Here is a 57,671-nt window from a genome sequence, read left to right as displayed (position 1 = left end):
CCCATCCCAACTTTCTGCGACTTTCTCAAAAAACGGTACAAATGATGTGCCACCACCACCTTGAGGTTTTGGCAGGGTCAAATCGAGATTGAGTTTGTATGGCCCGTAAGCTTCTGCATCAACGTAATAAAGCTCACATTTTAAATGAGGATAAGCACTCAAAATTCCCTGCACCTCGCTTAAAAACATCCACATTTGTTCATTATCAATAGAACCGCTAGTATCTACAGCTACATATACCTCGACATTTTCTGCTTGGAGAGTTTCCAAATACAGTCTCCGCCCAATAAAGCGGCGGTCAAATCCTGCAAAGTCAGTAGGAGTCTGTACTAAATAACGCCAAAGGTAACTACGCCAATTAATTTGAGCAGTGGTTAACGCTCCCAATTCTCGTTCTATCCCTGCTGGTAGTAAACCTTGATTAACTGTCCGAGCAATAACAGCAGCTTGTTGCAAAGCATTGCGCCAGTGTGCTTCTAATGCTGCTTTTCTGGCTTCTGACAGACTATCGCTGTTTGTGGAAGAAGTTTCAGCAGTCGGAGGGGCAAAGTCGTTAGGGTGTGCTGTCTTTCCTGCCTGATTTTTGGTGTCATTGTTAGTTACATCTGAAAAGGATGAGGCATCAAAAGGGGCTTGATTGAGTAAATCAGGATGCAGTAATTTTACGGTATCATTAGTATTTTTTAACAGCAACTCATAAATTTCTTCTACACTCAAATGCTCCAGTTTAGCTTCTCGCAGTCTTCCCGGAGGCAGTTCAAATACACCCTGTTGGCTAATAATGCCATTGACTACAATATCTGCGGCAATATTCCACAATTCGGCTTCGCGCACACCCCGACGCGGCACATGCAGCAGTGCAGCGTGTAAAACTTCGTGCAGTAGCAGTCCATCCTGTTGAGTGGTGGGTAAAGAAAGCAAATACTCTGGATTAAAAAATATATCTTTGCCGTCAGTGGCAGCAGTTGGTAGTTGCTGCGAAGGAACGAAGCGAGCAAACAATGCCAGGGTAGCGAAAAATGGCGACTTCATCCGCAAACGCAGCACTGAAGCACTGATAATCTGGGAGCTTTTTTCATAATTCATAATTCGTAATTCGTAATTCGTAATTCGTAATTCGTAATTAAGCCGGAATTGTTGAAGGTGAGTTATCTCTTCGACTTAGCTTATAAACCCATTAGCTGTTGAAAATCTTTCATAAACTGCTGCAATTTTGGGTCTTTCTGGACTAATTGCGCCAAAACGCCCAGATGTCCTTTACTCCGCATGACTCGAAATAAATCTACTGCAAATAACTGCACCCATTCGGCTGTTGCAACTTGACTGAGCCAAATAAAAGCGTTGTAGGCTTGGTTTGCGTCAGCAGCCCGCACTGTTAAACCAATTGCTGTGGCATACTTAGTACTTGGTTCTTCAGGCCAGGGAATGCGATCGCCTTTACCTGCCAAAATAGGTGTCAGATTCGGTAGTGTTTTGTAAAGTTGAATAAAAGCCTGAAACTCAGTCGCAGTAGCCACCCCCACCGCCGGAGTAATATCTAATTCTGCGTGGTGTAGCGCACTTGCCATTTCCCAAGAACGAGGCGAAGGCCAAGCGGGTTGCTGGGGATCGATTTTATGCAACAATGTAGGACGAAAGGAAAGAAAGGCTATTATTTGCTCGTGTACGCCTGTTTCTAAGGCATAAGCTTTAAAGCTGTTAAAATCAGCTTGTGCCTCCAGATGTAAAAACCTATTTGCTAAAGGTGCGGGCATATCAAATACAGCTGCACGGTCTTCTTTTCGGTTGCCAGCAGCCCAGACAAACCAACCTGATGGTACAACATAAGAGCCGATTTTTCGATCTAAAATCAACTGTTGAGCGACTCCCTGCATTGCTGGCGGTGCCATATTTAATTCATCTAAAAACAGGATGCCTTTACCGTTACGAGGCAGGAATTCTGGCGGATACCACTTGGAGATACCATCTTCGGCAACGGGTAAACCGCGCAAATCGGTAGGCGCAAGTTGACTAAGGCGGACATCCACAAAGTCGATATCATACTCTTGAGCTATCTGTCCAACGATGCTGGATTTGCCAATGCCAGGAGGCCCCCAAATCATCGTACTAATTTGCAAGTTTTTACGGATAAGGTTGTTTAAATATGCTTTGAGATCGGCAGGTGTCATGTATTTTTTATTTTCGCTAAACGCTCAGTAGATGGAACCTAGACTTCTGTTGAGAAGTCAAGAATACGGGTATTATATTTGAACATTTATAGGTTCTACCTGAAAACTATATTTTCAAAATGGGGTTTTCCGATCGGGAAATTGGCGCCATCTCACTTACTTTTGACTTGGCCTCATACCGATTTTTGGTGCGTTGGCGTAGTCCGTCGTAGACATCGCAGACAGCTAAATATGGTTGAAATACCCAAATTTTGTCTAGTATTTATGTATTAAAGAAAGCCCTATAACTTTTAGTTATGGAAAAGAAATAAAGTGTAATCTTTATTTGAGAGCAAAGCCCATTAACAATTACCTCAGCAAACAAGATGACTGAAGCAACAGCAATTCGTCCTAATACCTACGTCGAGGAAACTGGGCCAATGATTCATTACCTGGTGGCTATGCCTCAACCAGAAACCCATCTGTTTGAGGTGACTTTACACCTTGTCGATTATCCCTCACCGATTCTTGATTTAAAATTGCCCGTTTGGACACCAGGTTCCTATTTAGTCCGGGAATACGCCAAGAATTTACAGAATTTTGAGGCTTTTGCAGAGGATAAGCCTTTACCTTGGCGTAAGCTTGGTAAAAATCACTGGCAGATAGACAAAATAAATGTTTCAGAATTAACTGTACGTTACCGCATTTTTGCCAATGAGCTATCGGTACGAACCAATCACTTAGATACCACTCACGGTTATTTTAACGGTGCGGCACTATTTTTTAGAATACCTAGCTGGGATAAGCAACCCATTCGCGTCACTATCGTACCACCACAGCCAAAATGGCAGGTAACTACTGCCTTACCACCCGTTGCCGAGGAAACAAATACTTTCTTGGCTAGCGATTTTGATACTTTGGTGGATACTCCTTTTGAGATTGGTTCCCACCAATTGTATAAATTTGAGGTATTAGGAAAACCTCATGAATTGGCAATCTGGGGACAGGGAAATTTCCAAGCCCAGCAGATGATTGCTGATATCCAAAAAATTATTCAAGTAGAAGCGCAGATGTTCGGCGGTTTGCCATATAAACGATATGTGTTTCTGCTACATTTATTTAGCCAAGCTTTTGGCGGTTTGGAGCATAAAGACTCTTGCTCCTTAATTTACCAGCGTTTTGGATTTCGCGCTCAAGAAAAATACGATCGCTTTCTGCAATTAGTTGCACACGAATTTTTTCACTTGTGGAATGTCAAGCGAATTCGCCCAAAAGCATTAGAGGTTTTTGATTACGACCAAGAAAATTACACACCATCATTATGGTTTTGTGAAGGTACTACTAGTTACTATGACTTGTTAATTCCTTTGCGGGCGGGAATTTTTGATGTTCAGTCGTATTTAAATAACTTGGGTAAGGAAATTACCAGATATGAAATGACACCGGGGCGGAAGGTACAACCCGTTTCCGAGTCGAGTTTTGATGCCTGGATAAAACTTTATCGCCCGGATGCCAATAGCGGTAATTCCCAAATTTCTTACTATTTAAAAGGAGAAATGGTATCGTTGCTGCTGGATTTGCTGATTCGCTCTACTCACAACAATCAGCGCTCCCTTGATGATGTGATGCTAAAAATGTGGCAGCAATTTGGGCAAGATGAAATTGGTTATACTCCAGAACAGTTGCAGGAAGTTATCGAATCTGTTGCCGGAATCGATTTGGCTGATTTCTTTAAACGCTACATTGATAGTACTGATGATTTGCCTTTCAATCAGTATTTAGAACCCTTTGGCTTGCAGTTGGTAGCCGAACAGCAGGAAGAACCTTACCTGGGTGTGAGAATAAATACAGAGAATGGGCGGGAGATCGTTAAGTTTGTGGAGACTGGTTCACCTGCACAAGTAGGGGGAATCGATGCAGGTGATGAGTTGTTAGCAATTGATGGGATTAAGATAACAGCAGGTAGCTTAAGCGATCGCCTGAAAGATTACCAACCAAACGATACCATCAAAGTCGCAGTTTTCCACCAAGACGAACTGCGTACTTATTCCATCACCCTGGCGTTACCACATCCAACTCGATATCAAGTAAAGCCTGTTGACCATCCTAACTCCACACAGCAGCAAAACTTTGCTGGGTGGCTTGGGGCTGCGATCGCTACTGTTTAAAAGGGGCATGGGGCATTGGGGATTGGGTATGGGGAAAGGGAAAGGGGTAAGGGGAAAAGGGGAAAGATTAAATTTATTCCTTTTCCCTTTAACCTTTAACCTTTTCCCCTGCTCCCTGCCCCCTGCCCCCTGCTCCCTGCCCCCCTACCCCTCTGCTCCCCAATCCTAAGCCGTTCTCACCGCTCCAGAGTAAATCAAACCCCGTTGCAGATCCAGCGTTATAATCGCCCCATCTCGAATTACCTGCGTTGCCTGCTTCACACCAACAATGACTGGTACGCCGAGACGCAAGCCAATTACTGCTGCGTGACTTGTGAGAGTTTCATCTTCGGTAATAATTCCGGCAGCTTTCCGAATTGCCTCAACAAAATCGGCACTAGTGCGGGGTGCAACTAAAATATCTCCGGGATTAAAGTTACTCACATCCATACCAGTATTGGCCACCCGTGCGCGACCACTCACTGAACCTTGTCCCAGCCCAATTCCGTGACCGAGTACTGCTGTTACCACCTCTACCTTAATCAAATCTGTAGAGCCAGAAATCCCCTGGAGTGTGCCAGCGGTCATCACTACTAAATCTCCTTGGGACAGTAACTGAAGTTCCTGAGCCACGTTAATCGCAGCCTGAAATGTCTGACCAGTGGAAGGTAATCCTAGCACCAACAACGGTTTGACTCCCCACACCATTTGTAGCTGCCGCGCCACATTTACATGGGGTGTCACTGCCAAAATCGGTGTTTGGGGACGGAACTTAGAGACATTGCGAGCTGTTGCCCCGGTTTGGGTTAGGGTCATAATTGCCGCTGCCCCTAGTTGTTCGGCAATTTGACCAACAGCTTGACTAATCGCATTGGGAATGGAGCGCCGGGAATCTCTTAAAGAACGTAAGTTTAAGTGTTGGGCTTGTTCCTGCTCCATACGTTCGGCAATTCGTGCCATCGTCGCCACTGCTTCTACAGGGAAGCTACCCACAGCGGTTTCATTGGAGAGCATTACCGCGTCCGTGCCGTCTAAAATCGCGTTTGCCACATCCGAAACTTCAGCGCGAGTGGGACGGGGATTGCTCACCATGCTATCTAACATTTGAGTAGCGGTGATGATCGGAATCCCCAAGCGATTTGCTGTCGCAATTAGCCGTTTTTGGAGTACGGGAACATCTTCTGCTGGCAATTCCACCCCTAAGTCGCCTCTGGCAACCATCACGCCATCACACAAAGCCAGAACCGCTTCCATTTGTTCAATGGCTTCATGCTTTTCAATTTTGGCAACCACTGGCACTAGCTTGCCTGTACTAGAAATTAGTTCTTTAATTTCGATCATGTCCTGGGGATTGCGGACAAAGGAAAGTGCCACCCAATCGACACCCTGATCTAGACCAAACATTAGATCCTCTCGATCTTTTTCGGTCATTGCCTTAATTGACAGGTAAACGCCGGGAAAATTTACGCCTTTGTTGTTAGAAAGTTTACCAGGTACGGTGACGCGACAATGCAAATCACCTTTGTCCCGGTTTATTTCTTCCACCAGCATTTCTACTCGTCCATCATCGAGGAGAATTTTTGCCCCAACTGGGACTTCTTCGGCTAAATAATCGTAGGTGACGCAACTAATTTCTTGCGTTCCGACAACTGGACGATTTGTCAAGGTGAAGCGATCGCCTTTTGCTAAAACTATAGACCCATTGTCAAACTTCCCCAAGCGAATTTTTGGGCCCTGCAAGTCTTGGAGAATAGCCACTGGCTGATTTAATTCAAAAGCGGTTTGCCGAATTAAGCGAATACTACGCTGATGGTCGGCATGAGTTCCGTGGGAGAAGTTTAGCCGTAGCGTCGTGGCTCCCGCTTCAATAATCGCCTTGAGCATTTCAGGACTGCTAGTGGCGGGGCCAATAGTAGCGACAATTTTTGTCCGGCGCAGAGAATCTCGTAATTGCATAGGGGCTGAAGTTAGGGAGCTATCTGGGAAGTCATCGTAACTTAAGTGGCATCTCCTTTTCAGTCACTGCTATATCAATCAGATATAAGCAGTTAGATGAGGGTTTATGGGAGAGTGGGGGCTGTGGGATAGACTAGATATAGTACATCAATCTTGTATCCATCCTCCCAACGAAGGAGTTGATGGAATCAACTTCTTGCCGATTGTCATACCCACTTATCAGTAAAGACTAGGCTTCGTCTGGAATCATAGCGTTATTCATCTGCTGATATGCAAAGCTGTGGATAAATCTTGCTATACAAAAATTTGCAAAACTTTATTATTCAATAATATTTATCGTATATTCGTAATGTCTGCTCAAAAAGGAGTCAATATTAGAGATGATCGCATCGGAGGCACAAAAGCCACTGACAATCCCACCCAAGGAATTTTTAGCGCCTCCTGGTGATTTCAATCCGACGCTGCTGCTGTTTTGTGTTGCTGTGGCTATGCTGGTGTTATCCAACTTTGGTTACTGGCTCTGGGAATGGCCGCACTGGCTATGCTTTTGCGTTAACACGATCGCATTACATTGTGCTGGAACCGTAATTCATGATGCTTGTCACCAATCTGCCCATCGCAATCGGGTGATAAATGCGATGTTAGGACATGGCAGTGCGTTGATGCTAGCTTTTGCTTTTCCTGTATTTACGCGGGTGCATTTACAGCATCATGGTCATGTCAATCATCCCAAAGACGATCCAGATCATTATGTCTCTACAGGTGGGCCGTTGTGGTTGATTGCAGTGCGCTTTTTGTACCACGAGGTGTTTTTCTTTCAACGGCGATTGTGGCGTAAATATGAACTATTAGAATGGTTCATTAGCCGCTTAATTGTCGGTGCGATTGTTTATATTTCAGTACAGTACCACTTTTTGGGTTACATTCTCAATTTTTGGTTTATACCGGCTTTTGTGGTCGGCATAGCACTAGGATTATTTTTTGACTATTTACCCCATCGTCCTTTTGCGGAGCGCGATCGCTGGAAAAATGCTCGCGTTTATCCTAACCCAATTCTCAATATCTTGATTATGGGACAGAATTACCACTTAATTCATCATTTGTGGCCTTCTATTCCTTGGTATAATTATCAACCTGCATACTATGTAATGAAACCGCTTTTAGATGAAAAAGGATGTTATCAAACTTCAGGATTGTTGCAGAAAAAAGACTTTTTTGAGTTTGTTTATGACATTTTTTTAGGAATTAGATTTCATCATCAAAAAGAATAGAGTTGTTCTATGAAGCTCAGTCAAAAATCTGCTATTTCAACAACCACACCTGGAGCGATCGTAGCTAGAATACTACGAACACTGGGTATCAAAGGAAGTAAATCAGGCAGGCGATTACTAAACGCGATGAGAACAACAGCAACTCCAGCCTGTTGCAAGTTTTGCTGATACCGTAAGTTTTTGTCTGTTGTAAGGAGAATTGTGAAATTCTCCTTCGCCATTAGTTGCAATAGCTCACCATTCTTTTTGCCTGACCATCCCATCTCCACAACCGTGCGTACCTCATAATCAGTGAGTTCGCGTTTTAAGGTCGTGGAACACATTCATCAAGCAGAATTCGCATAAGCGGTCAGCATTTCCTTTGCTAATTCGAGAGCGGCGATCGCTTGCTCGCGGCTGACACTGGGAAAGTGCTCTAAAAACTCATCAAGTGAGTCACCCGCTTCCAGATAATCGACTAAGGTTTTTAGCGGCACACGAGTATCAACAAAAACAGGGGTTCCCCCCAATATATCAGGGTCGCTATGAACAACACGCGATGTGGATGTCATATAGTTAGTATGCGTGCGACAAATTACCTTCCGATCCTAGCTCTGATTCTCTCGTAAATCTCATCATATATTCCATTGTCACTTCTTACGACTTTATTCTTGAAGCCTTATTTAGCGCAGCCTCATAAAAATTAGTATTACAATTAAATATAAAGGATGGCAATGTATTATCAAATAAATATGCCATCAAATCTGCTCGTGCGTGCTTGTCAACATTCTCTAGTACTTCCTAATATTATTTATTTTTGTCCCAACAATTGATTGCTCTTTATCTTTTATGAGAAATTTAGAGCTATTAATTCTAATAACCTCATACATTTCTGCCACAAACATTGAACCTAAAGTAGCTACCATATCTGCAATAGAAATCTTAAAAACTAATGGAATTTTAAAATTAAAAAATGATTTGGGCATAGTTTTAACATTTAAATACAACTTTTTTTGACTAACGTACCATACTCCAGTAAATTTATTACCTGTTAGAAGTTCTTTAGGTTTAGATAAAAGTAATGTTTGAATCCTGGTTTGTTCATAAGTCATATCATCTTTAAATTCAATAGTTATTTTTTCCGAACCAGTATTAAAACGCCATTTCCCCAAAAGTAAAATCTCTATTTCTAAATCGGAATGCTTACTAATATTCATATATTATCTATCCACAGAATAATTATTTAATTTTTTTCTTAACTTAGGTGAACAGTTGCATGTATCAAAAATGCTTTGATTTCTTACTATCCAAAGATATGGATAGATTTTGTCTAAAAAATTTTTGAATATCATGAATGCAAACTCCTACATTATTAAGATACTCTCACTTAGCAAAGTGCATATGCATAAACTTTCGTAACGAGCGTCTGTTCATCCTCACGCCACAACTGAACTTTTGCATCCGGGTAGGTGACTTAGAGTGCTTCTACTTGTAAGCATCCCCTAATCCTTCCACGCCTGATTCGTTATTAATGCGTATATCGATGTTCTGCTGTAGCTTGTTATTTCCCCTACTTCTCTGTGTGCCAATAACCAGATAATAGACCTCTTGCAAAAATATATTTTTGCACTCTTAGGGAAAAGGGTAAAGGTAAAAGGGAAGAAGGAACAGGACTCTTGTGTTATCCCTTTCCCCCACCCCTTATCCCCTTCTTGGTACCCCACCCTCCCCTTATCCCCTTCTTGAGACCCCACCTTCCCCTTTACCCCAAACCCTTGCGAAGCGTTTTTACTTCAAGCCCATAACTTTAGTTATGGGCTTCCCTTTCCCCTTTAACCTTTTCCCTGCCCGAAGGGCGTTGACGCCAATGGCTTTTCGGCCCACCCCACAAAATTGGATAAGGCTACCAATTACCTACAGGTTGAGCAGTTGGAGAAAACATTGAGGGATCGATTGAAATGCCCAATCCTTCAGCTACACGACGACCATAAGAAATATCTGCCCGGAAGAAGTGGCAAAGTTGGCGCATTTGGATGTCTTCCCTTGCTTGAGAGAGACTACCGACAATATTTTTAGCCAGACGCTCTTGCTGTTCAGGAGTTAGTAACCGATACAAATTACCTGCTTGGGTGTAATCGTCGTTTCCTTCACGATGACTGTAACGATCGACTGTGACATCGCCCAAATGACTAGGTGGTTCTGCATAAGCTGGATTTTCTTTGGGCGTACCCTCAGCACTATTCGGTTCATAGTTAGGAACGCTACCGTGGTTGTTTCCCGATGCCATAAAGCCATCTCGCTGATAATGCATCACTGGACATTTGGGCTGGTTGACAGGTAGTTGCTGATAGTTACCACCCAAGCGATACCGTTGAGCATCTGGGTAAGAAAAGATCCGAGCTTGCAGCATTTTGTCTGGAGAGAAACTAACGCCCCCGACCACTGCACTAGGGCTAAAAGCAGCTTGCTCGACTTCGGCGAAATAATTCTCTGGGTTACGATTTAGCTCTAATATCCCGACTTCGATTAAAGGATAATCTGAGTGTTTCCAAACTTTGGTCAAGTCAAAAGGATTATCAGGATGTTTTGCTGCTTGCTCTTCGGTCATCACCTGAATACACATCCGCCACTTAGGATAATCACCTTGAGCGATCGCTTCAAACAGATCGTGAGTCGCATGATCGGGATCTTCACCCTTAATCTTAGCTGATTCTTCCTCCGTCAAGGTTTGATGCCCTTGCAGAGTCTTAAAGTGAAATTTACACCAAACGCGATCGCCATCAGCGTTAATCAAACTGAAGGTATGACTACCAAAGCCGTCCATGTGTCGATAGGTTTTGGGTATTCCCCGGTCTGAAAACAGAATCGTCACTTGGTGAAGCGATTCTGGACTGAGTGACCAAAAATCCCATCTTGCATTATGGTCTTTGCAATTAGTTTGGGGATTGCGCTTTTGGGTGTGGATAAAATCAGGAAATTTCAGGGGGTCGCGGATGAAGAAAATTGGGGTATTGTTACCTGTGATATCCCAGTTGCCCTCTTCAGTGTAAAACTTGATCGCAAAGCCTCTAGGGTCGCGCTCGGCATCTGCTGAACCTTTTTCTCCTCCGACTGTAGAAAAGCGCAAGAGAACTTCCGTTTTCTTGCCAATTTCAGAAAAAAGTTTGGCTTTACTGTAGCGGCTGATGTCATTGGTGACAGTAAAAGTACCGAAAGCAGCCGCACCTTTAGCGTGGACAACTCTTTCAGGAATACGTTCTCTGTTGAAATGAGCCAGCTTTTCTAAGAGGTGGAAATCCTGGATTAATACAGGGCCGCGCGCTCCAGCCGTGAGTGAGTTCTGGTTATCAGCAACAGGAATACCGTCAGCAGTTGTCAAGTTTTGGGGTTCAGTCATGGTTCAAGAAGCTCTCCATGTAAGTTACTTAGATTGCCCACAGTACATTTTACTCAGTAGATTGACGGATGCCTACTGATAGAACAACTAATTCATAGTCATAACGAGTTTATATATAAAACATACTCGATATGATTATGAATTATAAGGAATTTTTTTGTATCTTTGGGAGTAATATTTAGGCTTCCATTCCGAACGAGGACGGGTGAGCATCCTCGTTTGGCTTATGAAAAATTTTTCAACAAGTGGTTAAGCGTCAGGTGGTTTTGGGCTTTATAAATACAAGCTGTTGAAAAATAGTTAAATGAATTCACAAAGCATACTAGCTCTTGCAAAACAAGGTGACGCAAACGCAATCGCGGCGCTGATAAATAACTCTTTAAAAGAAAAACGTATTGTTGCTAAAGTCGCCAAAAAAGACGACTGCTTACAAATCATCTTGGAATCGTCACAAGTCCCGAACCAAGAATTGCTAGTCAGTACTATCCGCAAAGGCTTAATGTCGTTAGCTCCTGAATCTGTTAATCACATCAAGATATATGCGCGTCAATCAGAAGCTAGTCCAGTACTCTGGAGCGAAAGATTTAGCTTAACTAATACAGAAACCCCAACGATACCTGACTTTAGTCCACCAATGAGTGCAGAAGCATCTCAGGATCTCAAAAAAGAGGCTCGAAAGACAGAAAAAGAAATTAGTTTGGTAGTTTGGGGCTTCTTAATTTTCTTGTTTGGCGGATGCACAATTATAGGAGCTTTGTCTAGCAACTCAACCAGTAGCTCTGGTAATTGCTACGAGCAAGCAGGACAGGACATACTCAAACGAGAAAGTAATAAAGCGTTAAACCGTTCTGATGTTGAACGGTATTACGGCGAAATGAGAGGTCGCTGTGGATGAAGGAAATTTGTTATTTTGTTAAACATCCTGAAAAATTTTTCAGGATGTTTGTCGCTATCTTTGAAACGGCAACTGAAGACATCTCACAGGGCAGCTGTGCCTTGAAAAGGCGTACTGATTAATGAGACAGCAGCACACCGTTTTCGATCCTCTGGCTTGGGTGGGTGCGATCGCGTGCGAGTCGTGATTTACTTTAGCACTACCATAGAAATCCGATTTGATTTTTGAATTCAGCCGTTATGGCGCAATCACCCTGACCAGAATTTCTCCACTTGCTACTACTGATTTAAATGTTTGAGAATCAACGAGCAAACATCTGTCGCTTCAATTTGATGTTCATTAACTAGGTGAGTTTGATGGGTGATAAATAGAGGCCCATTCGCAACAGAACTGGTAATATTACCGTGAGAACCACGCACCAGGGAAGCATCCAGAGGGATCACATCCATTAAGTAGCGAAAACCCAGTTGTTTTTTAAGTAACTTGAGAGCAATTTTTCCTTGAGGAAATTTTATTTGCGGATCGAGGAAAAGTTCTACAGGATCGTAACCAGGCTTGCGGTGGATATCTACAGTTCTAGCAAAATCAGGGGCTTTAGCATCATCGAGCCAATAATAATAGGTAAACCAAGCGTCAGACCCAGCGATCGCCACCAACTCTCCCGATCTCGGATGATCGAGATGGTAGGCTTGTTTTCCCTCTTCATCCAATACCTGCGCTACGCCTTCAGTCGCTTCTAAAAGCGATCGCACTTTCGGGATATACGCCGGCTCGTTGACATATACATGAGCAATTTGGTGATCGGCAACGGCAAAGGCAATGCTAGCACCAAAATCGAGTAGTTCTCGCCCTAATTCCTCGCGCACAGCAATTAAACCATTTTCCCGTAGTACCCGGTTCAAATCCACAGCTTTAGAAACTGGGGTAATACCATACTCAGAAAGAATAATTACCTGAGTATTACGTGCTTGAAAATATTCAATTAAATCGCCACAAACAGCATCAATTTCTCGCAAATCTGCTTGAATCTGTGTTTGATTGTTACCAAACTTTTGCAGACAGTAATCTAAATGTGGTAGATAAACTAGTGATAATGTCGGGCTGTAACGTTCCTCAATCCATTTTGCGGAATTGGCAATCCATTGACTAGAACTAATGGTAGTTTTTGGCCCCCAGAAATCGAACAAAGGGAAATTTCCTAAATCAGATTGAATTTGCGATCGCACATCACTAGGATGGGTATAAATATCAGGTAATTTTCTCCCATCTGCGGGATACATCGGGCGCGGCGTAATCGCATAATCTACTGAAGAATACATGTTGTACCACCAAAAAAGGTTGGCACAAGTGAAATTTGGATCGATTGATTTAGCTATTTCCCAAACTTTGGGAGCTTGCACTAGTTTATTAGATTGCCGCCAAAACTTCACTTCACATTCATCGCGAAAATACCAGCCATTAGCGACAATACCATGTTCATTAGGCAATTTTCCTGTTAAATAAGTAGCCTGAACCGAACAAGTTACAGCAGGTAGCACTTTTCCAATAGACGCTACCTGCCCCTTAGCAGCCCAAGAAGATAAAAACGGCGTATTTTCTCCTAGTAAGCTAGGCGTTAATCCCACTACATTTAGAACAACCGTTTTTTGCATAAACTTAATCCTCTCTTATAAGAACTTTAAAAAATAACTAGAGATGCGCTATAGTGCATCTCTACAGATTTCAATCAAAAAACCCAGTTAAAATCCTAATTTACGAATTACGAACTTGTACTGAGCGTCTTGCCCTGACTTGTGCCGAGCGGAGTCGAGGTAGCGAAGTCGTAAAGCCTGCGGCATAGCTACGCTTCGGGCGCAGCCTCTCCAAGAGTTGGGAGCCGAAGTATTACGAATTACGAATTACGAATTAATTTTAATACCCACTCATACTCACGCTGAATAGAAGTTAGCAAATCTATCTTCATTTCTGACGGCAATACATCCCAAGTGTAAGTTTCAATTTCTAAATGGGAGCAAGCGTTGTTTGTTTTAAGTAGCTGTAAAATAGTAGCAATGTCATCTTGTGTAGATCGCAAAATTTGATAATCATGAATAAAAATTGGCACATGAAAGTGAGTGCGCCATTCTTCAGCTAGAGATTGCTCTAAATTTGGTAATGCAGTTATTAAATCAGGATAATGATGGAGTGTACCATCGCTGCGACGTTCTATTACCTGATGAAGATAGGTAGATTCTGCAAAAGGACGTAAGCGTTCAACTATCAAACTCCGCTTCTCAATCTCAGCAGGTATTTTTACTTTAATCGCAGCGCTAATTTGAATTTTACCAATCTTAATTCCTGCTGATTGCAAACGCGTAAATACAGATTGTGGCTGCTCATATTCAACTGAAAAATGGCAGGTATCATAGCAAATCCGAATGTGTTCTAGCAATTTAGTCTCTGCTAAATCCTGCTCAATATTTAACTTATCTGATAAATAACTACCACCTATTGGCAATAACCAATTTTGATAAAAATCAATTACTTCTGAAGTATTTTCAATTAAACCATCAGGCTCAGGTTCTAAATCAATATGAAGGATCTTGCCCGTTTCTTCATAGATGCGAATCATTTCTATAACAACTGATGCTATATTCAAACAACTCTTTTTTATAACTGTCTCAAAAGTTGCTTGGTCTTTTATCCACCAAGGTTTATAGGATAATGGTAGTGTAGAAATTCCGCCATCAAGTCCTTGGGGTAATAGACTAGCTAAAATGTGTGCCAAGTTTAATGTATAATCAGCCCGTTCTTGTGTAGACCAATCTGGTGCATAAACGTGGTCTTTTACTACCTGTCGATGAAATCCGCCATAAGGGAATCCGTTTAAGGTGAAAACATATAAATCTTCTTGAGTCAGCCAAGCTTGAAATTGAGCTAAGTTATTACTTTCTAAAAGTTCTTTTGCAGCAACATCTGCTAACCTCAAGCCAATACCAAAAGGTTCTGTAGGCGATAAACGTGATTTGAGTTCGGGAATATACTTCTTTAAATTGGCAAAAACCTCTAGCCAACTTTCACCAGGATGAATATTACTGCAATAAGTTAAGTGAAAATTATTGTTGTTTGTAATTTTCATTTTCTACCTCTATTCTTTGTATATGTAATCTGTTAAGCTGTTACGCAAATAAAATTGCACATTAACTAGTGAGGGTTGTCCTTTGTCCTTAGAAACACAAATGACTAATGACGGTCTATACTGAAAATATTGGATGCAATATAGAGGCGCATTAACTTATCTTTGGCTTAAACTATTTCGCAAACTACTTGCTACATATTCATAATGAGGGGCGCATAGATGTGCGCCCCTAGAGCCAATTAATGGTATTACTGGGTGTATACATTATGGTATTACTGGGTGTATACATTCAAATTTAAGTAACAGCAAATACTTTTGCTAACTTCATCGAAAATGGTAGCAAAATTAAAACGAATAAACCGTAATACAAACCAGCAAAACCAGATGCAATGGTTGCATCTAATACTATTAGAGATAAAACGCCTATTCTTACAGCATTTCTAATATTTTCAGCTATCGGTTCGCGCGCTGCTTTGATAAAGTTAGGCAAGATTCTGATAGCTAAGAAAATAGCAAATGGTAAGGCTGCGATCGCTGTATACTCTTCTAATAATCCTAAAGCTAAAACTGCTGTCAAAACTATTGCAATTAGCAGCAGCGCGAGTACTCCCGTAATCTTCTTACCACCGTGAACTTCACCCTGACTAATTGCGGTGATAGCAGCAATATAAAGAACAGGAATCAGCGCTAAATACCAACGTTCTCCGATTATTTCTGGTACAGCACTTACACCTAATAATAAGTTACTGCCACGACACAAACCCATATTTAAAGGGCCGAAAAAAGGATGATGTTTGGCAAATGAGTTATAGAGGAGGCATGAAAGAGTGATAAAAATAGCGATCGCAGCACTCAACAACGATACTTGAAAAGCAGCTATAATCCCAATTGCAAACAGTATACTACCCAATAAAGTAGCATTTTGACGAGATACGCGACCACTAGGAATTGCTCTCTTTGGTCGCTCTTTGGCATCTAATTCAGCATCGAAAACATCGTTAAAAACTATCCCACCACCGTATAAACCAGTTGTAGCTAATAACAACCAAGCTAATGGAATTAAGATGGCAAAAGTTGCTTCGCCATTAATTAATTTGGTAAAAATAATTCCAGAGCCGGAAGCAGCAAAACCAAGAAGAATATCCGCCCAAGCAGTAACAATATTAGCAGGACGCATCAATTCCAGATAACCCCGCCAACTTTGAAAATTTAAGCTTGCAACATTCACTTATCTGCCCCCCTGCCTAGTAATTTTTCAAAATAAACCGCATATTACAGATTAACCAGATATTTATGCAATTCCTCTTCTTTTGTACAGACGCGATTAATCGCGTCTCTCCCCAATTTTCTATTCAATCAACACAAAATCTGAAACTGATTTTATTCCTGGTTCTTGTCCGCGTAGCACAGAATTCCCACTGAACATTTGGCGTTGATCGATAGATTGAGGATTGAGCCAATCTGAAGCTTTCATCTGCCCAGTTTGACTATAAGCAGCTAGGGCATTTTCATAACAAACTGCCCGCACATGTTCTTCAGGAATACCTCTATCTAACATCAACTGAGCCGTTTTTGGGACTGCCAAAGGATCGCTAATACCCCAATCAGCACTACTATCTACAATGATCCGATTGCATCCATACTTACGGACAACTTCAACCATCCTAGCGTTACCCATCTTCGTCTGTGGGTAAATCGTGAAAGCCGCCCAAAAACCTCGTCCTAATACTTCTTCAACAGTTTCTTCGTTGTTGTGATCGATAACTACTTGTGAAGGATCTAAGCCATATTCAATACAGCGATCCATACTCCGACTAGCACCTGCCTTCTTATTACGGTGAGGAGTATGAATTAGTACCAACATATCGAGTTCTTTGGCTAATTCTAACTGTTGACAAAAGTACTTATCTTCTGCTTCCGTCATATCGTCATAGCCAATTTCACCAATGGCAACAACTCCTTCTTTACAGGCATAAAGTGGTAGCAGTTCCATAACTTCAGCTGCTAGCGCTTCATTATTAGCTTCTTTCGGATTTAGGCCGATTGTGCAGTAGTGTTGGATGCCAAACTGACTAGCACGAAACCGTTCCCAGCCCACAAGACTACTGAAATAGTCTTTAAATGAGCCAGCGTTAGTTCGGGGTTGTCCTAACCAAAAAGCTGGTTCAATAACGGCGACAATTCCATATTCCCGCATTACTAAGTAATCGTAAGTAGTACGGGAACACATGTGAATGTGAGGATCGATATACATCATGGTTTTAATAATTGGGAATTGGGCATTGGGCATGGGGCATTGGGCATTGGGCATTGGGCATGGGGCATTTTCCTTGTCCTTCCTCCTCGTCTCCCTTGTACAGACGCGATTAATCGCGTCTCTCCCCACTCCCTTTTATTTGTAAACAAAGAGGCGATCGCGGCTAAAACTGCTCCAAGTCAGATTACCTTGTTGAATGGATGACTGTAAATCTGGGTAATGAGAAAGTAATGCTTGCGCTTGGGGTAAAGGAGATTCAGCACAAGCTAACGCTGCTGCTTCTTGCTCGTGTATATCCCCATTAGTTAGTACTTTTTCTAAATCTGTGATGATGGCGCTATCGGCAAACCGTCCTACAGGTCGCCAAAGTTCTGGCGTAACTGAGCGTTTAGCTGCCCAACGTTCATGGGCATAGTCTGCCAACATCCTCGCCAATTCTGGGTTAGCACGCCGATCTAGACCCCAAATTAGATGCAACGGACTGCCGACAAACACAGCCTTTAGCACCATCTGATTCCAAGCAGCATTATCTAAGTAATTTGCTGGATAAGGGTTACGTAGTGCTATAGCTTGAAATACATTACTCATATTGCTGCGAATTCCCTCAGCAGTACGATGGCGATGTAACTCTGGGTGTGGTAAAAGTGGCAAACTTTGATAAAGGGCAACTAACTCCCCCATATCGGCAGTGGAGAAGACTCGATCGAGCGATCGCACATAGACTTCAGCATCATCGTGGGGCAAAGCTAAAAGCAAAAGTGTGCGACCCGCTCGATCTACACTCCAATTACCAGGATACCAGCCGGGAATCAGATCCTCTGCTGCTTCCAAGTCCTGGAATGTTAGCTGCAAATCCTGTTTACCTAGATAACGCGGCACAGCACTAAAAGCCGTAAAAAACACTCTCTCAGCAGCGCCGCTAGCAATCTGTGCTTGCTTCTGTTCCAACCAAGTAAAAGCTTTCTCTGAAACAGACTTTAACAGCCAGTGATGCAGTAATTTGTTTACTTTACTCATGAGAAATTTAGGATAAGTTGTCCAACTTCTTTGTGACAACCAAGTATAAAATATAGCACTAAACTCGATTTTTTGGGTTTGAAGCAGTTAGATAATATCTTAACTGGGATCGTAACTTCACTGAATCTATAAAAATCTCCTGACTTTAAAGAAGATACTGTAAAGATACCATTTTGATTAGATAAATTCTCAAATTATCTTACGGAAAAAAATTAGAATTTTATGTAATAACGATCCGCATTACTAACCTCAGATATAAAATAGAAATATTAATATAAATTTAAATTCATGTTATTTTAAAATTTATCTACTAAATGAAATACTTCCAAAGTATGACTAATTTAATAAATAAATTTATTTAGTATTTCATGTAAATCGTGATGACGCGATCGAGTTATCCTGTTGATATTATTGTTAATTTTAATTGAATTGCAATATTCTATCTATTTAAAGTTACCTAAAAAGTAATAATATTCAAATGGCTATTCAACAAAAAAGCGCTCTTAGTCTACAACCAATTAACCAATGTGTCCGTGTTACCTTCAATTATGATGTTCACTTCACTAGAGGTTTATTTGAATTAGATAATCCTTTACTTGCACAAGCGATCGCCGCAGATGGAGAGACAACCCCGAAACAAGTGCTAGCTGTGGTAGATGGAGGCTTTTTACAGTATCAAGATGGGCTGTTAAAAAAATTATCAGCCTATGCCCAATGTTATGAAGATGTATTAACACTGAGCGGTGAGCCGATAGTAGTTCCCGGTGGAGAAGCAGTCAAAAACGATTCTAGATTTATAGAGCAAATTCATCAGCAGATCGATGCAGCTGGATTGTGCCGTCACTCTTACGTTTTAGCAATTGGAGGTGGAGCCGTCCTAGACATGGCAGGATACGCAGCAACAACAGCTCACCGAGGAATTCGGCTACTACGAGTACCGACAACAGTATTAGGGCAAAATGATTCGGGTGTAGGAGTAAAGAACGGAATCAACGCCTTCGGTAAGAAAAACTTTTTGGGTACATTCATGCCACCTTATGCTGTCTTGAATGACTTTGATTTTCTTACTAGCCTCGACGATCGAGATTGGCGATCGGGTATTGCAGAAGCGGTAAAAGTAGCGCTGATTAAAGATGCAGATTTCTTCGATTTCATTATGACTAATGCCGATAAATTGGCTAATCGAGACATGGACATAATGGAAAGGTTAATCTATCGTTGTTCTCAGTTGCACTTAGAGCATATTGCTGGTAGTGGCGATCCCTTTGAAATGGGTTCATCGCGTCCTTTAGACTTTGGACACTGGGCTGCTCACAAATTAGAGCATTTAACTAATTACAGCCTACGTCATGGTGAAGCTGTTGCGATCGGCATCGCTTTAGATACAACCTATTCATATTTAACAGGGCAACTTTTGCAATCAGAGTGGCAAAGGGTTTTAACTACACTCAAAAAATTAGGCTTTACTTTGTACGTATCGGCATTGACAGAGCAGTTAGATCGACTAGATCATCCGCATTGTCTATTTAGGGGACTTACGGAATTCCGCGAACATTTGGGAGGAAAATTGACAATTACCCTTCTCCAAGGAATCGGAGAGGGAATAGAAGTTAACCAGGCGGATTTATCTTTGTATAGAGATGCTATTTTGATGCTGCAAGATTGGGAACTTTTGCATTGATTATCTATTAGATGCAATTAGCAGAAGCGATGTTTAACAACAAGCCCGGAGGTGGAGAGTAAGATTTTCTTCACCTTTGCCCAATTGCGATTATTTTATGCAAATATACCGATCGCTACTTCGTGGTTCCAAATTGCAAAATACTTTTTAGTTCCTCTTCTTCTTCCTTAAGAACGTGGTAAAGTTTCCAAGTTTGTTGGACGTTTAACCAAAACTCTGAGCTATTTCCGAAAAATTTTGATAACCTTATTGCCGTACTAGGTGTAATACCTCGCTTTTGATTCACAAGCAACCTTTTCCCCCAAGAGTGCAAAAAGCACAAATGCCAAGAGGTCTATTGCCATCAAAAATATCTTCGGTTCCTCGATCCTTAAATGATACGAATCATAATTAGCATGATGACACGGTTATCATGCTACCAAAAACTGAGTCGCATTATAGTCCTCTGATAAATCCTCTCCCTTATCTCCTCAACCCTCCTTGGTGTTCGCAATGAAAACCTCGATGCTCCCAAGCTTGCATATCTACATCAGTAAGTTTTGTCACATTTGAGCATTGCGGTTGAATAATTTGACTTAAAATCGCCCAAAATAGGCTGCGCGTTACATCTAATCCAGTTTTAGTCCAGGATTCCCGATTACCAGGAACACCCAATTCTTGAACAATTTCTGGCTCTAACCAAATACCATGAGCGCCAAAAAGAACCTGTGCCATCCATTTAGCTCTGGGTAAATGACTTGGCGAGGTAATCAACATGACTTTATGCACTCCCCAACGGCGCAAAATTGGAATACCATAATAAAAATTTTCAAAGGTAGAATTCGCACAGTTTTCTAACCAAACGTTTTGTAACTCTGCTAATTCCGCCTCAAAAATTAACCGTATACAGGGATCTGGGGAACCATGAGAAATTAAAATTGGGGTTTGTGGGTATTGTTTTGCTAGTTGGGCAACATAAGTTTCTCGACGAATACTGCCACCTAGCACAAAGAAGGCATCTATCGGCTGCGAAGAAGCAAAAACTAAGGTTATAGTAGTAAAAATCAGCCAAACACCCAGGACAACATACAATCCACCACTGAGTTTTTGTAACAATTGCCACAGATTAGCAGATTTTTTTTTAATAGAAATTAATGATTTGTTGGTAAATTTGCGTTTCATGACTTAAGTAAGAAAAACTGCTTTTATTGCTGTATAACAGTACTGCAATTCAGTGAGCAAAGTGCTATCTTATAAAAGTATTCTAGAATGCAAAGATGACGCTAATAAAAGTGTCACACGCTCAGTATAGCCTTCCGGAGTAGACTAACAAACTGAGAAATGATTGTTAATAACTAATGCGGCATTTTGGGCATCATTTGAGGATAAAAATGATGAAGAACCATAGTTGATTCTGGGGTATAAAAACTTAAAAATTTCTGGAAAGCCTGATTGCTAAACTGTCAACAACACAATTATTCCAGCTAAGTATACATGAACCAATCTGCGAAAAGTTACTCACCGCTCCAAGTAGCCTTGATTGGTGGAGCGATCGCCACAACTGCTACCATATCCGTGTTCGGTCCTGCTTGGACTCGTGGTGTCCGTGCTGCTCTAGCCCTACAAGACAGCCCAAAAGTGATAGTTGACCAAGTTTGGCAACTGGTAAATCATGAATATGTTGATGGCAAATTTAATCAACAAGATTGGCAAGCAACCAGGCAAAGCCTGTTGAGCAAAGATTACTCTTCTAAGGAAGAAGCATACACTGCCATCCGCGAAGCTTTACAAAAATTGGGAGATCCTTACACTCGGTTCATGGACCCCCAACAATTTGAAGCTCTAACTAGCCAAACATCTGGGGAAGTCTCTGGTATCGGCATTCGGATGGAAGTGAACGAAAAAACTCAGCAGCTCACCGTTGTCGAAGCCATAGAAAATTCTCCGGCGCTGAAAGCTGGAATCAAAGCAGGCGATCAAATTTTGGCAATTGATGGCAAATCCACTCTCAAAATGACGGTGGATGATGCTTCTAAGCTTATCCGTGGCAAAGCGGGTACTCCGATTAAGCTACGATTGGGACGCACAGGCCAAAATGCCTTTGATTTGAAGCTGACAAGGGCAAGTATTGAAGTCCCAACGGTACGCTATACCCTCAAGCAAGAAGGGAATCGCCGCGTTGGCTATATCCGTTTGCGGGAATTTAGCGCCCACGCCGCAGACCAAATGCAACGAGCCATCCGCGATTTGAACACTAAGAAAGTTGATTCTTATGTCTTGGATTTGCGGGGAAATCCTGGCGGTTTGTTGCAGGCAAGCATTGAAATTGCTCGGATGTGGTATGACAACGGCGGAATTGTCAAGACAATAGACCGTGTAGGCAGCAGCGAAGAAACTAAAGCCAATCGCACTGCTCTAACAAATCGTCCTTTGGCAGTCTTAGTGGATGGCAATTCAGCTAGTGCTAGTGAAATCCTTACAGGGGCACTCAAGGATAATAAACGGGCGGTAGTCGTGGGGGGTCAAACCTTTGGCAAAGCCTTAGTTCAGTCAGTTCATGAACTCGCAGATGGTTCCGGCTTGGCTGTCACCATTGCTCATTACTACACCCCAGCAGGAACGGATATTAACCATAAAGGAATTACACCAGATATCAAGCTAGACTTGACAGAGGCACAAGAGCGTCAATTGGCTTCTAATCCCAATTTAATCGGAACTAAGAGCGATCCCCAATATGCTCGCGCGATCGCAATTCTATCAAATAACAACTTTGCCCAACCGCCAGCAAATCAACCGACTCGACCTATGAGCCGCGCCGATAACTTGAAATTTTAAATTGATGCGAATGATTTGTTGCCAGGTGTTTATATAGTAGTATTCCCAAATCCAGATTTTTGGAGTTATGAAAACTGCTTGATATGCCGTTCCAGGATTTTGGTTTGGGAATACTAGCTATTAATCCGATCTCCAAAATCTTAGATTTATGAATCATCAGCCAGTTGATGCAACCACCGCCATTAGCTTTTTACCAATGGTGTCGGTGGTTGTTCCTATTTATAACGGTGAGGCAGATTTACCAGAGTTAATCAATTGTCTGTTGTCTCAAACTTACCCAAAAGACCGGGTAGAATACTTGTTGGTGGACAACAACAGTAGCGATCGCACTCTCACCATCCTGAAAACATCTGCCGAAAATTGCCCAATTACCATTCACCCGTTGAGCGAAACCCAAATTCAAAGCTCTTACGCTGCTCGTAATACTGGGATTCGCGCCGCTACGGGTGAAATTATGGTTTTTACTGATGCAGATTGTCGCCCACAACCGCAATGGTTAGACACACTAATTCAGCCTTTTGTCAACCCAGAAGTAGTAATTGTTGCTGGTGAAATTTTGGCACTACCAGGCACAACTTTGCTAGAACAACACGCAGACCGTCAAGAAACTTTATCGCAAAAGCATACTCTCAACCATTCCTTTCGTCCTTATGGTCAAACAGCTAATTTGGCGATTCGACGCATTGCCTTTGAAAAAGTGGGTTTATTTCGTCCCTATCTAACTACTGGTGGTGATGCTGATATTTGTTGGCGGATTTTGGAGGAAAACATCGGGCGTTTGGAATTTGCCCCAAATGCGATCGTTCAACACCGCCATCGCGCTACACTTCAAGAACTGCAAAGTCAATGGCGGCGTTATGGACGTTCAAATCGCTATCTGCACGAACTGTACGGTGTAGATTTAATGCGAGAGATGACACCCAGAGAATACGGCTATCGCTTGGCACGTTGGTTATTGAAGGAAGTACCAAGAGATATTAAAAAAGCTTTGGCGAAGCCCGCCCCAGCGATTGCTAGTCAAGCCACTCTTGTAGATTTATTAACTACCCCCATTGGTTTATTCACAGCTAGGGCGCGTACTGCTGGGCAAAGAGACGCCAAGCTACCAGAGAATGCCAAGATAATTGCTCGACTGTAATGAAGAAAAAGGGTGTTGCTGATTTAGATGTGTAAATCTTGGTATAGAAACGTTGCAATTGCTAGTCTCTACAAAGGTTTTGAAATTACGCAAAATCATTTTCATACCTAAATTCAGTAACACCTAAGCAAAAACGTTCTTGTCAATCTAGAAGCATTGACTGAGAACCTTATACTTTCTTTAGCTCACAAAAGCGAATGTATCTTAAGAAGTATTTTCAAAAGTAGGTAAAGCAAATATGCTGTTATTAATCTTTGAACTTTAGTACTTTATATTTAATAAAATAAAAATTTCAGTAGGTAGGGCTTGTTGCCACTCAGCACTTTGGTTGGCACTAAATAGGGCTAAAATTTGATTGAAGCTACACCAATTTGATTGCTTCGTGATTATTGAAAGATAAATTAGTAAATCAAAAAACCAACTTCTTTAATATTTATAGAGTGTCCGCTCTTTCAAGTAACCTTCTCTCCTTGCCTGCTCAATAGCGTCTGAAGTCTTGAAAAAAGCATGAGGTTTGCTTCCACTGCTTTCTTCATTCACAGTTACGCTTTATAGTTTTGTGAGTTGAGCAACATGAAAGTGGATGGATTCGATCGACAGATAGATAAATTGTGCTCACAGATACAGGAACTATTAAAATACTATGGAACTAAGCTGAATTCACAACAGGAGATGATAACAGAGGCTTTCGAGGAACTTAACACCGCAATGGAAGAATTATTGACAGCTTCCGAAGAGTTAAAGGTAACACGAGCAGCAGTAGAGAAAGAGCGCCAGCGTTACCAAGACTTGTTCGAGTTTGCTCCAGATGGTTACTTGGTAACTGATACCAACGGGATAATCCAAGAGGCTAACCATGTAGCAGCAGCTTTGCTCGGTGTGCAACAAAAATATTTAGTAGGTAAACCATTAATTCTTTTTATTGCTCAACAAGACCGCCAGTCCTTTAACTCTCAAATAAACAATTTGCAAGAGATACGGAACTGGGAAATTCACCTAGAGCCACGGAAAGGAAAGCCTTTCCCTGCTAATGTGAAAGCGTCTGTAGTATACGACCTTGAGAAGAAGCACCTTGGCTGGCGTTGGCTATTGTGCAACATTAGTGAACGCCAACAAGCTGAAGAAATGTTGTACCGAGCTTACAGTGAGTTAGAAATACGGGTGGCGGAACGGACAGCGGAACTGGTAAAAGCAAATCAGAAATTGCTAAATGAAATTACAGAACGTAAAAGAGTCGAGTCACAACTACTGCACCTTGCTTTTCACGATACACTGACGGGTCTGGCAAACCGCGTTGCATTTATGAACCGCCTAAAACATGCGATAAATTATTCAAAACGGCATTCTGATTATCTATATGCTGTGCTATTTATCGACCTAGATCGGTTTAAGGTGATCAATGACAGCCTTGGACACCTAAATGGAGACCAATTGCTGCTTGCTATTGCAAGTAGACTACAAATATGTGTACGCTCCATAGATACAGCGGCACGGCTTGGAGGAGACGAATTTACAATCCTGCTTGAGGGAATCCAGGATGTGTCAGACGCCATCAAAGTAGCTGAACGGATTCAGAAGGAACTGGCATTACCCTTTGAACTTGACGGACAAGAAGTCTTCATTACGGCAAGTATTGGCATCGCGTTGAGTTCGACAGTAGACTATCAACACCCAGAAGAACTGTTGAGGGATGCAGATACAGCAATGTATCGAGCCAAGATGATAGGCAGAGCGCGTTATGAGCTATTCAACTCAGATATGTATGCTGATGCTCTAGCGAGATTGCAGTTAGAGACTGATTTGCGGCGAGCAATTGAACGCGAAGAATTTCGGGTTTATTATCAACCGATTGTTTCGCTCGCTAGTGGCTCTATTTTAGGTTTTGAGGCTCTATTGCGCTGGCAGCACCCAGAGCGTGGTCTACTGAATCCAGCAGATTTTATTTCCCTAGCAGAGGAAACTGGACTAATTTTCTCCATTGGCAAATGGGCTTTGCATGAAGCTTGCCGCCAGATGCAAGTTTGGCGGGTATGTCATCATTCTAAATTACTAGAGAAAATTAGTGTTAATCTCTCCGTCAAGCAATTTTCTCAGCCGGATTTGATAGAGCAGATTGGACAAATTTTGCACTCAACTGGCCTTGATGCTGGCGCTCTAATCCTAGAGATTACTGAAAAGGCAATTGTGGAAAATGGCGATCGAGTAACTACCGCAATTTTACAACTTCGAGAGATGGGCATTGAGTTATCAATTGATGACTTTGGTACAGGCTACTCTTCATTAGGTGGTCTTTATAACTTTCCGATTAGTGTGTTGAAAATTGACCGTTCTTTCATCAGCCTAATGGGCACTAGTAGTAAGAATTTAGAAATTATTGAGATAATTGTCACTTTGGCACACAAGCTAGGTGTGGATGTGCTTGCCGAAGGTGTAGAGACAAAAGAGCAACTATTACTTCTAAGAAAGTTAAACTGTCAATATGCCCAGGGACATTTTTTCTCAGTTCCGTTAAATAGCTCGGCAGCAGAAGCATTAATTATGGAAAATCCTCAATGGTAAGGGTTATTAACAAATTCGTAATTGATAAGAACGCTGTTTTTATTCTCATAGCAATCATGAATCATAGCTACTGAAGACTGCCTTACTATATGGTCTCTTAGTTTGATTCAAGACGAGCCAACTTTCCTTAACGTGAGTTCGACAAGCCCTTTTTTGACCTTTCCCCCAACCCCTCTTGGACACCCAGAGGAAAGCCAAAACCCTAATTTCTCGTTGCTCCTCCCTTGGCCTTAGGACTTACGCATTGACAGAAAAGCGAAAATAACAGGTATCGTTTTCAAGGCTTCTGGCTAGGTTTTTCAATCATATTTTGGCGATGCCTGCGGCGGGCTGCGCCTACGCCAGCAATCAAAAGCGCCCTTCAAAAGCCTAAAACGACCTATTTACGTTAATACACAAGATGCTTCTTTTGTACAGTGCGTAAGTCCTAGACCTGTGGGAGAAGTTCATCGAACTCACGTTTCCTTAGTGGTAGCCAACATGAAACCATCAACTGTTGGGATCTTGCTATAGGGAAATGTTGAAAAACTTTGCGGCCACCCCGTCCCGATGAAGGCACAATCGTTAATGCAGCAACAGAGTTGATGGAGGCACAGATGTGAACTTTAAAAGCTTTTGAGGCGGTAGAGGTGAATTCAAGTTGCTCAATGCCTACCAACTTTCGCTAAATTGGAAAAAGGAAAACTCAAGGGAATTTTAAATGTCAGCACAATTGTTACTGGTGGATGATGAACCAGGGATACGGGAAGCCGTGAAAGACTATTTGCAAGAGAGCGGTTTCAGCGTTCAAGTCGCCAGTAACGCCGTTGAAGCTTGGGAATGGATGCAGCTGAATACACCTGATTTAGTGATTTCTGATGTGATGATGCCTCAAGTGGATGGCTATCAGTTCCTGAAGCAATTACGGGAAGACCCGCGTTTCCAAGCACTCCCAGTAGTATTTTTAACTGCTAAAGGTATGACAGGCGATCGCATTCAAGGCTATCACGCTGGTGTTGATGCCTATCTACCCAAACCCTTCGATCCAGACGAGTTAGTGGCTATAGTCGAAAATTTGCTAGCCCGTCGCGCCGCTAAGGCTGCGAGTTCGGGAGATGACGCTGAAACCCCCGATCTTGCAGAACTAGCCAATCAGATTTCCCAAATTAAAGCATTGTTAACTCAAAGAAATGCTATTTCCCAATCGCCAGCCCCTTTTAAAATTGATTTGACTCCCAGAGAACAAAGTGTTTTAAATTTGGTCGCAGAAGGGTTAATGAACAAAGAAATCGCCCGTCGCTTAGAAACCAGCGTCCGCAATGTAGAAAAATACGTCAGCCGTTTATTTAGTAAAACCGGTACCAATAGCCGTACAGAGTTAGTTCGTTTTGCTCTAGAACACGGTCTTGCTAAATAGGCATTATTGGTCATTTGTCACTTGTACTGAACGAAGTCGTTGGCGCAGCCTCTCTAAGAGTTGTATTTGTCATTGGTCACTTGTACTGAGTTTCGACTGCGCGGTAATCGAGCGAAGTCGAGATTCAACTACCGCATAGTCGTTGGCGCAGCCTCTCTAAGAGTTGTATTGGTCATTGGTCATTGGGAAAGAGGAGGCAGGAGGCAGAAGTTGTTTAATTTTGAATTTTGAATACTTCGACAAGCTCAGTACAAGTTTTGAATTTTGAATTGATTTCTCTCCTACTCCTGGGTAATCGGTAATAGGTAACTGGCTGCTAAACCGTGACCTATTACCAGTAATAGATAAAACATAAGTCTTTTAGCAAATCAGGCACTTAGCTTAAGCAAAAAGCTAAAAGAAAGGTTATTATTTTTACTTTTATCTTTTAGGTTTTCATTTGATTTGCGCCTGTTGTCTAATTCCCCATCTGTAAAGACACAGGGTTTTATTATTCTGCAATGTTTTGATAAAAACTCGGTAAAATGCACCCGGCTGAATTTGCTTTCAGATTCTACCAGTATTCTTTGCTACAAAGTTTTTAATAGCGGAAACTGTTCCTGGGACTTTCTGTTGCTAAATAAGACTTTTACAAGGTAGAAATCAAAATATTTGATGAAATCTACTGACTGCTTAGTTTTTATGGCAACGGGGGTATGGGATCAACATTTGATTTGATGCCCAATTCACGTTTTTCACTACTTAAATTACACCTTTAGGTTGGAGAATTTTCCGCGACATTACGCAAGCGCATTAGCTGACGGCGCATTTGAGGCGAGGCTTTAAACTCAGATACTTCTTGGGCTTTAACGGACGCTTGTAGCGTTTCTAGAAAGTCATCAGAACCTTCGGTTAAAGCATCAAGTAGCACCTGTAAGAGTTGTTCGCGATCGCTCAATAGACTCTTTTCCTCAATCAACCGAAATTTGAGATGTATTTCACACTCATAAACACCTACTTCAAGATTATTTATCTGGCGTGGTAATGCTTTGGAGTTCATAACTATTGAGATTCCTTTACTTGGTTGTCATGAGGGTAAGGAGATAGATGTCCAGCAAAATTCTTTATATCTCTTTTGAATCCAAAGTGCTTGAATTAAGAATTTTTCTTCATCAATCACCTTTGTATTCCATTTCACTCTCCTGTGGTGTATTTTCAAGCTAGATTTTCAGTGTCTAGATTTTAAGGTTTCTGTGCCAGATGTAGCTTATGGTAAACCATAACTATTATTCAGTTTTTAAGATTCTACACAATAAAGTTTCTGTAAGAAGTTGTTCAACCTTTTTAAAGGTTTTTACATCAACTTTATCTGAACGTCAATAATAGTTTGACTTGTTACTCAAATTTTAGTGTTTATACGTAAGTAAAACCGCTGAAAATTTTGGAATTTATTACAGCCAGCGGTCGATGTAGCGCTATTGCGTGAAATTACTTGATGTACGTTTTTTGCAATAGAAAATTCAGGATAAATTGCTCGGCATAATTATTAATGTCAAAACTTTTGTTCTCCATAAAAAAAGCACACAGATCGAATTATTCTTGCTGAGTACCTTGTTTTACCGCCATTTGGGATTGATTGAGTCTAAAAATCTTAGCAGTAAGTCAGATTTCTAGACTAAATGAAAATACTCTACCAATTAATTTTTACAGAAAAATAATTCAACTACTGTCAGTACTAGCAGTTAAATATATCTTCAACTCATAACAGTAGTAGCAAACTCATCAGTAAAGGTGATATTTTTACTTATGACCATTCAATGTACCCTTTGAAAACAGCATTCAAAGCTTTTAAATTGAGAGCATTCAAGCTTGGATATAACGTCTACAATAATTTCAGTGTAATTCACGCAAATCTTACACCTTTTTATGGATAACCCGATGCTGCTCAAGTCCACAACCCGGCATATCCGCATTTTTGCAGGTGAAATTGACCGGGATGGCGATCTAGTTCCTAGTCAACAAGTCTTAACCTTAGATGTTGACCCAGATAACGAATTTAATTGGAATGAAGATGCACTGCAAAAAATTTATCGAAAATTTGATGAACTAGTAGAAGCATCTAGTGGCGCAGACCTCACAGACTATAACTTGCGCCGTGTAGGGTCAGATTTAGAGCATTATCTGCGATCGCTTCTGCAACTCGGCGAAATCAGCTACAATCTTTCTGGCCGTGTTACTAATTACAGCATGGGAATCCCTCAAGTTGCCATTGACGACAAGCAATAAGCCAATGAGTTGGTAGCAGGCTGCCTGAACCCTTGTGTAAAAAGAGTGCTGAGTTCCGAGTTTTGAGTGCTGAGTGGGGTAGAGGGGAGAATAACTCAAAACTCAACACTCAGCACTATTGAATGCATTGATCGGGTACTTTTGCCAAAATTAATATTTGCTATTCTTTATTCTTAAATTAAAGTTAATTCTTGCTATCCTACTTATAAACTAAATAAATACCAATATTATCTGCCTGTTGATGATGGGGTAATTTAGCAAAAGCAAATCGTGCAGTTATGCTTGGGTTATGCTGTGGTGACAGGGTTGGAGTTAGTTGCTTTGGCGATGGAGAGTCACAGGGCAATAGAAGCTATGATTAGGCTGTAGGGTTGAGTTAGGAGCGTATTTTTTGGATAAGTTTTGTATTAGCACCTGCTGATATCCGCCAGCTAAAATCATCATCTAAAGTCTGGGTATGTCAAGTTTAAGAAAGATGAGCGGTCTAGATTGTCCCTACTAATGCTATTAAAGAAACTGCCAATCGCTGATCGGTGCGAAAACTATGGAAAATGACGCGGCAACGCTCTACTGTCCAAACGAAAATTGTCAGGCTGCCAACCCCCTGACTCACAAGTTTTGCCAGCGATGTTCTACGCCCCTACCCAAAAATTATCTCTGGGCTGTGGTAGATAGCCCAAGTGTGGGTAGCCCTGGAGAAATATTAGCCGATCGCTATTTGATCCTTGATAAATTTGTTCTTTTAGATACGAAGCCTGGTTTATTAGCGCTAACGCCTGAGTTAGACAATTTGCAGCCTCTAAAAGCGTACCTGAGACTGATTCCCTACCGTTTACACGTACCGCAGGTATATGGAGTGCTTTTTGTTGCTGACGGGTCTTCCCACCGAGAAATATTACTCTTAGAAAAACCGCCACTATTAGTAGATGATACTATCCAACAAGTGCATTTAGGCAGCGAGTTAACCACCGCTTGGCGTAATGCAACATCAATGCGCCAACTAAATTGGTTGTGGCAAATAGCTCATCTGTGGCAACCTTTAGTAAGTGAAGGTGTCGCTTCTAGCTTACTTGACTCTTATGTATTACGGGTAGAAGGATCGTTAGTCCGGTTGTTGGAATTGCGTTTTGATGGCGCTATATCACCAGAATTGCCGCAATTAGGTGAATTTTGGCAGCAGTTGGTTAGCACAGCCAAACCAGCGATCGCGGAATTTGTCGATCGCGTTAGCCTTGCTTTAATTCAGGGAGAGATTAATTCAACCGATCAATTAATCGGAGTTTTAGATCGGGGACTGGCTGGGTTAGGGCGATCGCAAACACCCACGATCCAAATTATCACCAAAACCGACACCGGGCCAAGTCGTCAACGTAACGAAGATGCCTGTAGCCCTCCCAGTGGAACTCTAGTGAGCAAACCACCCCAGCCAACAGCCTTAGCAATTGTCTGTGATGGCATCGGCGGACACGAGGGCGGCAATGTCGCCTCAAATTTAGCCATTGAAACTATCCAGCAGCAGGTACAACAACTAACAAAGGTTCCCTACGACCACATAGACCCTTCACTACTGCTGAATGACCTAGATAAGGCAGTGGCAATGGCCAATGACAAAATCAGTCAGCGCAATGACGGTGAAAATCGCCAAGGGCGTCAACGTATGGGCACAACTTTAGTCATGGCATTGCCTGTTGCTCATGAAATGTATATTACCCACGTCGGCGATAGTCGTGCTTACTGGATTACACGCCACGGCTGTTATCAAGTTACCCTTGATGATGATGTCGCCTCCCGTGAAGTCCGACTAGGTTATGCCATTTACCGCGAGGCAGTACAACAGAGTGCGGCTGGATCTCTGGTTCAAGCTTTGGGGATGGGTTCTAGCACTTCATTGCATCCCACATCGGGAAGATTTATGCTCGATGAAGATGCTGTTTTTCTGCTCACATCCGATGGTTTGAGTGACTTCGATCGGGTAGAGGAGTACTGGGAAACAGAAATTTTGCCGATTTTAGCTGGGGAAGCAAATATAGCAACTGTTGCCGATCGATTAGTCGAAATTGCTAATACTAAAAATGGACACGATAATGTTACCGTCGCTTTAGTTCACTATCAAGTCCAATATTGGGAACCAGAAATCACCATCCAAGCAGTGATTCCCCAGAGCTATTCTGCCAAAACTGTTGATTTAGCATCCAGGGCGACAGATGCGACACTTTTAGGCAGCCCAAACCACAAAACTCAGGTGATCCCAGACACTGAACAGGCTAAAACTCGTCAATTTCCCCTACAGTGGATAGTTCCATTAATATTTGTGGTAGCAGCAGGTTTTTTAGGATTGTTCGTCAAGCAACTGCGAGGAACCTCTCCAATTTTTTCCAATCCCTTACAAACTCAAAATCCTAGCATTGAAACGACACCCGCACCGCCGCGATCGCTAGCTAATCTTTCTCCTGGTTGGGTAATTAAAACCAATAATGACATATCCTTGGGAAACAACCAATCACTCCCCCGTGGGACTTTTTTAGAAGTTATTGAGAAAAAATCAAATCCAAATCCTGCTTCTGGCAGTTTTTTGGTGTCTATGCGAGTCTGTGCCAATAAAAGTACCCAAACTCCAGCTAATCCTAATAACCCAGCTGTAACTACCTCAGTTCCCCCAAATTCAAAACCTTTGCCAGCAACAGTATTGCTAAACTCCTCCCAAGTCAACCGTTTTGGTGTTGTTTTACAATCAGATGCACCAAATCCATGTAGAACTGTGACGCAACCGCCAGTTACCGAACCACCTGACACCAGTCCAACTTAATCAAATACTCGATAAACTGGTAAAAACCTGGAATAATAACAGGTAACAATCACAGTAAAAAACTTACAAGGTCAAAAAAATAGAAAATTTTCACCTTGGAGAATTGTTATCAAAACAGAATAAAGGCGTCAGTCGTCAGAATTCAGAATGAATTATGTACTACTGATGGATGAATAACCGAGTTCAAAACCCTTACCATCTCTCTAATTTGGTGCAACACAATTAATGTCGGGTTTAAATCCCCTACTCATTTATTCTGAATTCTGAATTCTGGCGTATCTGTTTTCTTCTCTTGAAATTATTTTTTTTAGCTTTTAGTTTAATGAATCCATGCCATCCCTGAATTTGGCGATCGCCCGTCTCGTAAATACTGGCACTGACAACTTCGCCATTTGGGTGGTCAAGGCTCCGTATCCCAGTGGCTACGTTTTACGTGACTGTGTATGGCCTGTTGAACTTACCCAAGTCTGGCAAGAATGGCAGCAGATGTTTGCTGGTCATGGCCGCCTAGATATTTCCCCTAACTCAACATCTCAAAAGAGCAATCCATTCCCCATAGATTGGATTTCACCTCCTTCAGGTCAACCTACTGGCCCCTACAGCAGTCGTCTGATGCAATACTTGGGAATGAATTTATGGCGCTGGGTATTCGACGGGCAAATTCTTGGTAGTCTAGAACGCAGCCGCGGTATTGCTATGGGTCAGCATACACGTTTGCGCTTTCGACTAGAAATTCGCGACCCGGATCTGATCGCTTTCCCTTGGGAAATTATGCAGCGTGAACCTGGTCAATCGGCGATGTCTCTCTCCCAAGATTTGCTATTTAGTCGCACCACCACAGAAGTTGACGCTTTGCCGTATTTGCGAACTGACCAAGCTTTGAGTATTCTGCTGGTTTTAGGCCATGATGACAAGCTGCAACTAGAACAAGAAGCGGCTATCTTACAGCAAGCTCTTGCAGATACGCCTGGTAATTCCCAAAGATATGCACCTTGTGTAGTGAATCAACTCATTCAACCAACTCCACAACAGTTGATTGATGAATTAGAAACCAAAGAATACAATGTTTTCTTTTACGCTGGACATGGTTTGCCAGACCCAGACGGAGGGTTACTGTTTTTGCGACCAGATATGCCCCTCAATGGCATAGAATTGGCGCAAGTATTGACTCGTACAGGTGTGAAACTAGCAGTTTTCAACGCCTGTTGGGGCGCACAACCAGCTGCGATCGATCGTCAAGCTATCCCTGCCAGCAGTTTAGCAGAAGTATTGATTCGTCATGGTGTGCCTGCGGTTTTGGGGATGCGCGATGAAATCGCTGACCACGAAAGCCACAGTTTTATTCAGGCCTTTACCGAAGCTTTGCGATCGCACAAGCCAATTGATGAAGCCGTAGCACAGGCTAGGCAAGAGTTGTTAACACTGTATAAATTTAATCAACCTGCTTGGACTTTGCCTGTTCTCTACCTGCATCCAGATTTTAATGGCGAACTCATTAAGAATCTGGATGAAGGTATTACTGAACTTCCAGATACAGCCATTCCTGATGTCGGTTCCTCGCTTCCGATTGCCAGTTTACGATCGCTGACTCCAAAAGGTAAAACCTGGTTACTGCGTTATGGAGTTACCCGCATCGGCCGCACGAAAGATAATGATATTGTCATTCCCGAACCATCTGTATCCAAACGCCACGCCGAAATCTTCTGCCGCAACACTCTTACAGATGCTACACTAATGCGAACTTATTACTTGCAAGATTTTTCCACCTACGGGACAACCTGGTTTTTAGGCCCTAATGGCTGGCAACAAATCCTCCGAGAGGAAGTCCCTTTGAAATCGGGGATGCAGTTAAAGTTTGGAAGTGCTAGAGGTGAAACCTGGGAGTTTGTGATTGAAGACTCCTAGCAAAGCTATTGCATAAATGAATTTGAGCCTTTAGCATTAACTTTTAAAATCTGTTTTTTTTGGAGAAAAAATCAACAGTTTTTGCGGAAATCTCTTCTTAGAACTTGTAGCTGTCAATACCACCAAATAATCATGAGGGAAGAAAATATGGCTCACAAAATTAACGGCTCAGACACTTTCTCATCTTTGCCATCTCAAGTAGATTTAGAGTTATTAGAAGCGTTACTAGAACCAGAGGATGCTAACTATCCCTGGAATCCATGTGATGAAGAATCAGAAGCTTATTTTCAAGAACTAGAACAACAGTTCGGAATGGAAGATTTGCAGGGTGTTGAACTAATGAGGCGATCGCAAGATTTTTACGGACATCTAGATACACTTTGGTCTAGCATTACTCCGACACCTGAACGCAATAATAACCTACAACAGGCAGTAGTGTTTAACCTTCAAGAAACATTACGTACAAATTTTTCTGCCTGTGTCCCTCAAATATTGCTCAACACCATCGCCACCAAAGCTGCTGAGATATTTGCCGCTCGCCAATTAATCAGCGAGCAACTGGTTGAGTGCGTTCAGACAGTACTACCAGCTTGGGGAACAGAGGATCTGATCGTTTTGGCTCGTCCTTTTGCTTACGCTATGCGAAGTAGGGAATCGCAAAATGTGGCATCTGCACTCGGTAGTCTTCAAAATAGCGAGTGGACCGCTTTATCAGAAGTAGATAAAGCAAAAGTTAGTTTAGCGATCGCTTCTTATGCTTTTACTGAACTTAACAAGTCTCAGCCAGAACTATGAATGGGGAATAGGGAGTAGGAAAAGTTTTCATTCTGCATTGTGTTCGTGTAACCCGCGCTTTGCGTTCACTCGATTCAGAGGTGTTTTTTGCAAAGATGTTGGTTTCCCTTACGCAAGGATATCGAGTCGAAAATCAAGACTTTTTGCAAGAAGTTTAATGATTTTTATTTTTATAGGTATATTTACCCCAGAATAAATTAACAGTACGCTGATTTTCAAATGAGGCCATCTATCCCAAGAGGTAGATACTCAAGCATTGGTTGTTCTCCTCCATCTTCCCCATCTCCCCCTGCCCCCTGCTCCCTGCTCCCCCTACTTTGGGCCAAGAAAACGGGTAGCAAAATTTTGCGATCGCGTTGGTGACAGCGCCCGTGCCTTGAGAATTGCCGCCATCAAAAAGGCGTAAGATAACACTCCAACAACTACCAATAGTAAGGCATTGATTGACCCTGTAGCATTCCAGAGAGCGTGGAGCGCCGAAGCACTCAGATAACCAATAGATAGAATTTGCCAACTTCTACTAGGTTTGAGGACAGCCAACCCGATAAAATAACCCAAATAGCCACTATAAGCCATGTGTCCGGCTACAGAGCCTAAAATTCGCGGAATTAGCAGTTGTAAACCTGCCAGTTGACCGGCAGCCCCTATACCCACCTGTTGCGTGACATTTTGAGTGATATCAGGCACATACTGACCGAGGGTTTCCAAGAGAGTAAAACCAACAGCAGAAGCCGTACCCAAGAGGATACCATCTAGAGGTTCCCAAATGCCGATACGTTCTCGCCAAGGTGAAGACAACATTCTACCGATGGCAAAAGCCCCTAGTACAGGTAATGCCTTGAGTAATTCCTCCATCAACCCAGCGCCAAAAAACATCCGCACCAGTAACTCTGTGAAGGTGATAGATTCTTGGGGTGTGGGCAAGCTTCCAGGTAAAATGCCGCGAAATACGAAAATAAATAGATCCAACAGGGGACTGAGCAAAATCAGGATTGTACCCAATGACGTAGCCATTAGCACCCACCAAGGCTTTTGTTTGCCGCAAAGTTGGTAAACAAAATAGTAGGCAGCGAAGGCGATATAACTTGCGACAATCACTTGATTAGCTTGTGGGCGACCGACTGTAGCGAACATCAGTACCACAAAAATTACGGTCAGTATTCCCGGTACGAGGTAAGCTTTAGTAGTTAAATCTTTACCCGTGGAAATAATTGGAAAAAGCTGGGTGAAGCTAACAGAATCTGGCTGCTTTAATTGTGTGTGGTTGTGGTAGTCCGTCGCCGAAGGCAGTGGTGTAACTTGGTTCACTGTCGTCGCCGGAGTCAGTGAGGTATACTCGTATTCAAAAATGTATTGCGGCCCATCAGCACCTAGAGAAATGCGATCGCCTGGGTGCAATTCCTGACATTCATATAAGCGTTGTCCATTCAAATAAGTGCCATTAGCACTATTCAAGTCACAAAGCACCCAGCTAAATTTGCTATCTGGGGATAGAGAGAGGGGACGAACCACTGCATGACGACGAGATACCATTCGGTACATCATGGCATCCAAGACAACTTGGCAGCTGGGGTCGCGTCCAATTACCATCTCTTTACTGGGGGGCAGCGAGTAGCGAGATTCTGCTCCCAAAGCTGCCCCATTACCAGACACTAGCCGCAGAAATGCATTATGTCTTGCGTTTTTGCCTGTCATCGATAAGAAGTGCGTTTCTAAACTAATTCTTCACATAATTTGGCAGCAGGACTAACCTTAGCCACATTAGCAGCAGCATTGCTAAATCCACTATAGCTTCACTTCTTGCTAAGAAATTTAAAATTATTGGTGCAAGATTTCAAATTGTTTCACCTCATGTAAAGAAGTATTCCATCTGCTGAGAGTTTGCCCTAAAACTGGCTTGTTCGGCGGCTCAATCAGATTGTCTCGATGCTGTACTTTTGACATCGTAGCTGCAAATTAAACCCACTGCAATTTATTAAAAAATAGTATTTTTTACTGCATTTAGTTCCATTTCAAAAATATATAATTTTTAGTCGTCTGTTGTCAGTTGTTTTTGCCAAAGCTCTTTTGGAGTAGGGAGTAGGGAAAGAAACTGTTATGAAGTGAACCAAAAGATTTATAGTATCTTGTCTCAAACAACTGTAGTCAATTCTGGGTGTTCAATCTTAGTTCCAAGTACTGTGAGGAATTCTGCTAGCCAATGTGGGTGAGCAGGCCAAGCTGGTGCTGTCACTAAGTTACCATCAACTATTGCCCGATCGACAGGGATATCAACATAGATTCCTCCAGCACTCTTGATATCTGGGCTACAAGCAGGGTAGCCAGTACATCTCTTGCCTTGCAGTACATCAGCAGCTGCTAATAACTGCAAGGCGTGGCAAATGGCAGCAATCGGTTTATTGGCTTGGGCAAAGTGACGGGTGATTTCTAGCACCTGCTGATTGAGGCGGAGATATTCTGGTGCCCTTCCTCCAGGAATGACTAAGGCATCGTAGGTTGTGGCTTCTACTTCTGCAAACGTTGCGTTTAAAGTAAAATTGTGTCCGGGTTTTTCGCTGTAAGTCTGGTCTCCTTCAAAGTCATGAACTGCTGTCCGCACCCGATCGCCAGCTTTTTTATCGGGGCAAACTGCATGGACAGTGTGTCCCACCACTTGCAATGTCTGGAAAGGAACCATCACTTCATAGTCTTCTACATAGTCGCCAACAAGCATCAAAAGTTTCTTTGCGGCCATATATTTGTTACCCTCACCTATTAGTCATCAATAGTTGTTTATAAAGTAAATATTAATTTAGAGTCAGCTTTTTTCGGCGTTAGTTTATGTACGAGTTTTTGATACCTAACATCAATCACTGTGCTGTCATGTATCATTTCAGAGTGGCAACTTAACAAAAATTAATACATCTTCTAGGAACACGACGATAATTCAACGATCGCGATCGAATGGTAAATTAAAGCAGATTAAATTCTGCGATCGCTCTCGGAAAATTTTTGTTTTCATGTCCTGGCTGGCTGAGTTTAATCAAAGCAAAACGCTGTAAGGGTGTTAAAGCTGCCCAATGTTGCTGTGTCAGGGTTACACCTATTTCTTGAGCTTTTTCTTGAACCCTAGCTGGTACAGTGGCATCTAGCCATGCAGGATGAGGCTCAATGGGCAATTTTGTCGCTGGTACACCTGTGCGTTGTATGATTAATTGCTCGATATGCTCGCGGTAAGACTGAATTTCTGTTTCTGTAGTGCAAGGTAATTCCACTAAAGCTTGCCGTTCACCTGTCGTCATTTGATTCCAATCAGACAATTTTAGCTTGATACCACAGGTATCTAATTTACAACGCACCTGCATAGGGATGCAACGCAGAGAATCAACAAAGTCTGCTTCAAATTGAAAGAAATCTGTCACGTCGCTTCGCTCCGAATTCAAAATTAATAATTGATCCTGTTGCTTAACAAACCCAAAATTGCTGTACTTTAAAAGTGGTCTGTATTCCATACAATTGAGAACCACTATAGTTTGTTACGCATTTTATTTAGCTTGGATCTTTGGAATTACTGAGACGAATTATTAAATAACTAATTGATAAAGCAAGAATAGCTATACCTAAGCCAATTATATCAATTCCTGGAACTTTTTCTAAGTCAAGAATAATAATTTTTCTGGCAACAGCTATTAAAGAAGTGACAATCACTAATTCAACCTGAAAAACATGTCGTCGGAGATAGGCGGTAATATTTTCTAATATTTCTAAAGCAATTAAAATATTTAAAAATAAACCAAAAATTTTATACAAAGTGGAGTTAAATTGTCCATAAGGAACTGTAAATAACTCTTTAAAAATAAAAATTCCTAAATCTCCGATCGTTACCAAAATTACGACCACCATAAAAATAGATAGAACTTTAGAAACTAGCACTTCTATATTTTCAATAATGTGCATGAAGTTCTCATCTGTGGTAGCTCTTAGAATTCGCCTCATTAGCTTTTTCATCTGCTGCACCCAATTCTCAAATAAAATAAAATCCCATAGATAAATCTAAAGGATTGAAAAAAATTGACAATTTTTTGTAAGTTTCTATGCTTTTTTATTCTTTATCCATAGCGAAAATAAACTCTAGTAAAATCCCTTGTTACTAAAAATTTACCTCTTTAGATATAGTAATTGGTAACAGTCAAAATTAGAGAGTTATAAAAAATGATAATAACTATTGACTATTGATTATTGACGAAATTACCTGTTGCTGGTTATGAATTACCACTTCTGAGCTACACTTTGCAGCTTACTATTGTGAGGACTGGAGTTGATAATCTTTGATGGGAACTTCCACCGAAATTGGTATCAACTGCACAGCACAGGCTTTTAATTCTGGTTGTAGCGAATCGGGGCAAGATTCTGGATGGGTGAGGGCGTTGGCTTCGGCATTATCTGCCCACAGCGAACCCCAGTGCATAGGGACAAAAACTGTACCAGGTGCGATCGTTTTTGTGACTTTAGCAGGAAACTTCGCTTTACCACGACGCGATCGCACTTCCACATTCATACTATCGGCAATACCTAACCGAGCCGCATCACGGGGATGAATTTCGATAAACGGTTCGGGATGCATTTTGCAAATTTTTTCAATTCGACCAGTGCGTGTCTGCGTATGCCAATGTCCGTAAAGTCTTCCAGTAGTTAGTACAAACGGATAATTTGGGTCTGGTGGTTCCGCCAATCCCTTGGAGTAATATGCCCCAAATCGAGCGCGTCCGTCAGGGGTGTGGAAGCGGAGATTGGTGTAGAGGCGTTTGGAGTTAGGAGTAGAGACGCGATTAATCGCGTCTGTACAAGAGTCAGAAGATTCTAATTCATAACTTTTTTCTGGGTGAGGCCATTGAGTCGGCCCTTTTGCTTGTAATTGCGGGTGACTGACACCTGTCATATCGCAGGGGCGATTTTTAGTTAGTTTGACAAACTCAGCATAAACATCAGCAGAGTTAGCAAAGGCAAATTCTTTCTCAAAACCTAATCTCCGTCCAACTTCGGCAAAAATTTCCCAATCGGCTTTAGCTTCTCTTGGTGGTTGGCGAAATGCTTGACACAGAGTTACCGTCCGTTCGGAGTTTGTCATCACGCCAGTTTTTTCACCCCACTGAGCTGCTGGTAGTAGAACGTGAGCGTAGGCAGAAGTTTCTGTGGGATAATATGCGTCTTGGTAAATAGTGAAAGGCGATCGCAACAATGCCTTTTTAGTCCGCTCTAAATCTGGCATACTCACAGCGGGATTAGTAGCTGCAATCCACAGTAATCCGACAGCGCCATTTTCCAACCCAGTAATCATGTCCCAAGCAGTCAAACCGGGATTGGGTGAAATTTGTCCTGGCTTGAGTCCCCAAAACTCTTCAACTTCTGCACGGTGCTGGGGATTTTTCACTACTCGATAACCCGGTAATAAATGCGCCAAACCTCCGGCTTCCCGTCCTCCCATCGCGTTCGGTTGACCAGTAAGGGAAAAAGGGCCAGCTCCAGGTTTGCCAATCTGTCCAGTCATCAGGTGCAGGTTAATAATCGTTCTAACCTTAGCCGTCCCTTCTGAGGATTGATTTACACCCATTGACCACAAAGATAGTACCCGCTCAGATTTACCCCAGTAACGTGCTGCTGTTTCTAAATCTTCAATACTGATTCCACATTGACGAGCTACCACTTCTGGCGGATAGTGGCGAATCACCTCAGCATAAGCCGGAAAGTTGCTGGTGCAGTCGTCCATGAACATCGTATCAATATAGTTCCAGCCCATCAACAAGTGGGCAATGCCGTTCAACAAGTCGATATCTGTACCGGGACGAATGGCTAAATGTAAATCAGCGGCTTCTGCGGTTGGTGTGCGACGGGGATCGACCACAATCATTTTGACTTTGCGGTTCTTTTTGTGATATTTCTCCAGTCGATTGAAAACGATGGGGTGACATTCAGCCGTATTAGTACCAATTAAAAATGCACAGTCGGTTAACTCCAAGTCATCGTAACAGCATGGGGGCCCATCTGAACCAAAGCTTTGAATGTACCCAGCCACAGCACTAGACATACATAAGCGAGAGTTGGCATCAAAATTATTAGTACCCAGACAGCCTTTCATAAGTTTCTGGGCTATGTAGTAATCCTCAGTTTGAAACTGACCGGAACCATACATACATAAGGCTTCTGGCCCTTGAGTGAAACGCACGGTTTGAATGCGTTTGGCGATCAGATCGAAAGCTTCATCCCAGCTAACGCGGCGAAACTCTCGCTCTAAGGAGTCTCGCACCATTGGGTAATGTAATCTATTTTTATCTAAAGATTCTGCGATCGTTGCACCTTTGACGCAAACCATACCCTGACTGGATGGATGGGCTTTATCACCCCGCACCCGCCAAGTCGGATTTCCTTGACTATCTCGATTAGTTGCTTTGCCAAGTTGGGCTGGGGGTGAAACTTCTAAACCACAGCCAACACCACAGTAGGGGCAGAGAGTTTTGGTAAATTCACTCATGGCAGTTGTACCATTTTGTTATTTTGATTGTGCAACCTCAGATGTAGCGGCAGTTTGAGAAATTTGTTTAGGCAAAAACTGTTTGAAACTCTTATTCCTTTGTGTCCTTGGCGTCTCGGAAAGAAGACGCAGAGAGCGCAGAGGGAAAAAAAGGAGATTTTCATGAATTAGGATTGTTATGGAAGGATGAAGTGTAAAGTTCCTAATTCAGATTTGATAGTGAATTTTCTACTTCATCCTTGAGTTGATTATTCTTCAGTTAAGAAGATAGGGTTTTTCGTTGCGGTTTCTGGTAATTCACCTTCAAATGCAGGAGCAAAGGAACCTTTTGGTTCTTTGAGGAAGAAGGCACACATGAAAGCACAGACTAGTGCAGCTAAACCCATTGTGGAAAATAATGTGGGAGCGTCGGTTAAGCTGAAAATGGTCAGGTAAACTACGCCGCCAAAATTACCGTAAGCTCCCACATTCCCGGCAATTTGTCCAGTGGCTTCTTTTTTAATTAGGGGGACGATGCTGTAGGTTGCACCGCAGCCAGCTTGGGCAAAGTAAGCGGCAATCATTGTCACTGCGATCGCTACCGGAATCGGCCAGTTACTATTAATAAAATGTGCCATCAAATAACTAACACCAATGCCAGCGCTGATAATTGTCATTGTCCATTTTCGGGAGTTAAATTTATCAGAAATTAAGCCACCACTAGGACGAGAAATCAAATTTAAGAATGGATAGGTAGCAGCAATCATCCCAGCGACAACATGTTCTAAAGCAAAGGTTTTTTCAAAGAATGCTGGAAGCATAGAAACGGCTGCCAGTTCGCTACCAAAGTTAGTTATATAAGTGAATTCGAGTAAGGCTACTTGACCAAATTGGAAGCGTTCGGATGGAGCGTAAGTTTTCTTGCCAATTAAAAGTTCTCGGTTTACTTCCCAAGCTTTGTAACTTTGGTAAGCAAATAATCCTGCTAATAGTAACCAAATCAAATACATTTGGTTCAAAGTTAGGAAGTGAATGTTCTTTTGTTCCAAACGCCAAGCCAATAAACCCAAGGCGAAAATTAAACCAAAATTCGAGACAATCATCGCCCAGAAGCTTTTAACACTGGTCACTTCTAGAGAACCATTTTTCTTAGGTTTTTTGTAAATTTTACCTGTAGGCGTATCTTGGACGTTGTTGTAATAAATTACGCCGTAGATAGCTGCAATAATCCCTGTAAATGCGATCGCAAATCGCCAGTTAGAAGCACCACCAGCGAAAAAGCTCGTAGAGACTGCAAGTATCGGTAAAGCAAATTCTGCGCCAAAAGCCCCAAAGTTACCCCAACCGCCATAAATACCTTGAGCAATTCCCATCTCCTTCGGCTGGAACCATTCGGACACCATACGGATACCCACAACGAATCCAGATCCGACAATTCCCATCAGCAAACGGCTAATGACTAGTTGATTAAAGTCTTGCGCTAGCGCCGTCGCTAAACAAGGAACAGCCGCAAACATCAGCAGCATTGAGTAGGTGATTCTGGGGCCAAAACGATCCAGAAGCATCCCAATAATTAGGCGTGCGGGAATTGTAAGAGCAAGGTTACAGATACCCAAAGTTTTGATTTGTTCTGGTGCTAAATGTAGTTCTCTGCCAATGGTTGTAGCGAAGGGGGCAAAGTTAAACCAACAAACAAAAGTCAGAAAGAAAGCAAACCAAGTCTGATGTAAGATGCGGTAGCGATCGCTAAATGAAAATAAGTTTTTAAGCATTGCAATCTTTCTAATTGAATAAAATACGGAAAAGATGAGCCTTTGAACTCGGAAGTTGCGGCTTTGAGCTCGGAAGTTGCGGCTTTTATCTCGGAAGTTGCGGCTTTGAACTCGGAAGTTGCACCTTTTATCTTGGAAGTTGCGCCTTTGAACTCGGAAGTTGCACCTTTTATCTCGGAAGTTGCACCTTTGAACTCGGAAGTTGCGCCTTTGAACTCGGAAGTTGCACCTTTTATCTCGGAAGTTGCACCTTTGAACTCGGAAGTTGCACCTTTGAACTCGGAAGTTGCGCCTTTAAGGTCAAAATCTGAGTTTTAACCAATGACCAATACTTCGACTACGCTCAGTACAAGTGACAAATGACCAATGACAAATGACAAATGACAAATGACAAATGACAAATGACAAATCCCCAATCAGTTACTAACGACTAAAGCTTCTTTGTTGAGTTTTGCCCCAAACTTTTGGATGAGTAAATCTTGCAATATTGGCTGCAAATCTTCGCATGGGATACCTTTGATGATGCAAGTTCCCAAATGGGCATCTTTGCCAACTTTGCCGCCCATATATATGTCAACACCTTCCAAGGTTTTGCCATTTTTGCGAGTTTTAGTTCCCATCAAGCCGATGTCTGCAACTTGGGGTTGTCCGCAAGAGTTGGGACAACCTGTCCAATGAATTCGCACTGGTTTGGTGAAGGTTAACTCTTCTTCTAAGGCTTTAATCATTGCCAGGGCGCGGTTTTTGGTTTCGATCAGGGCAAAATTGCAAAATTGTGCGCCTGTGCAAGATACTAGCGATCGCGTCAGCAAACCTGGATTGATAGAAAATCTTTCCAGCAAAGGCTCAGTTAAAAATGTTGCTAAACGCGAGTCAGCAATATTGGGGATCACAATGTTTTGCTCAACTGTGAAACGGATTTCGCCAGTACCGTAAACTTCGGCCAGACGGGCAATTTCAAACATATCTTCGGCATACAACCGACCGACAGGAATGTGTAAGCCTGCGTAATTTAATCCTGATTGCTTTTGTTTATATACCCCTATGTGGTCGCGTTTTTCCCAGTCGATCTCGTCTTTAGGTGCTGCGGATATTAATGATTTACCCAAACGGTTTTCTACTTCTGCTCGAAACTTATCTAAACCCCATTCATCGATTAGCCACATCAAGCGCGATTTTTGGCGATTAGCACGCGGGCCATGATCTCGAAATACTTCCAAAACCGCTCTACATAAAGCTACTACATCTTCTGGAGCCACCCAAGCATTCAGAGGAATCGCCGCCTCACAACGTTTAGCTGAGAAAAAGCCACCGACTAAAACGTTAAACCCGAAAATTGGTGACTGGGAAAATTCTTGCCCTATCCCCTGTTCTCTGTCCCCTGTCCCCTCCTTAAATGCTGGCACAAAAGCTAAATCGTTAATTTCAGCGTGAACTGAATTGTCTCGTCCACCTGCGATCGCAATATTAAACTTCCGTGGTAAGTTGCTAAATTCTGGGTTTCCTTCCCCTTTATTGGTGAGCATATCTTGAATTTGCTGTACCAACTCTCGCGTGTCGTACAACTCATCTGCATCTAACCCCGCCACAGGATCGCCTGTGATATTGCGGACGTTATCCATCCCTGACTGAACGCTGGTTAAACCAACTGCGTGAAATCTATTAAAGATGTCTGGTAAATCTTCAATTCTGATCCCCCGTAATTGAATATTCTGTCTAGTAGTAATATCAGCGCAACCATCATCACCGTAACGCTGCACTACTTGCGCTAAAACACGCATCTGGCTGCTGGTAAGAATACCGTTAGGCATCCGCAACCGCATCATAAACTTACCTGGGGTAACTGGGCGAAAAAACACGCCTACCCATTTAAGTCGATGATCGCGATCTGTTTCGTTCATCGCCTCCCAACCCAAGGCGGCAAATTTCTCTATTTCACTCTTGATGGCAAGTCCATCTTTTTCTGCTTTTAATTTCTCAAACTTATTAAGGCTAGTGGTAGTTGCTGTGTCTGTCATGAGTTTGAATCTCGTTGCAAATTACTGATACGATCGGTAACTGTGGTCATAATTTCCCAATTCCAATCAGTCCGTAGTTACATCAGGTGTTGTATCTACGAGATTTAGGGAATAAAAACTTAATATTTAACTACGGCTGATTATTTTTACTCAAGAACATTCCAACACAAAACTTCAAATCCGTGGTTAGTTAAGGAAAATTTGTGACCATTTACATCTTGGGAATTTGTCAAGCAGGTTTAGATAATGTTCATGTAACAATTTCGATACTCATAACTTAAGGTGACTTTTGTGTTAAAATCGTATAAATTGTTACGATTTTTGGAAAAATTTTTCAAAAAATGCATGAGTAGTATGCATTACTTGCATTAAAGTCACCCATAAGCGATGCAGCGCCCTTAATCAACGGTATTTGAGAAAACTGAAGTAATTTTGGATCGCCATAGACTAATCTAAAATCCAAAATTGAATGGGAGATGTTAGCTAAAACTTAGATATTATTTCAGCAGTTATGAAACGTCGTGACTTTATTAATTGGGTAGGTTTGGGCTGGATTGCGAGTTCTCTACCTGTAGCGATCGCAGCTTGTTCTTCTCAAACAACTCCAGCATCTAAAGATTGGCAAACAGTAGGTACATCGGCAGATTTAGATAAAACAGGTCAATTGCTGGCAAAAAACTCACCTGCTGGGCCTGTGCTAGTAGTCGGCACATCTAAAGCCGGAAATCTAACTGCTGTTGACCCTACTTGTACTCATGCAGGTTGCACTGTAGCATGGAAAGCAGATGCCAAAAAATTCGCTTGTCCCTGTCATGGTTCGGAATATGGAGCCGATGGTAAAGTGCAAAAAGGCCCAGCAACCGACCCCCTAAAAACTTACGCCGCTAAGATTGAGGGCAATTCTGTTTTAGTTAAGCCAAGCTAGTGGAGGCAGGGGACAGGAGGTAGAAAATTGATAATTCAAGCAAGATATTGTGAGTAATATCAAACAGCTTTTGGTACTAGCCGAGGCAGCACATAATGCCGCTGATTGGTCATCACTAATTCAATATTTGCAACAATTAGTTTTAGGGGTAGATTCGGAAGATCCAGAGATAGTTAAAAATCGAGAATATCTTCTGAAATTAACACTTTCCATCTTAGAAATGGGGGATTTTCAGCAACGATGGGAAATTGCCAAAGTGTTGACTCACTTAGGAAATATTGCTATTCCACCTCTGATTGAAATATTAGAAGATGAAGAGGCAGAAGAAGAATTGCGCTGGTATGCGGCAAGGACTTTGGGCGAATTTAAACACCCAGAAGCCATCGCATCAATAGTTGAATTGTTGAAAAATGATGAGGATGAAGAACTCAAAGCGATCGCAGCTACAGCACTGGGACAAATGGGTACTGTTGCGATTGCTTCACTAACTGAACTTCTATTAGATGAAAATACACGATTGTTAGCAGTGCGATCGCTTTGTTGTATTCGGCAACCAGAAACCATCACGCCGCTGTTGAGTGTAGTGCAAGATCCACAAGCAGCAATCCGCGCCGCCGCAATTGAAGCCCTCAGCAGTTTTCATGACGAACGCATACCGCCAGTATTGTTGAAAGCTTTGGACGATCCAGCCGCCACAGTGAGGCGTGCAGCAGTGCTTGGTTTGGGTTTTCGCCCCGATTTACATCAAGCATTAGATTTAATAACGAAACTGCAACCCAAACTTTACGACTTTAACCTTGATGTTTGTTGTGCAGCCGCAGTTACCCTTTCTCGAATTGGTAGTGATGAGGCTGCTAAATACTTATTTGATTTGCTGATTTCACCTCAGACACCGATAACGCTGCAATTAGAAACTATCCGCGCTTTAAGTTGGATGGGAACGTTATCGAGTTTGGAATATTTGCAAACAGCACTGAATCAAAGTACATCAGAAACAGTGTGGCAAGAAATTGTCACAGTTTTGGGACGAGTGCAAAAACCGGAGTTAACTACACCAGCGGTAGAAATATTACTGCAAATACTGCGATCCCTTCTCTACGAGACGCTACGCGAACAGCAAGCTTCTCTACGAGATGCTCCGCGAATGCTAACGCAGCATCCGGCCACAGAGGTTGCTAGCATCAAAAGTGCGATCGCTTTATCTTTAGGACAGTTAGGCGAAATGCAGGCAATTGAACCATTGATTTCCCTGTTAGCCGATCCGAATGCATCGGTGAGACTACATGCGATCGCAGCACTGAAAAATCTGAATGAGGAAGCCACACATCAACAATTGCAGCAGTTAGCGAATAATGATGCAATCACACCAGATTTAAAACAAGGAATAGCGATCGCTTTAGCCGAATGGTAAATTTCAGTGTCAACTTTTAATCGCGTAGCGTCTCGTAAAGTCTGCGGCATAGCTACGCTTAGGGCGCAGCGTCTCCTAGATAAGAGAGGATTAAAATCCTGATTACAAACCTTTAATTATTTATGCCGTTCTACTGAACTGGCAAGAAAAGTATTCCTTAAGTCTAAAGTAAGACACATCTGGAGTATGAAGTTATAAGTTTTCAGGTGAAATAAGATTGTGAAGTATTCTTAATAGAGTCTCAACTGCTAGCAGCATCCGGCTGTATAGAGTTTTTAGTTCATTTAGATCGAAATAACTAAAAGCTAATGTCAATAAAGTAATTATATAGGACTCGTATTTGATTTTTGAAAACAACTCAGTATACATTTATTCCTTCTTCCCTATTCCCTCCCTACGCAAATAATTTCTCCGAATCAAAGCGGATTCCTATATAAACTAACCTAACTTGAATGTCAAATTAATTCTTGGGATATAAGTGGTTTTACTCTTATGGTAGAAGTCTGATGAAAAACTAACACTTATGCTATCTAACAGTAACAAAATGATTCACAATAAGTAATGAATAAAAATAGGATAGATAGAAATAAGTGTAACAATAGTTATTTTCTATTTTGAACAAGCGATTTTGTTCGTAAGTTCTTAATCCTAAATTAGTAATTACTGATTATGAGTTATTTTGCTTAATGTGACAAAGAAAGAACGAGTTGTTGGTAGTATTTCAAATACTTTCAACTTTTCCAGAAGAAGTTAAGTAAAATACTCTGCAATCTGCCTCGTCATAATTTACCTAATTTAGCAGTGGATTGAAGAGACAATATTGCTTTTGTAAATCAATCAACGATACAAATCTAGAAAATAAAAGGAACCATAAGCATGAAGCCTTTCAATTTATCTAAAGCTGTTTTAGCTACTGTATTTGCCATCAGTTTCGCTTCTGTATCCTTACCTACTTTAGTTTCCGCCCAAAGTGGAGGTTCCGGCAGTGGAGGCTCCGGTAGCGGAAGCTCCGGTGGTAGCACTGGCTCAGGTACTGGAACTGGAACTACAGGCACTGGAACCGGGACAACAGGCACTGGAACTGGGACTGGAACCGGGACTGGCTTAGGTACTGGAACTGGAACTACAGGCACTGGAACTGGGACAACGGGCAGTGGAACCGGGACAACAGGCAGTGGCTTAGGTACCGGAACTGGAACTACAGGCACTGGCACAACGGGCAGTGGAACCGGGACAACAGGCAGTGGCTTAGGTACTGGAACTGGAACTACAGGCACTGGAACTGGGACAACGGGCAGTGGAACTGGAACTACAGGCACTGGCACAACGGGCACTGGAACCGGGACAACGGGCACTGGAACCGGGACAACAGGCACTGATGCCACAGGCACTGGAACTACAGGTGGTGGAACAACGGGCAGTGGAACAACAGGCACTGGTACTGATACCACAGGTGGAACAACGGGCAGTGGAACAACAGGCACTGGCACTGATACCACAGGTGGAACAACAGGTACTGGCACTGATACCACAGGTAGTGGAACAACAGGCACTGGCACTGATGCCACAGGTACTAACAGAAATACAGGTGTCGCAGCTTCCGAAAGAACTAGCGATCGCGGTTTCAATTTTGGTTGGCTAGGTTTACTTGGTCTAGCTGGTTTAGCTGGACTGCGTAATCGCGAAAAAGTTCGGGCTTATAGAGATCCCGATGAAGTAACAGGTTCTCGCTCTAGATAGCATTCACCACATTTTAGGAGGGCACAGCTATAGTTTGTGCCCTCTATGTCTTTTGCAAATCTGATGCGATCGCAGCTGTATCCCTAAGTTGTACAAAAACAACCTGACCTACGGTAACATTCAGGTAATTGAGATGCGAAGTTCAAATGATTACTTTATCTCAATTAGAAACCGCTATATAATCCGTCGCATAACGATCGAGTGAAACACTGATAGTTCGCTACAGTTCAACTATTAGCTTCTGTAATCACAAGAGAATGGCTCAGAACGATACCGTTAAAAATATTATCTAAAAATTCATATATTTCAGCAGAAAATAGTTAATTATTTTTTGGGCGAAATTTACCGAAAAAATCGGTGCAAAGCGCATCATTGACAATAAAGGCGGTCAAATCTGATTTACTTAAATGTTAATCAGAGAAAAAAAGCTGTAACAAACTCTACTAAATTGTGGATAAAAATCCGTTAACTTTATAAAACTGATCAATGTAATTCAGGCTACATAAAAATGCGCCTAGAGCAGTTGCAAGCCTTTCTAGCGATCGCCCAAACCGGCAGCTTTCAACAAGCAGCGCGAACATCTGGTGTCACCCAATCGACGATTAGTCGCCAAATCCAAGCATTAGAAGCAGATTTGGGGATAGAACTGTTTCACAGAAGCACTCATGCCAAACTGACACTAGGAGGCGAACGTTTGTTACCCCGCGTTCGTAAAATTTGTCAAGAGTGGCAGACTGCTACAGAAGAATTAGCCGATTTAATCGCCGGAAAGCAACCAGAACTTTGCATTGCCGTGATTCACTCTCTCTGTGGATCTTACTTACCACCAGTGTTGCAAAAATTTTGTTATGATTATCCAGATGTGCAATTGCGGGTGACTTCATTGGGAAGCGATCGCGCCCTGAAAGTCCTCAAAGATGGATTGGTGGATTTAGCAATTGTGATGAATAATCGCTTTTTAACCACCAGTAGAGAAATAGTGGTAGAAGTACTTTATGATGAACCTATAGAAGTTTTAGCCGCAGCCAATCATCCTCTCGCACAATATGAATGCGTCCCTTGGTCGGAGCTAATTCGTTATCCCCAAGTGGTTTTTAAAGATGGTTATGGGATGCAACGCTTAATACAAGATAAATTTGAGCGGATGGAAGCTACACTCCAGTCGGCTTTAGAGGTAAATACCCTAGATGCCTTCCGGGGAGTTGTGCGCCAAGGGAAATTGATAGCTTTGCTACCTCAATCAGCATTACTGGAAGCACGTCTTGACCCTACCCTGGCGATTCGTTCTTTAGCCAGTAATAATACTAGTGGTTTAGCAGATGGTTCCAGTTTGACTCGACGGGTAGTTATGGTGACAACTCAAGATCGTCTGCAAATTCCTCCCATTAAACATTTTTGGCAACTCGTGCAAGAAAATATCCCACTGCAAATTAACCAGCAGCGATCGCCTTCCTCAACTGCGATTTTATTGGACAACGTAAGTTAATTAAAGCAACGCGATCCCAATTTTAAAAATTCCAGCGAAAAAAATAATCTATCGTAGGGGGCACAGCTAGCTGTACGCCCCTACTTCAGTTTAATAAGCATCCATTGGCAGACAAGAACAAACAAAATTGCGATCGCCAAAGGCTGCATCAATGCGACCGACAGCTGGCCAGAATTTATATTCACGAGTCCAAGGCGCAGGATAGGCAGCTTGTTCGCGAGAATAGGAATGCTGCCATTCTCCAGTAATTAAACTTTCGGCAGTGTGGGGTGCGTTCTTCAAAAGATTATCTTGGATATCCACTTTGCCAACTTCTATTTCGGCAATTTCTTGACGAATAGAAATCAACGCATCACAGAAACGATCCAACTCTTGCTTAGATTCACTTTCTGTAGGTTCCACCATGATTGTACCCCCTACAGGCCAGGAGACAGTCGGCGCATGGAAACCGTAATCTATGAGACGCTTGGCAACATCATCGATTTCGATCGCAGCTGATTTTTTGAGCGATCGTAAATCTAAAATACACTCATGGGCAACTAGACCATTTTTCCCCTGATACAAAACCGGATAATACGATTCCAGTTTCTTGGCAATGTAGTTAGCGTTGAGAATCGCCACCTTAGTAGCTTGGGTTAAACCATCTGCACCCATCATGGCGATGTACATCCAAGAAATCACCAAGATACTCGCACTACCCCAAGGCGCAGCTGCCACAGCACCAATATGTGAGTGCTGAGTTGAGTCGTTGATAGTAACAACAGGATGTCCGGGTAGAAAAGGCACAAGATGAGATGCAACGCCAATGGGCCCCATACCAGGACCACCGCCACCATGAGGAATACAGAAGGTTTTGTGCAGATTCAAGTGACAGACATCCGCGCCAATATCCCCAGGACGGCAAATTCCCACTTGGGCGTTCATATTTGCCCCATCCATGTAAACTTGTCCGCCATAACTATGGACAACAGCGCAGATTTCTTGAATTGGCTCCTCAAAGACCCCATGAGTTGAGGGATATGTCACCATTAAGGCGGCTAATTCATTGCTGTGTTTTTCTGCCTTCGCCTTCAGGTCAGCAACATCAATATTACCTTGTGAGTCACAGGCAACCGCTACTACCTTCATCCCGCACATCACCGCACTTGCTGGGTTTGTCCCGTGTGCGGAGGTGGGAATCAAACAAACATTACGGTGTGCTTCGCCCCGATTTTCGTGATATTGACGAATTACTAAAAGTCCAGCATATTCGCCCTGAGAACCAGCATTTGGTTGTAGAGAAATTCCCGCAAACCCAGTAATTTCAGCTAACCATGCCTCAAGTTGCTGGAATAAGATTTGATAGCCTTGCGTTTGCGACGCTGGGGCAAATGGATGAATCTTGCCAAATTCCTCCCAACTTACCGGAATCATCTCAGCAGTTGCATTCAACTTCATTGTGCAAGAACCCAAAGGAATCATTGATGTCGTTAGCGACAAATCCTTGCTTTCTAGCTTGTGCAGATAACGCAACAATTCCGTTTCTGAGTGATAGCGGTTAAAAACTGGGTGAGTGAGATAGGTGCTTGTACGGGCAAGGCTTGAGTTTTGTAGAGGTGATTTGCGCTGTGCTGCAATTAAGTCTCCAATTTCTTTAAAACCGAGAAATAGACTATCAGGCGCTGCAAAAATCTCCAAGACTTCTACCAAATCATCTACTGTAGTTGTTTCATCTAGAGAAATACCAACAGCAGTGTCATCAAAAATTCGCAGGTTAATATTCCTTGCTTGACAAGCTTCAAGAATTACTTCTAGGCTGCGTGTTCCCAATTCCACCCGCAGTGTATCAAAGAAATCTTCAGAACTAATTTTGTAACCTAGATGCTTAAGTCCTGCTGCCAACATTAAAGTTAGCTGATGGATATTCTCAGCAATTTGCTTCAGTCCAGTAGGCCCATGATAAACGGCGTACATACTTGCCATTACCGCCAGTAGCACCTGTGCAGTACAGATATTACTAGTAGCTTTTTCGCGGCGGATGTGCTGTTCGCGGGTTTGCAAGGCGAGACGTAATGCAGGCTTCCCTTGGGCATCTTTTGAGACTCCCACAATTCGTCCTGGAACCAGCCGCTTATACTCTTCCTTCGTAGCGAAATATGCCGCATGGGGTCCCCCAAACCCCAAAGGAATACCGAATCGCTGAGTGCTTCCGACGGCAATATCAGCGCCAAATTCCCCAGGAGGGGTCAGCAAAGTTAAACTTAAAGGATCTGCTGCTACCGTCACCAATGCACCCTTAGCATGGGCTTTTTCGATAAAAGCGCGGTAGTCATAAATAGTGCCATCACTTGCAGGGTATTGCAGAACAGCCCCAAAAATTGGTCGCTCAAAATCAAATGTTTGATGATCCCCAACAACGATCTTAATCCCTAATGGTTTAGCACGTGTTTGCAACACATCAATGGTTTGGGGATGGCAATCGCGAGAGACAAAATAGGCATCTGCCTGATTTTTAGAGACACCATAGCTTAGACTCATTGCTTCTGCTGCTGCTGTGGCTTCATCAAGTAACGAAGCATTGGCAATTTCTAAACCCGTGAGGTCAATAATCAGAGTTTGAAAATTCAGCAGCGCTTCTAGTCGCCCTTGAGCAATTTCTGGCTGATAAGGAGTATAGGCAGTATACCAACCGGGGTTTTCTAGGATATTACGCCCAATCACAGGTGGGGTAATACTGTCGTAATAGCCCATACCAATGTATGAACGGAAAACCTGATTTTTGGCAGCAACTTTTTTTAACGATGCCAGTGCTGCATACTCGCTTTCTGCTTCAGGTAACTTTAGCGGTTGCTTCAGCCGAATTGCCTGTGGAACTGTTTGGTCGATTAGGGCATCCAGGCTGGGAAACCCCAAAACCTTAAGCATTTGCTGAATATCATCGGAGTTAGGGCCAATGTGTCTTGGCACAAAACTACTTAAATTTTTACTTTTTTCGTCCAGCACTTGCTGCTCATGAGACTTGAGAATAGGGGCGTTCAATACCACAAATTACTCTCCAGACGGTACTATTTCATATTTTGCAATAAATACTCTTAAACTGGGGGCTGGGGACTGGGGATTCGGAAGATATTGGATAGGTGAATAAGAGTAATTATTAATTACCTTCTCCATTCACCTAGTCCCTTACTCTTCCACTCAACACTCAGCACTCAGCACGGGCTAAACGCCCCGCTGACGCTAACAGCACTCCTACTCCCCTTCTACTTGGGCGCGATACTCATCTGCTGTCAAGGCATCTTCAACTTCGCCAGGGTCATTGACGCGCACTTTCAAAAACCACCCTTCCCCGTAGGGGTCTTCTGACACTTCTTCGGGAGAACTAATTAAGGCTTCATTCCGTTCTATAACTGTGCCTGTTACTGGTGAATTCAGTTCTTCAACGGCTTTAACTGATTCAATTGTGCCAAAGTTTTCTCCCCTGGTAAGAGCATCGCCAATTTCTGGCAGTTCCAAAAAGACGATATCACCTAATTCATGTACGGCAAACTCAGTAATGCCAATGGTGGCAATTTCACCATCGATTCGCACATATTCATGAGAATCTAAGTATCTGAAATCTTGAGGATATTCAAAAGACATATCACTTCCTCTCCCTTATCAAAAAAACTATTTCCCTAACAGTCATCCAAGTCATATCTGGTAATGAACCTTAGTGTAGTTGAATAACTCACAACACATTATTCCTCAAAAACCTCGACGCTTATCAGTTGGTAACACGATTTTTTGACCGATAAAAGGGACGTTTAACTACAACTGCTGGATAAGTTTTGCCGCGAATTTCGACTTCTAGCTGCTGACCGACAGTTGCTAGCTGGGTGGAAATGTAAGCTAAGGCAATAGGATAACCAAGTGTCGGTGACAGGGTGCCACTAGTAACTTCTCCCACAACTTTACCTGTGGATAACACTTGATAGCCATGACGGGCAATGTTGCGTCCTTGGGTTTGCAAACCTACCAATCGGCGCTTTACTCCAGTGGCTTTTTGTTGTGCTAAAACTTCCCGACCGATAAAATCGCCTTTGGTATCTAAGTGAACTAGCCACCCCAAACCTGCTTCTAAAGGTGTGGTGATGTCATCGATATCTTGTCCGTACAGTGCCATCGCTGCTTCTAAGCGCAGAGTGTCTCTCGCACCGAGTCCACAGGGGATAACACCATTTTTATGGAGAGTTTGCCACAATTCTACTCCCACATTCGGGTCTACCATCACCTCAAAGCCATCTTCTCCGGTGTAACCTGTGCGGGCTAGGAAGGCAGGTTTACCTAGTAGAGTTGCTTCTAAATGTCCAAAGGCTTTGATTGGTTGCAAGTCTTCTTGCACTAATGGCTGGAGATATTTAATCGCTTTTGGCCCTTGGACGGCAATTAAGACTTTATCTGGTGAAAGGTCTTGGAATTGCACCTTATCCAAGTCAAGGTGTTGCAATAGCCATGCTTTATCTTTACCAGAAGTTGCCGCATTGACTATGATGAATGCTTTTTGTGTACCACTGGTGTCTTCACCTTGATAATAAACAATGATGTCGTCAATAATTCCCGCTTGGGGATTTAACAATACGGTGTATTGTGCTTGACCGGGTTGCAAACGACTCAAATCGGAAGGTACTAGTGGCTGGAGTTGGGAAATCAGGTTTTTACCTTGGAGGGTAAATTTGCCCATGTGGGAAATATCGAACATTCCGGCTGTATTTCTTACAGCCTCGTGTTCGCGGCTAATTCCACTAAATTGCACGGGCATTTCCCAACCGCCAAAGCTGGTAAGGCGTGCTTTGAGTTCTACACCCAATTGATATAAAGGGGTTCGCGCCAGAGATTGGGCGTTGTCTTCTTGATTAGCCACAGGTAATTATTGCGTAGATGCGGAGCAACTTGCCGTTAGGCATCGCACCTCAACATCTATCATCCTACGAGAGATTAGGGAAGAGGTGACAGGGGATAGGGGACAGGAGACAGGTGACAGGGAACAGGTGATAGGAAATAATCTGTACCCTATAACCTGCACCCTATTCCCTTCTGTGAGGTTTAATAGTTAATGGTGGCAATGTTGAGATTTATTAAGAAGAGATTATGAAATATTGGCAACTGTTAGCTAGCTTTGTCTTAGCTATGGTTCTTTTTTTGTTTCCCCTATCGGCGCAAGCAGCAAGTTCTTCCAGTATTACTCGTTCTGTGGGTAATGATGAACTCAAGGCCAAGGATTACTCTGGCCAAAGTTTAATTGGTACTGAGTTTACCAATCTCAAATTAGAGAATGCTAATTTTAGCAATGCTGACTTACGTGGTGGCGTATTTAACAGTAGCGTATTGCAGGGGGTAAATCTGCATGGTGCTGATTTTAGTGAAGGCATAGCCTATCTAACCAAGTTTAAGGATGCTGATTTAAGTGATGCTGTGTTGACTGATGCGATGATGCTGCGTTCTACTTTTGATGGCGTGGATATCACAGGTACCGATTTTACGAATGCAATTTTAGATGGAATACAAGTGAAAAAGCTTTGTGTTAACGCAAGTGGTGTGAATTCTAAAACTGGTGTGGAAACTCGCAAGTCTCTAGGATGTAAGTAAATCCTAACCCCCCTTCGCTAGTGGAGAGGGGGATATTTTTTTAACGAATTACGAACTTGTACTGAGCGTCTTGCCCTGAGCGAAGTCGTAAAGCCTGCCGCATAGCTACGCTTCGGGCGCAGCCTCTCGTAGAGAAGGGAGCCGAAGTATTACGAATTACGAATTACGCGCAGCGATCGCGTAGCGTGCCGGAGGCGATCGCTAATGATATGCTTCTCTTAAAAAGCTGGCATAATTTGCCCGAACCGTCATAGTTGTCGGATGACTTATACCTAAAGTCCGTTCGCAAATTTTCAAAGCTTTCTCAAATAAGGGTTTGGCTTTTCTGTAGCGTCTTGTATGACGGTAAAGCGCTGCTAGATTGTTCAGGCTAATGGCGACATCGGGATGGTTATTTCCCAACAGGCGTTTACTCAGTTCTAAAGCTTGCTCATACAAAGGTTCGGCTTGTTTGTAACTTCCTGTAGATTCGTAAAGTTGTGCTAAATTGTTCAGGCTAGTGGCAACATCGGGATGTGCATCTCCAAGCAGGCGTTTTCTCAGTTTTAATGCTTGCTTGAACAAGGGTTCGGCTTCTCTGTAGCGTCTTGTATTGCAGTACAATGCTCCTAAATTGTTCAGACTCGTGGCAACATGGGGATGTTCTTCTCCCACTAGGCGTTTCCACAGTTCTAAAGCTTGCTGA

Annotated in this window: 44 protein-coding genes (2 of these 44 running past the window's edge); 18 read left to right on the top strand and 26 right to left on the bottom strand. The window is 42.5% G+C overall.

What is annotated here, in order from left to right; all coding sequences use genetic code 11:
- Together ACR5KR_RS05965 and ACR5KR_RS05960 are read right to left on the bottom strand one after the other, a co-directional pair.
- Positions 1 to 1,086 carry the 5' portion of a vWA domain-containing protein gene (locus tag ACR5KR_RS05965; protein WP_448265816.1) on the bottom strand. 153 nt of this gene lie to the left of the window's left edge, so only the first 1,086 of its 1,239 coding nucleotides appear in the window; the start codon lies at positions 1,084 to 1,086; its stop codon lies off the left edge, out of view.
- Between the two features lie 80 nt (positions 1,087 to 1,166).
- Positions 1,167 to 2,168 carry an ATP-binding protein gene (locus tag ACR5KR_RS05960; RefSeq protein WP_448265815.1) on the bottom strand — a complete coding sequence of 334 codons (1,002 nt, stop codon included), beginning with the start codon at positions 2,166 to 2,168 and terminating at the stop codon, positions 1,167 to 1,169.
- A gap of 365 nt (positions 2,169 to 2,533) precedes the next feature.
- On the opposite strand from ACR5KR_RS05960, the gene ACR5KR_RS05955 reads away from it, so the two are divergent.
- Complete coding sequence (locus tag ACR5KR_RS05955) at positions 2,534 to 4,315, top strand: M61 family metallopeptidase (RefSeq protein WP_448265814.1); 1,782 nt, start codon at positions 2,534 to 2,536, stop codon at positions 4,313 to 4,315.
- A gap of 165 nt (positions 4,316 to 4,480) precedes the next feature.
- On the opposite strand, the gene pyk is transcribed toward ACR5KR_RS05955, so the two are convergent.
- On the bottom strand, positions 4,481 to 6,250 hold the full coding sequence (pyk, locus tag ACR5KR_RS05950) for a pyruvate kinase (protein WP_445627350.1): 1,770 nt from the start codon (positions 6,248 to 6,250) through the stop codon (positions 4,481 to 4,483).
- A 380-nt stretch (positions 6,251 to 6,630) separates the two neighbouring features.
- On the opposite strand from pyk, the gene crtR reads away from it, so the two are divergent.
- Positions 6,631 to 7,521, top strand: coding sequence for a beta-carotene hydroxylase (crtR, locus tag ACR5KR_RS05945; RefSeq protein WP_448265813.1), 891 nt, complete (start codon positions 6,631 to 6,633; stop codon positions 7,519 to 7,521).
- Positions 7,522 to 7,541: 20 nt separating this feature from the next.
- On the opposite strand, the gene ACR5KR_RS05940 is transcribed toward crtR, so the two are convergent.
- From ACR5KR_RS05940 to ACR5KR_RS05925, 4 genes are all read right to left on the bottom strand, one after another.
- Entirely contained in the window at positions 7,542 to 7,844 is a 303-nt protein-coding gene (locus ACR5KR_RS05940; RefSeq protein ID WP_448265812.1) for a hypothetical protein, read from the bottom strand.
- A 3-nt stretch (positions 7,845 to 7,847) separates the two neighbouring features.
- Positions 7,848 to 8,072, bottom strand: a complete 225-nt coding sequence (locus tag ACR5KR_RS05935; RefSeq protein ID WP_445627353.1) for a DUF433 domain-containing protein — start codon at positions 8,070 to 8,072, stop codon at positions 7,848 to 7,850.
- Between the two features lie 219 nt (positions 8,073 to 8,291).
- Positions 8,292 to 8,717 (bottom strand): hypothetical protein, encoded by a 426-nt coding sequence (locus ACR5KR_RS05930; RefSeq protein ID WP_448265811.1) that lies wholly within the window; start codon positions 8,715 to 8,717, stop codon positions 8,292 to 8,294.
- Between the two features lie 686 nt (positions 8,718 to 9,403).
- Entirely contained in the window at positions 9,404 to 10,897 is a 1,494-nt protein-coding gene (locus ACR5KR_RS05925; RefSeq protein ID WP_445627355.1) for a catalase, read from the bottom strand.
- 304 nt (positions 10,898 to 11,201) lie between these two features.
- Here ACR5KR_RS05925 and ACR5KR_RS05920 point away from each other — a divergent pair, with 304 nt between their 5' ends.
- On the top strand, positions 11,202 to 11,792 hold the full coding sequence (locus tag ACR5KR_RS05920; RefSeq protein ID WP_448265810.1) for a hypothetical protein: 591 nt from the start codon (positions 11,202 to 11,204) through the stop codon (positions 11,790 to 11,792).
- Between the two features lie 278 nt (positions 11,793 to 12,070).
- On the opposite strand, the gene ACR5KR_RS05915 is transcribed toward ACR5KR_RS05920, so the two are convergent.
- From ACR5KR_RS05915 to ACR5KR_RS05895, 5 genes are all read right to left on the bottom strand, one after another.
- Positions 12,071 to 13,444, bottom strand: coding sequence for an alkaline phosphatase family protein (locus tag ACR5KR_RS05915; RefSeq protein ID WP_448265809.1), 1,374 nt, complete (start codon positions 13,442 to 13,444; stop codon positions 12,071 to 12,073).
- Positions 13,445 to 13,683: 239 nt separating this feature from the next.
- Positions 13,684 to 14,910, bottom strand: coding sequence for a metabolite traffic protein EboE (eboE, locus tag ACR5KR_RS05910; RefSeq protein WP_448265808.1), 1,227 nt, complete (start codon positions 14,908 to 14,910; stop codon positions 13,684 to 13,686).
- A gap of 295 nt (positions 14,911 to 15,205) precedes the next feature.
- Positions 15,206 to 16,138 carry a UbiA-like protein EboC gene (gene eboC, locus ACR5KR_RS05905; protein ID WP_448265807.1) on the bottom strand — a complete coding sequence of 311 codons (933 nt, stop codon included), beginning with the start codon at positions 16,136 to 16,138 and terminating at the stop codon, positions 15,206 to 15,208.
- 120 nt (positions 16,139 to 16,258) lie between these two features.
- Positions 16,259 to 17,221, bottom strand: coding sequence for a TatD family hydrolase (locus ACR5KR_RS05900; RefSeq protein WP_448265806.1), 963 nt, complete (start codon positions 17,219 to 17,221; stop codon positions 16,259 to 16,261).
- Between the two features lie 81 nt (positions 17,222 to 17,302).
- Complete coding sequence (locus ACR5KR_RS05895; protein WP_448265805.1) at positions 17,303 to 18,184, bottom strand: EboA family metabolite traffic protein; 882 nt, start codon at positions 18,182 to 18,184, stop codon at positions 17,303 to 17,305.
- 478 nt (positions 18,185 to 18,662) lie between these two features.
- Here ACR5KR_RS05895 and ACR5KR_RS05890 point away from each other — a divergent pair, with 478 nt between their 5' ends.
- Positions 18,663 to 19,865 (top strand): 3-dehydroquinate synthase, encoded by a 1,203-nt coding sequence (locus ACR5KR_RS05890; RefSeq protein ID WP_448265804.1) that lies wholly within the window; start codon positions 18,663 to 18,665, stop codon positions 19,863 to 19,865.
- Positions 19,866 to 20,327: 462 nt separating this feature from the next.
- Here the strand turns inward: ACR5KR_RS05890 and ACR5KR_RS05885 are convergent, their stop codons facing one another.
- Positions 20,328 to 21,026 carry a YdcF family protein gene (locus ACR5KR_RS05885; RefSeq protein ID WP_445627362.1) on the bottom strand — a complete coding sequence of 233 codons (699 nt, stop codon included), beginning with the start codon at positions 21,024 to 21,026 and terminating at the stop codon, positions 20,328 to 20,330.
- Positions 21,027 to 21,338: 312 nt separating this feature from the next.
- Between ACR5KR_RS05885 and ctpB the strand changes: the two genes are divergently transcribed.
- The 4 genes from ctpB (at position 21,339) to ACR5KR_RS05865 (ending at position 27,772) form a co-directional block, all read left to right on the top strand.
- A complete protein-coding gene (gene ctpB / locus ACR5KR_RS05880; RefSeq protein ID WP_445627363.1) occupies positions 21,339 to 22,679 on the top strand; it encodes a carboxyl-terminal processing protease CtpB in 1,341 nt (446 codons plus the stop codon).
- A gap of 148 nt (positions 22,680 to 22,827) precedes the next feature.
- Positions 22,828 to 23,817: a glycosyltransferase gene (locus ACR5KR_RS05875; protein ID WP_448265803.1), complete on the top strand. Its 990-nt coding sequence runs from the start codon at positions 22,828 to 22,830 to the stop codon at positions 23,815 to 23,817.
- Positions 23,818 to 24,390: 573 nt separating this feature from the next.
- Positions 24,391 to 26,376: an EAL domain-containing protein gene (locus ACR5KR_RS05870; protein WP_445627365.1), complete on the top strand. Its 1,986-nt coding sequence runs from the start codon at positions 24,391 to 24,393 to the stop codon at positions 26,374 to 26,376.
- 700 nt (positions 26,377 to 27,076) lie between these two features.
- On the top strand, positions 27,077 to 27,772 hold the full coding sequence (locus ACR5KR_RS05865) for a response regulator transcription factor (protein ID WP_445627366.1): 696 nt from the start codon (positions 27,077 to 27,079) through the stop codon (positions 27,770 to 27,772).
- Between the two features lie 754 nt (positions 27,773 to 28,526).
- Here the strand turns inward: ACR5KR_RS05865 and ACR5KR_RS05860 are convergent.
- Positions 28,527 to 28,811, bottom strand: coding sequence for an Npun_R1517 family heterocyst differentiation transcriptional regulator (locus ACR5KR_RS05860; protein WP_094350942.1), 285 nt, complete (start codon positions 28,809 to 28,811; stop codon positions 28,527 to 28,529).
- 866 nt (positions 28,812 to 29,677) lie between these two features.
- Here ACR5KR_RS05860 and ndhM point away from each other — a divergent pair.
- From ndhM to ACR5KR_RS05840, 4 genes are all read left to right on the top strand, one after another.
- Positions 29,678 to 30,037: an NAD(P)H-quinone oxidoreductase subunit M gene (ndhM, locus tag ACR5KR_RS05855; RefSeq protein WP_445627367.1), complete on the top strand. Its 360-nt coding sequence runs from the start codon at positions 29,678 to 29,680 to the stop codon at positions 30,035 to 30,037.
- 544 nt (positions 30,038 to 30,581) lie between these two features.
- Entirely contained in the window at positions 30,582 to 32,843 is a 2,262-nt protein-coding gene (locus ACR5KR_RS05850; RefSeq protein ID WP_445627368.1) for a protein phosphatase 2C domain-containing protein, read from the top strand.
- Between the two features lie 330 nt (positions 32,844 to 33,173).
- Entirely contained in the window at positions 33,174 to 34,748 is a 1,575-nt protein-coding gene (locus ACR5KR_RS05845; protein ID WP_445627369.1) for a CHAT domain-containing protein, read from the top strand.
- A gap of 147 nt (positions 34,749 to 34,895) precedes the next feature.
- A complete protein-coding gene (locus tag ACR5KR_RS05840) occupies positions 34,896 to 35,543 on the top strand; it encodes a hypothetical protein (protein ID WP_448265802.1) in 648 nt (215 codons plus the stop codon).
- Positions 35,544 to 35,855: 312 nt separating this feature from the next.
- Here the strand turns inward: ACR5KR_RS05840 and ACR5KR_RS05835 are convergent, their stop codons facing one another.
- The 7 genes from ACR5KR_RS05835 to ACR5KR_RS05805 all read right to left on the bottom strand — a co-directional run bounded on the left by ACR5KR_RS05835 (position 35,856) and on the right by ACR5KR_RS05805 (position 43,802).
- The gene (locus tag ACR5KR_RS05835; protein ID WP_445627371.1) at positions 35,856 to 37,238 is read right to left on the bottom strand and encodes a PrsW family glutamic-type intramembrane protease; all 1,383 of its coding nucleotides are present in this window, start codon (positions 37,236 to 37,238) and stop codon (positions 35,856 to 35,858) included.
- Between the two features lie 123 nt (positions 37,239 to 37,361).
- The gene (locus ACR5KR_RS05830; protein ID WP_335002856.1) at positions 37,362 to 37,487 is read right to left on the bottom strand and encodes a hypothetical protein; all 126 of its coding nucleotides are present in this window, start codon (positions 37,485 to 37,487) and stop codon (positions 37,362 to 37,364) included.
- Positions 37,488 to 37,674: 187 nt separating this feature from the next.
- Positions 37,675 to 38,277: a DJ-1/PfpI family protein gene (locus ACR5KR_RS05825; protein ID WP_445627372.1), complete on the bottom strand. Its 603-nt coding sequence runs from the start codon at positions 38,275 to 38,277 to the stop codon at positions 37,675 to 37,677.
- A gap of 217 nt (positions 38,278 to 38,494) precedes the next feature.
- Positions 38,495 to 38,944: a nitrate reductase associated protein gene (locus tag ACR5KR_RS05820; protein ID WP_445627373.1), complete on the bottom strand. Its 450-nt coding sequence runs from the start codon at positions 38,942 to 38,944 to the stop codon at positions 38,495 to 38,497.
- A 127-nt stretch (positions 38,945 to 39,071) separates the two neighbouring features.
- Complete coding sequence (locus ACR5KR_RS05815) at positions 39,072 to 39,530, bottom strand: phosphate-starvation-inducible PsiE family protein (RefSeq protein WP_445627374.1); 459 nt, start codon at positions 39,528 to 39,530, stop codon at positions 39,072 to 39,074.
- A 292-nt stretch (positions 39,531 to 39,822) separates the two neighbouring features.
- Positions 39,823 to 42,051: a molybdopterin oxidoreductase family protein gene (locus ACR5KR_RS05810; protein WP_448265801.1), complete on the bottom strand. Its 2,229-nt coding sequence runs from the start codon at positions 42,049 to 42,051 to the stop codon at positions 39,823 to 39,825.
- 248 nt (positions 42,052 to 42,299) lie between these two features.
- A complete protein-coding gene (locus ACR5KR_RS05805) occupies positions 42,300 to 43,802 on the bottom strand; it encodes a NarK family nitrate/nitrite MFS transporter (RefSeq protein WP_448265800.1) in 1,503 nt (500 codons plus the stop codon).
- Between the two features lie 42 nt (positions 43,803 to 43,844).
- On the opposite strand from ACR5KR_RS05805, the gene ACR5KR_RS05800 reads away from it, so the two are divergent.
- Positions 43,845 to 44,120, top strand: coding sequence for a hypothetical protein (locus ACR5KR_RS05800; RefSeq protein ID WP_448265799.1), 276 nt, complete (start codon positions 43,845 to 43,847; stop codon positions 44,118 to 44,120).
- A gap of 98 nt (positions 44,121 to 44,218) precedes the next feature.
- Here ACR5KR_RS05800 and ACR5KR_RS05795 read toward each other — a convergent pair whose 3' ends face one another.
- Positions 44,219 to 45,820 carry a ferredoxin--nitrite reductase gene (locus ACR5KR_RS05795; RefSeq protein ID WP_448265798.1) on the bottom strand — a complete coding sequence of 534 codons (1,602 nt, stop codon included), beginning with the start codon at positions 45,818 to 45,820 and terminating at the stop codon, positions 44,219 to 44,221.
- A 511-nt stretch (positions 45,821 to 46,331) separates the two neighbouring features.
- Here ACR5KR_RS05795 and ACR5KR_RS05790 point away from each other — a divergent pair.
- The 4 genes from ACR5KR_RS05790 (at position 46,332) to ACR5KR_RS05775 (ending at position 51,382) form a co-directional block, all read left to right on the top strand.
- Positions 46,332 to 46,745, top strand: coding sequence for a QcrA and Rieske domain-containing protein (locus ACR5KR_RS05790; protein WP_322709271.1), 414 nt, complete (start codon positions 46,332 to 46,334; stop codon positions 46,743 to 46,745).
- Between the two features lie 46 nt (positions 46,746 to 46,791).
- Positions 46,792 to 48,156, top strand: a complete 1,365-nt coding sequence (locus tag ACR5KR_RS05785; protein ID WP_448270100.1) for a HEAT repeat domain-containing protein — start codon at positions 46,792 to 46,794, stop codon at positions 48,154 to 48,156.
- Positions 48,157 to 49,032: 876 nt separating this feature from the next.
- Entirely contained in the window at positions 49,033 to 49,896 is an 864-nt protein-coding gene (locus ACR5KR_RS05780; RefSeq protein ID WP_448265797.1) for a WGxxGxxG-CTERM domain-containing protein, read from the top strand.
- A gap of 508 nt (positions 49,897 to 50,404) precedes the next feature.
- Positions 50,405 to 51,382: a LysR family transcriptional regulator gene (locus ACR5KR_RS05775; RefSeq protein WP_448265796.1), complete on the top strand. Its 978-nt coding sequence runs from the start codon at positions 50,405 to 50,407 to the stop codon at positions 51,380 to 51,382.
- Between the two features lie 90 nt (positions 51,383 to 51,472).
- On the opposite strand, the gene gcvP is transcribed toward ACR5KR_RS05775, so the two are convergent.
- From gcvP to gcvT, 3 genes are all read right to left on the bottom strand, one after another.
- Positions 51,473 to 54,406 carry an aminomethyl-transferring glycine dehydrogenase gene (gene gcvP / locus ACR5KR_RS05770; protein WP_448265795.1) on the bottom strand — a complete coding sequence of 978 codons (2,934 nt, stop codon included), beginning with the start codon at positions 54,404 to 54,406 and terminating at the stop codon, positions 51,473 to 51,475.
- 204 nt (positions 54,407 to 54,610) lie between these two features.
- Entirely contained in the window at positions 54,611 to 55,000 is a 390-nt protein-coding gene (gene gcvH, locus ACR5KR_RS05765; protein WP_289797706.1) for a glycine cleavage system protein GcvH, read from the bottom strand.
- 124 nt (positions 55,001 to 55,124) lie between these two features.
- Positions 55,125 to 56,261, bottom strand: coding sequence for a glycine cleavage system aminomethyltransferase GcvT (gene gcvT / locus ACR5KR_RS05760; RefSeq protein WP_448265794.1), 1,137 nt, complete (start codon positions 56,259 to 56,261; stop codon positions 55,125 to 55,127).
- A 227-nt stretch (positions 56,262 to 56,488) separates the two neighbouring features.
- Here gcvT and ACR5KR_RS05755 point away from each other — a divergent pair, with 227 nt between their 5' ends.
- Positions 56,489 to 56,986, top strand: a complete 498-nt coding sequence (locus ACR5KR_RS05755; RefSeq protein ID WP_322693396.1) for a pentapeptide repeat-containing protein — start codon at positions 56,489 to 56,491, stop codon at positions 56,984 to 56,986.
- Between the two features lie 201 nt (positions 56,987 to 57,187).
- Here ACR5KR_RS05755 and ACR5KR_RS05750 read toward each other — a convergent pair whose 3' ends face one another.
- Positions 57,188 to 57,671, bottom strand: the end of a protein-coding gene (locus ACR5KR_RS05750) for a tetratricopeptide repeat protein (RefSeq protein WP_448265793.1). Its footprint extends 1,286 nt past the window's final position; only the last 484 of its 1,770 coding nucleotides appear in the window; the start codon falls outside the window, past its right edge — the gene reads right to left on this strand; it ends in the stop codon at positions 57,188 to 57,190.

The organism is Nostoc sp. DSM 114159, from assembly GCF_053470285.1.
The sequence above is the reverse complement of the archived record's forward strand: the minus strand, read 5'-3'. Positions and strand labels throughout refer to the sequence as shown.

Coding starts and splice junctions, on each gene's coding strand:
- ACR5KR_RS05960 (WP_448265815.1), bottom strand. CDS start 2,168: ATGACACCTGCCGATCTCAAAGCATATTTAAACAACCTTATCCGTAAA.
- ACR5KR_RS05955 (WP_448265814.1), top strand. CDS start 2,534: ATGACTGAAGCAACAGCAATTCGTCCTAATACCTACGTCGAGGAAACT.
- pyk (WP_445627350.1), bottom strand. CDS start 6,250: ATGCAATTACGAGATTCTCTGCGCCGGACAAAAATTGTCGCTACTATT.
- crtR (WP_448265813.1), top strand. CDS start 6,631: ATGATCGCATCGGAGGCACAAAAGCCACTGACAATCCCACCCAAGGAA.
- ACR5KR_RS05940 (WP_448265812.1), bottom strand. CDS start 7,844: ATGTGTTCCACGACCTTAAAACGCGAACTCACTGATTATGAGGTACGC.
- ACR5KR_RS05935 (WP_445627353.1), bottom strand. CDS start 8,072: ATGACATCCACATCGCGTGTTGTTCATAGCGACCCTGATATATTGGGG.
- ACR5KR_RS05930 (WP_448265811.1), bottom strand. CDS start 8,717: ATGAATATTAGTAAGCATTCCGATTTAGAAATAGAGATTTTACTTTTG.
- ACR5KR_RS05925 (WP_445627355.1), bottom strand. CDS start 10,897: ATGACTGAACCCCAAAACTTGACAACTGCTGACGGTATTCCTGTTGCT.
- ACR5KR_RS05920 (WP_448265810.1), top strand. CDS start 11,202: ATGAATTCACAAAGCATACTAGCTCTTGCAAAACAAGGTGACGCAAAC.
- ACR5KR_RS05915 (WP_448265809.1), bottom strand. CDS start 13,444: ATGCAAAAAACGGTTGTTCTAAATGTAGTGGGATTAACGCCTAGCTTA.
- eboE (WP_448265808.1), bottom strand. CDS start 14,910: ATGAAAATTACAAACAACAATAATTTTCACTTAACTTATTGCAGTAAT.
- ACR5KR_RS05900 (WP_448265806.1), bottom strand. CDS start 17,221: ATGCCCAATGCCCAATGCCCCATGCCCAATGCCCAATTCCCAATTATT.
- ACR5KR_RS05895 (WP_448265805.1), bottom strand. CDS start 18,184: ATGAGTAAAGTAAACAAATTACTGCATCACTGGCTGTTAAAGTCTGTT.
- ACR5KR_RS05890 (WP_448265804.1), top strand. CDS start 18,663: ATGGCTATTCAACAAAAAAGCGCTCTTAGTCTACAACCAATTAACCAA.
- ACR5KR_RS05885 (WP_445627362.1), bottom strand. CDS start 21,026: ATGAAACGCAAATTTACCAACAAATCATTAATTTCTATTAAAAAAAAA.
- ctpB (WP_445627363.1), top strand. CDS start 21,339: ATGAACCAATCTGCGAAAAGTTACTCACCGCTCCAAGTAGCCTTGATT.
- ACR5KR_RS05875 (WP_448265803.1), top strand. CDS start 22,828: ATGAATCATCAGCCAGTTGATGCAACCACCGCCATTAGCTTTTTACCA.
- ACR5KR_RS05870 (WP_445627365.1), top strand. CDS start 24,391: ATGAAAGTGGATGGATTCGATCGACAGATAGATAAATTGTGCTCACAG.
- ACR5KR_RS05865 (WP_445627366.1), top strand. CDS start 27,077: ATGTCAGCACAATTGTTACTGGTGGATGATGAACCAGGGATACGGGAA.
- ACR5KR_RS05860 (WP_094350942.1), bottom strand. CDS start 28,811: ATGAACTCCAAAGCATTACCACGCCAGATAAATAATCTTGAAGTAGGT.
- ndhM (WP_445627367.1), top strand. CDS start 29,678: ATGGATAACCCGATGCTGCTCAAGTCCACAACCCGGCATATCCGCATT.
- ACR5KR_RS05850 (WP_445627368.1), top strand. CDS start 30,582: ATGGAAAATGACGCGGCAACGCTCTACTGTCCAAACGAAAATTGTCAG.
- ACR5KR_RS05845 (WP_445627369.1), top strand. CDS start 33,174: ATGCCATCCCTGAATTTGGCGATCGCCCGTCTCGTAAATACTGGCACT.
- ACR5KR_RS05840 (WP_448265802.1), top strand. CDS start 34,896: ATGGCTCACAAAATTAACGGCTCAGACACTTTCTCATCTTTGCCATCT.
- ACR5KR_RS05835 (WP_445627371.1), bottom strand. CDS start 37,238: ATGACAGGCAAAAACGCAAGACATAATGCATTTCTGCGGCTAGTGTCT.
- ACR5KR_RS05830 (WP_335002856.1), bottom strand. CDS start 37,487: ATGTCAAAAGTACAGCATCGAGACAATCTGATTGAGCCGCCGAACAAG.
- ACR5KR_RS05825 (WP_445627372.1), bottom strand. CDS start 38,277: ATGGCCGCAAAGAAACTTTTGATGCTTGTTGGCGACTATGTAGAAGAC.
- ACR5KR_RS05815 (WP_445627374.1), bottom strand. CDS start 39,530: ATGAAAAAGCTAATGAGGCGAATTCTAAGAGCTACCACAGATGAGAAC.
- ACR5KR_RS05810 (WP_448265801.1), bottom strand. CDS start 42,051: ATGAGTGAATTTACCAAAACTCTCTGCCCCTACTGTGGTGTTGGCTGT.
- ACR5KR_RS05805 (WP_448265800.1), bottom strand. CDS start 43,802: ATGCTTAAAAACTTATTTTCATTTAGCGATCGCTACCGCATCTTACAT.
- ACR5KR_RS05795 (WP_448265798.1), bottom strand. CDS start 45,820: ATGACAGACACAGCAACTACCACTAGCCTTAATAAGTTTGAGAAATTA.
- ACR5KR_RS05790 (WP_322709271.1), top strand. CDS start 46,332: ATGAAACGTCGTGACTTTATTAATTGGGTAGGTTTGGGCTGGATTGCG.
- ACR5KR_RS05780 (WP_448265797.1), top strand. CDS start 49,033: ATGAAGCCTTTCAATTTATCTAAAGCTGTTTTAGCTACTGTATTTGCC.
- ACR5KR_RS05775 (WP_448265796.1), top strand. CDS start 50,405: ATGCGCCTAGAGCAGTTGCAAGCCTTTCTAGCGATCGCCCAAACCGGC.
- gcvH (WP_289797706.1), bottom strand. CDS start 55,000: ATGTCTTTTGAATATCCTCAAGATTTCAGATACTTAGATTCTCATGAA.
- ACR5KR_RS05755 (WP_322693396.1), top strand. CDS start 56,489: ATGAAATATTGGCAACTGTTAGCTAGCTTTGTCTTAGCTATGGTTCTT.